General features: G+C 65.1%; 53 protein-coding genes and 2 tRNA genes (1 of these 55 cut by a window edge). 26 read left to right on the top strand and 29 right to left on the bottom strand.

From position 1 onward, the window contains the following. The 12 genes from L0C59_RS08710 to L0C59_RS08655 all read left to right on the top strand — a co-directional run. Positions 1-2,409, top strand: partial view of a nitrate reductase subunit alpha gene (locus L0C59_RS08710; RefSeq protein WP_243090967.1) — the 3' portion only. It extends 1,182 nt beyond the left edge of the window; only the last 2,409 of its 3,591 coding nucleotides appear in the window; its start codon lies off the left edge, out of view; its stop codon occupies positions 2,407-2,409. A 15-nt stretch (positions 2,410-2,424) separates the two neighbouring features. Continuing rightward, positions 2,425-3,960, top strand: coding sequence for a nitrate reductase subunit beta (gene narH, locus L0C59_RS08705; RefSeq protein WP_243090966.1), 1,536 nt, complete (start codon positions 2,425-2,427; stop codon positions 3,958-3,960). A 9-nt stretch (positions 3,961-3,969) separates the two neighbouring features. Then, entirely contained in the window at positions 3,970-4,482 is a 513-nt protein-coding gene (locus L0C59_RS08700; RefSeq protein ID WP_243090965.1) for a nitrate reductase molybdenum cofactor assembly chaperone, read from the top strand. Between the two features lie 3 nt (positions 4,483-4,485). Beyond that, positions 4,486-5,163: a respiratory nitrate reductase subunit gamma gene (gene narI / locus L0C59_RS08695; RefSeq protein WP_243090964.1), complete on the top strand. Its 678-nt coding sequence runs from the start codon at positions 4,486-4,488 to the stop codon at positions 5,161-5,163. A 3-nt stretch (positions 5,164-5,166) separates the two neighbouring features. Further along, complete coding sequence (locus tag L0C59_RS08690; protein ID WP_243090963.1) at positions 5,167-6,498, top strand: MFS transporter; 1,332 nt, start codon at positions 5,167-5,169, stop codon at positions 6,496-6,498. Then, entirely contained in the window at positions 6,492-7,823 is a 1,332-nt protein-coding gene (locus L0C59_RS08685) for an MFS transporter (protein WP_243090962.1), read from the top strand. The genes L0C59_RS08690 and L0C59_RS08685 overlap by 7 nt, the downstream gene beginning before the upstream one ends. 128 nt (positions 7,824-7,951) lie before the next feature. Further along, a complete protein-coding gene (locus tag L0C59_RS08680; protein WP_243090961.1) occupies positions 7,952-8,170 on the top strand; it encodes a DUF2249 domain-containing protein in 219 nt (72 codons plus the stop codon). Then, on the top strand, positions 8,143-8,967 hold the full coding sequence (locus tag L0C59_RS08675; RefSeq protein WP_243090960.1) for a DUF2249 domain-containing protein: 825 nt from the start codon (positions 8,143-8,145) through the stop codon (positions 8,965-8,967). Before L0C59_RS08680 ends, L0C59_RS08675 begins: the two co-directional genes overlap by 28 nt. Positions 8,968-8,980: 13 nt before the next feature. After that, a complete protein-coding gene (locus L0C59_RS08670; protein WP_243090959.1) occupies positions 8,981-9,418 on the top strand; it encodes a hypothetical protein in 438 nt (145 codons plus the stop codon). Then, positions 9,415-10,257 carry a protoglobin domain-containing protein gene (locus tag L0C59_RS08665; RefSeq protein WP_243090958.1) on the top strand — a complete coding sequence of 281 codons (843 nt, stop codon included), beginning with the start codon at positions 9,415-9,417 and terminating at the stop codon, positions 10,255-10,257. The genes L0C59_RS08670 and L0C59_RS08665 overlap by 4 nt, the downstream gene beginning before the upstream one ends. A 56-nt stretch (positions 10,258-10,313) precedes the next feature. After that, entirely contained in the window at positions 10,314-11,465 is a 1,152-nt protein-coding gene (locus L0C59_RS08660; RefSeq protein ID WP_243090957.1) for a hypothetical protein, read from the top strand. Further along, entirely contained in the window at positions 11,462-11,764 is a 303-nt protein-coding gene (locus L0C59_RS08655; protein ID WP_243090956.1) for a metal-sulfur cluster assembly factor, read from the top strand. Before L0C59_RS08660 ends, L0C59_RS08655 begins: the two co-directional genes overlap by 4 nt. A gap of 61 nt (positions 11,765-11,825) precedes the next feature. On the opposite strand, the gene L0C59_RS08650 is transcribed toward L0C59_RS08655, so the two are convergent. From L0C59_RS08650 to hemE, 5 genes are read right to left on the bottom strand one after another with little or no spacing between them, the layout of a single operon-like run. Further along, complete coding sequence (locus L0C59_RS08650) at positions 11,826-14,393, bottom strand: bifunctional diguanylate cyclase/phosphodiesterase (RefSeq protein ID WP_243090955.1); 2,568 nt, start codon at positions 14,391-14,393, stop codon at positions 11,826-11,828. 39 nt (positions 14,394-14,432) lie between these two features. Next, positions 14,433-16,673, bottom strand: a complete 2,241-nt coding sequence (locus L0C59_RS08645; RefSeq protein WP_243090954.1) for a sensor domain-containing diguanylate cyclase — start codon at positions 16,671-16,673, stop codon at positions 14,433-14,435. Positions 16,674-16,708: 35 nt separating this feature from the next. Continuing rightward, the gene (gene hemG / locus L0C59_RS08640) at positions 16,709-18,064 is read right to left on the bottom strand and encodes a protoporphyrinogen oxidase (RefSeq protein ID WP_243090953.1); all 1,356 of its coding nucleotides are present in this window, start codon (positions 18,062-18,064) and stop codon (positions 16,709-16,711) included. Beyond that, positions 18,052-19,005 carry a ferrochelatase gene (gene hemH, locus L0C59_RS08635; protein ID WP_243090952.1) on the bottom strand — a complete coding sequence of 318 codons (954 nt, stop codon included), beginning with the start codon at positions 19,003-19,005 and terminating at the stop codon, positions 18,052-18,054. Before hemH ends, hemG begins: the two co-directional genes overlap by 13 nt. Further along, complete coding sequence (gene hemE / locus L0C59_RS08630) at positions 19,002-20,033, bottom strand: uroporphyrinogen decarboxylase (RefSeq protein ID WP_243090976.1); 1,032 nt, start codon at positions 20,031-20,033, stop codon at positions 19,002-19,004. The genes hemH and hemE overlap by 4 nt, the downstream gene beginning before the upstream one ends. A gap of 13 nt (positions 20,034-20,046) precedes the next feature. On the opposite strand from hemE, the gene L0C59_RS08625 reads away from it, so the two are divergent. After that, entirely contained in the window at positions 20,047-20,973 is a 927-nt protein-coding gene (locus L0C59_RS08625; protein ID WP_243090951.1) for a peptidylprolyl isomerase, read from the top strand. Here L0C59_RS08625 and L0C59_RS08620 read toward each other — a convergent pair. From L0C59_RS08620 to L0C59_RS08605, 4 genes are read right to left on the bottom strand one after another with little or no spacing between them, the layout of a single operon-like run. After that, positions 20,968-21,816, bottom strand: coding sequence for a nitrilase-related carbon-nitrogen hydrolase (locus tag L0C59_RS08620; RefSeq protein ID WP_243090950.1), 849 nt, complete (start codon positions 21,814-21,816; stop codon positions 20,968-20,970). The genes L0C59_RS08625 and L0C59_RS08620 overlap by 6 nt on opposite strands. A 9-nt stretch (positions 21,817-21,825) precedes the next feature. Then, the gene (locus tag L0C59_RS08615; RefSeq protein ID WP_243090949.1) at positions 21,826-22,587 is read right to left on the bottom strand and encodes a sulfite exporter TauE/SafE family protein; all 762 of its coding nucleotides are present in this window, start codon (positions 22,585-22,587) and stop codon (positions 21,826-21,828) included. After that, entirely contained in the window at positions 22,584-23,243 is a 660-nt protein-coding gene (locus L0C59_RS08610; RefSeq protein WP_243090948.1) for a rhodanese-like domain-containing protein, read from the bottom strand. Before L0C59_RS08610 ends, L0C59_RS08615 begins: the two co-directional genes overlap by 4 nt. 59 nt (positions 23,244-23,302) lie before the next feature. Beyond that, positions 23,303-24,739, bottom strand: coding sequence for an MBL fold metallo-hydrolase (locus tag L0C59_RS08605; protein WP_243090947.1), 1,437 nt, complete (start codon positions 24,737-24,739; stop codon positions 23,303-23,305). Positions 24,740-24,904: 165 nt separating this feature from the next. Here L0C59_RS08605 and pdo point away from each other — a divergent pair, with 165 nt between their 5' ends. From pdo to L0C59_RS08590, 3 genes are read left to right on the top strand one after another with little or no spacing between them, the layout of a single operon-like run. After that, entirely contained in the window at positions 24,905-25,594 is a 690-nt protein-coding gene (gene pdo, locus L0C59_RS08600) for a protein disulfide oxidoreductase (protein ID WP_243090946.1), read from the top strand. A 1-nt stretch (position 25,595) separates the two neighbouring features. Next, entirely contained in the window at positions 25,596-25,970 is a 375-nt protein-coding gene (locus L0C59_RS08595) for a rhodanese-like domain-containing protein (RefSeq protein WP_243090945.1), read from the top strand. Further along, positions 25,970-26,761 (top strand): TlpA disulfide reductase family protein, encoded by a 792-nt coding sequence (locus L0C59_RS08590; RefSeq protein ID WP_243090944.1) that lies wholly within the window; start codon positions 25,970-25,972, stop codon positions 26,759-26,761. Before L0C59_RS08595 ends, L0C59_RS08590 begins: the two co-directional genes overlap by 1 nt. Here L0C59_RS08590 and L0C59_RS08585 read toward each other — a convergent pair. The 6 genes from L0C59_RS08585 to L0C59_RS08560 all read right to left on the bottom strand — a co-directional run bounded on the left by L0C59_RS08585 (position 26,758) and on the right by L0C59_RS08560 (position 34,030). Next, on the bottom strand, positions 26,758-28,134 hold the full coding sequence (locus L0C59_RS08585; protein ID WP_243090943.1) for a SpoVR family protein: 1,377 nt from the start codon (positions 28,132-28,134) through the stop codon (positions 26,758-26,760). The genes L0C59_RS08590 and L0C59_RS08585 overlap by 4 nt on opposite strands. A 3-nt stretch (positions 28,135-28,137) precedes the next feature. Next, a complete protein-coding gene (locus tag L0C59_RS08580; protein WP_243090942.1) occupies positions 28,138-29,181 on the bottom strand; it encodes a DUF444 family protein in 1,044 nt (347 codons plus the stop codon). Beyond that, positions 29,178-32,378, bottom strand: a complete 3,201-nt coding sequence (locus tag L0C59_RS08575) for a serine/threonine protein kinase (protein ID WP_243090941.1) — start codon at positions 32,376-32,378, stop codon at positions 29,178-29,180. Before L0C59_RS08575 ends, L0C59_RS08580 begins: the two co-directional genes overlap by 4 nt. Before the next feature lie 122 nt (positions 32,379-32,500). Continuing rightward, positions 32,501-33,049, bottom strand: coding sequence for a CPBP family intramembrane glutamic endopeptidase (locus L0C59_RS08570; RefSeq protein ID WP_243090940.1), 549 nt, complete (start codon positions 33,047-33,049; stop codon positions 32,501-32,503). Positions 33,050-33,060: 11 nt separating this feature from the next. Next, a complete protein-coding gene (locus tag L0C59_RS08565; RefSeq protein ID WP_243090939.1) occupies positions 33,061-33,339 on the bottom strand; it encodes an Lrp/AsnC family transcriptional regulator in 279 nt (92 codons plus the stop codon). Positions 33,340-33,343: 4 nt separating this feature from the next. Next, complete coding sequence (locus tag L0C59_RS08560) at positions 33,344-34,030, bottom strand: metallophosphoesterase (RefSeq protein ID WP_243090938.1); 687 nt, start codon at positions 34,028-34,030, stop codon at positions 33,344-33,346. 17 nt (positions 34,031-34,047) lie between these two features. Here L0C59_RS08560 and L0C59_RS08555 point away from each other — a divergent pair, with 17 nt between their 5' ends. The 6 genes from L0C59_RS08555 to L0C59_RS08530 all read left to right on the top strand — a co-directional run bounded on the left by L0C59_RS08555 (position 34,048) and on the right by L0C59_RS08530 (position 37,844). After that, positions 34,048-34,488: a regulatory protein RecX gene (locus L0C59_RS08555; protein WP_243090937.1), complete on the top strand. Its 441-nt coding sequence runs from the start codon at positions 34,048-34,050 to the stop codon at positions 34,486-34,488. Between the two features lie 9 nt (positions 34,489-34,497). After that, a complete protein-coding gene (locus tag L0C59_RS08550) occupies positions 34,498-34,935 on the top strand; it encodes a type II toxin-antitoxin system RatA family toxin (protein WP_243090936.1) in 438 nt (145 codons plus the stop codon). A 91-nt stretch (positions 34,936-35,026) separates the two neighbouring features. Then, positions 35,027-35,299: a stage V sporulation protein S gene (locus tag L0C59_RS08545; protein WP_014515944.1), complete on the top strand. Its 273-nt coding sequence runs from the start codon at positions 35,027-35,029 to the stop codon at positions 35,297-35,299. Beyond that, entirely contained in the window at positions 35,296-36,495 is a 1,200-nt protein-coding gene (locus L0C59_RS08540) for an RsmB/NOP family class I SAM-dependent RNA methyltransferase (protein WP_243090935.1), read from the top strand. The genes L0C59_RS08545 and L0C59_RS08540 overlap by 4 nt, the downstream gene beginning before the upstream one ends. After that, positions 36,492-37,277 carry a pyrroline-5-carboxylate reductase gene (gene proC / locus L0C59_RS08535; RefSeq protein WP_243090934.1) on the top strand — a complete coding sequence of 262 codons (786 nt, stop codon included), beginning with the start codon at positions 36,492-36,494 and terminating at the stop codon, positions 37,275-37,277. Before L0C59_RS08540 ends, proC begins: the two co-directional genes overlap by 4 nt. Before the next feature lie 12 nt (positions 37,278-37,289). Next, positions 37,290-37,844 (top strand): hypothetical protein, encoded by a 555-nt coding sequence (locus L0C59_RS08530; RefSeq protein WP_243090933.1) that lies wholly within the window; start codon positions 37,290-37,292, stop codon positions 37,842-37,844. Here the strand turns inward: L0C59_RS08530 and L0C59_RS08525 are convergent. From L0C59_RS08525 to rpsB, 8 genes are all read right to left on the bottom strand, one after another. Further along, positions 37,828-38,457 (bottom strand): glycosyltransferase family 2 protein, encoded by a 630-nt coding sequence (locus tag L0C59_RS08525; RefSeq protein WP_243090932.1) that lies wholly within the window; start codon positions 38,455-38,457, stop codon positions 37,828-37,830. The genes L0C59_RS08530 and L0C59_RS08525 overlap by 17 nt on opposite strands. Further along, positions 38,458-39,468, bottom strand: a complete 1,011-nt coding sequence (locus L0C59_RS08520; protein ID WP_243090931.1) for a M50 family metallopeptidase — start codon at positions 39,466-39,468, stop codon at positions 38,458-38,460. Then, complete coding sequence (gene dxr / locus L0C59_RS08515) at positions 39,465-40,568, bottom strand: 1-deoxy-D-xylulose-5-phosphate reductoisomerase (protein WP_243090930.1); 1,104 nt, start codon at positions 40,566-40,568, stop codon at positions 39,465-39,467. The genes L0C59_RS08520 and dxr overlap by 4 nt, the downstream gene beginning before the upstream one ends. After that, on the bottom strand, positions 40,565-41,395 hold the full coding sequence (locus L0C59_RS08510) for a phosphatidate cytidylyltransferase (RefSeq protein ID WP_243090929.1): 831 nt from the start codon (positions 41,393-41,395) through the stop codon (positions 40,565-40,567). The genes dxr and L0C59_RS08510 overlap by 4 nt, the downstream gene beginning before the upstream one ends. Positions 41,396-41,485: 90 nt before the next feature. Next, positions 41,486-42,043, bottom strand: a complete 558-nt coding sequence (gene frr / locus L0C59_RS08505; protein ID WP_243090928.1) for a ribosome recycling factor — start codon at positions 42,041-42,043, stop codon at positions 41,486-41,488. A 10-nt stretch (positions 42,044-42,053) separates the two neighbouring features. After that, a complete protein-coding gene (pyrH, locus tag L0C59_RS08500; RefSeq protein WP_243090927.1) occupies positions 42,054-42,758 on the bottom strand; it encodes a UMP kinase in 705 nt (234 codons plus the stop codon). Positions 42,759-42,832: 74 nt separating this feature from the next. Next, positions 42,833-43,423: a translation elongation factor Ts gene (gene tsf / locus L0C59_RS08495; RefSeq protein ID WP_243090926.1), complete on the bottom strand. Its 591-nt coding sequence runs from the start codon at positions 43,421-43,423 to the stop codon at positions 42,833-42,835. Further along, entirely contained in the window at positions 43,420-44,208 is a 789-nt protein-coding gene (rpsB, locus tag L0C59_RS08490; protein WP_243090925.1) for a 30S ribosomal protein S2, read from the bottom strand. The genes tsf and rpsB overlap by 4 nt, the downstream gene beginning before the upstream one ends. A gap of 164 nt (positions 44,209-44,372) precedes the next feature. On the opposite strand from rpsB, the gene L0C59_RS08485 reads away from it, so the two are divergent. Then, positions 44,373-44,447 (top strand) — tRNA-Ala (locus tag L0C59_RS08485). Between the two features lie 256 nt (positions 44,448-44,703). Here the strand turns inward: L0C59_RS08485 and L0C59_RS08480 are convergent. Then, a tRNA-Ser gene (locus L0C59_RS08480) sits at positions 44,704-44,797 on the bottom strand. Between the two features lie 56 nt (positions 44,798-44,853). Here L0C59_RS08480 and L0C59_RS08475 point away from each other — a divergent pair. Genes L0C59_RS08475 through L0C59_RS08465 form a run of 3 tightly spaced genes read left to right on the top strand, consistent with a single transcriptional unit; the run spans position 44,854 to position 48,567 of the window. Then, positions 44,854-47,331 (top strand): CBS domain-containing protein, encoded by a 2,478-nt coding sequence (locus tag L0C59_RS08475; protein WP_243090924.1) that lies wholly within the window; start codon positions 44,854-44,856, stop codon positions 47,329-47,331. Next, complete coding sequence (locus L0C59_RS08470; protein ID WP_243090923.1) at positions 47,306-47,911, top strand: zinc metalloprotease; 606 nt, start codon at positions 47,306-47,308, stop codon at positions 47,909-47,911. Before L0C59_RS08475 ends, L0C59_RS08470 begins: the two co-directional genes overlap by 26 nt. After that, positions 47,908-48,567, top strand: coding sequence for a site-2 protease family protein (locus tag L0C59_RS08465; RefSeq protein ID WP_243090922.1), 660 nt, complete (start codon positions 47,908-47,910; stop codon positions 48,565-48,567). Before L0C59_RS08470 ends, L0C59_RS08465 begins: the two co-directional genes overlap by 4 nt. A 159-nt stretch (positions 48,568-48,726) precedes the next feature. On the opposite strand, the gene nfo is transcribed toward L0C59_RS08465, so the two are convergent. The 5 genes from nfo to ileS form a co-directional block, all read right to left on the bottom strand. Further along, positions 48,727-49,545, bottom strand: coding sequence for an endonuclease IV (gene nfo / locus L0C59_RS08460; protein ID WP_243090975.1), 819 nt, complete (start codon positions 49,543-49,545; stop codon positions 48,727-48,729). Further along, positions 49,545-50,039: a septal ring lytic transglycosylase RlpA family protein gene (locus L0C59_RS08455; protein ID WP_243090921.1), complete on the bottom strand. Its 495-nt coding sequence runs from the start codon at positions 50,037-50,039 to the stop codon at positions 49,545-49,547. The genes nfo and L0C59_RS08455 overlap by 1 nt, the downstream gene beginning before the upstream one ends. Continuing rightward, positions 50,040-51,071, bottom strand: a complete 1,032-nt coding sequence (locus L0C59_RS08450; RefSeq protein WP_243090974.1) for a M24 family metallopeptidase — start codon at positions 51,069-51,071, stop codon at positions 50,040-50,042. An 11-nt stretch (positions 51,072-51,082) separates the two neighbouring features. Continuing rightward, entirely contained in the window at positions 51,083-51,388 is a 306-nt protein-coding gene (locus L0C59_RS08445; RefSeq protein WP_243090920.1) for a Uma2 family endonuclease, read from the bottom strand. A 232-nt stretch (positions 51,389-51,620) separates the two neighbouring features. After that, on the bottom strand, positions 51,621-54,752 hold the full coding sequence (gene ileS, locus L0C59_RS08440) for an isoleucine--tRNA ligase (RefSeq protein ID WP_243090919.1): 3,132 nt from the start codon (positions 54,750-54,752) through the stop codon (positions 51,621-51,623). Positions 54,753-55,150: the final 398 nt, after the last annotated feature.

Here is a 55,150-nt window from a genome sequence, read left to right as displayed (position 1 = left end):
AACCCCCGCCTAAGCCTCCTGGGGGTGGAGGACGAGGTCCTGCTTCTGGAGTTTGACGATTTCTCCTCCGACCAAAAGCGCAAGCGGGGCGTGCCCGTCAAGTACGTGGTGACGGGGGACGGGGAAAAGGTGGCGGTGGCCACAGTCTTTGACCTCCTCATGGCCCAGTTCGGGGTGGGGCGGGGCCTTCCGGGGGATTACCCCAGGGATTACGGGGATGACCTGCCCTACACCCCCGCCTGGCAGGAGAAGTGGACCGGGATCCACCGGGATACCCTTCTCAAGTACGCCCGCTCCTGGGCGGAAAACGGCCTCAAGACCAAGGGGAAGAACCTCATCATCATCGGGGCGGGCGTCAACCACTGGTACCACAACAACCTCATGTACCGGGCGGGGATTGTGGCCCTCATGCTCACGGGGAGCGTGGGGGTGAACGGCGGGGGCCTGGCCCACTATGTGGGGCAGGAGAAGCTGGCCAACCAGGCCTCCTGGGGCCCCATTGCCTTCGCCACCGACTGGGGCTACCCCCCCAGGCAGCAGAACACCCCCAGCTTCCACTACGTCCACTCAGACCAGTGGCGCTACGAGCGGGGTTTTTCCGCCTACGACAAGACGGCGGCAGGCCTAACGGACCACACCGTGGACCACCAGGTGCGGGCGGTGCGCAAAGGGTGGCTCCCCTTCTTCCCCCAGTTCAACAAGAGCCCCTTGGAGGTGGTCAAGGAGGCGGAGGCCCGGGGAGCCAAGACCGAGGCGGAGATCGTCCAGTACGTGGTTGAGGCCCTTAAGCGGGGAGAGCTGCGGTTCGCGGTGGAGGACCCCGATGCCCCCGAGAACTGGCCCAGGGTCTGGTTCATCTGGCGGGGGAACGCCATCGGCACCAGCGCCAAGGGGCACGAGTACTTCCTGAAGCACTACCTGGGCACCCACACCAACACCATCGCCGAGGAGAGGGCGGAGGGCCAGGTACAGGAGGTGGTCTACCGCAAGCCCGCCCCCGAGGGGAAGCTGGATCTGGTGGTGGACCTCAACTTCCGCATGGATACCAGCGCCCTCTACTCCGACATCGTCCTTCCCGCCGCCACCTGGTACGAGAAGGACGACATCAACACCACCGACATGCACACCTTCATCAACCCCTTGCAGGCGGCGGTGCCCCCCGCTTGGGAGTCCAAGCCGGACTGGGAGATCTTTAAGGCCATCGCCAAGAAGGTTTCCGAACTGGCCCGCCTCCACCTGCCCACCCCGGTGAAGGACCTGGTCATGATCCCCTTACAGCACGACACCCCGGACGAGCTGGCCCAGGCCGAGGACCGGGACTGGAAGAAAGGGGAAGTGGAGCCCATCCCCGGCAAGACCATGCCCAAGTTCCGGGTGGTGGAGCGGGACTACACCGCGCTCTACGAGAAGATGGTCACCCTGGGGCCGGTGGTGGAGAAGGTGGGGGTGGGGATGCACGGCCTTACCATCCCCGTGGAGGACTTCTACAAGGAGCTTGCCGAGCGCCAGCCCCGGTTCTTCCAGGGGGAGAAGCGGCCGAGCCTCGAGGAGGCCCGCCAGGTGGCCGAGGCCATCCTCTTCCTGGACCCGGTTTCCAACGGGGAGCTGGCCTACCGGGCCTTCCTGGACGAGGAGAAGAAGACCGGGGTCAGGCTGACCGATCTGGCCGAGGGCAACCGCCATGTGCGCATCTCCTTTAAGGACCTGGTGGCCCAGCCCCGCCGCCAGCTCACCACCCCCACCTGGAGCGCCATCATCAACCAGGGCCGGGCCTATAGCCCCTACACCTTAAACGTGGAGCGCCTCATCCCCTGGCGGACGCTTACGGGCAGGCAGCACTTCTACCTGGACCACCCCAACTACCTGGCCTTCGGCGAACACCTGCCCACCTACAAGCCCCGGCCGGATGTCCTCATGCTCCAGGAAACGGAGAAGAGCGCCAAGGAGGCCCAGGGCAAGCTCCTCAACTACATCACCCCTCACGGGAAGTGGTCCATCCACTCCACCTACTCGGAGAACCACCGCATGATGACCCTCTCCCGGGGAGGCTACCCGGTCTGGCTCAACGACAAGGATGCGGCGGAGCTGGGCATACGGGACAACGACTGGGTGGAGCTTTTCAACGACAACGGGGTCTTCGTGCAAAGGGCCATCGTCTCTGCCCGCATCCCCAGGGGAACCGTCTTCGTCTACCACGCCACCGAGCGCACGGTGAGCATCCCCAAAAGCCCCTTAAGGGGCAAGCGGGCCGGGATGAACAACTCCATCACCCGGGCCCGCCTCAAGCCCGTTTTGATGTCCGGCGGCTACGCCCAGTTCACCTACGCCTTCAACTACTGGGGGCCGGTGGGGGTGAACCGGGACACCTGGGTCTTCGTGCGCAAGCTGGAGCGGCCCCCGGAGTGGTGAGAAAGGAGGAAGGCCATGAAGGTTAGAGCCCACATGTCCATGCTCTTCCATCTGGACAAGTGCATCGGTTGCCACACCTGCTCCATCGCCTGCAAGAACCTCTGGACGGACCGCAAGGGTGCGGAGTACATGTGGTGGAACAACGTGGAGACCCGGCCCGGGGCCGGTTACCCCACGGGTTGGGAGGACCAGGAGCGCTTCCGGGGGGGCTGGGAGTACAAGGATGGCCACTTGGATCTCCGCCTGCACTCCCGCACCCAGGGGCTTTTACGCCTCTTCTTCAACCCCGCCTTGCCCTCCCTGGACGACTACTACGAGCCCTACACCTTCCGCTATAACGACCTCTTTACCAGCCCGGAAGGGGAGGACCAGCCCACGGCGGTGCCTGTCTCCATGATCACCGGGGAGGTGATGACCCCGGGGGCCGGTCCCAACTGGGACGACGACCTTGGGGGAAGCCCCCTCTATGCCGCCAATGACCCCAACCTAAAGGGCCTGGACCCCGAGGTTCGGGCCCAGCTCTCCGAGATCGAGGGGGTGGTCTTCCAGTACCTGCCCCGCATCTGCAACCACTGCCTGAACCCAGCTTGCGTGGCCGCCTGTCCCACCGGGGCCATCTACAAGCGGGCAGAGGACGGGGTGGTGTTGGTCAACGAGAACAAGTGCAAGGCTTGGCGGATGTGCGTGGCCGCCTGTCCCTACAAGAAGGTCTACTACAACTGGGCCACGGGGAAGAGCGAGAAGTGCATCCTCTGCTTCCCCCGGTTGGAAACCGGCCAGGCCCCGGCCTGCGCCCATTCCTGCGTGGGGCGGATCCGCTACATGGGGGTGCTCCTTTACGATGCCGACCGCATCCCTGAGGCGGCCATGGTGCCCGACGACCGGCTGGTGGAGTCCCAGCTTGGGATCATCCTGGATCCCTTTGACCCTGAGGTCATCGCCGCCGCCAAGGCCGAGGGGATTGATGACGGCTGGATCAAGGCGGCCCAGAACTCCCCCATCTACAAGTTCGTGAAGGTTTGGGGGCTGGCCTTCCCCCTGCACCCCGAGTACCGCACCCTGGCCATGATGTTCTACGTCCCGCCCCTTTCCCCGGTGGTGTCCACCCTGGAGAAGGCCTTAAGGGTTAGCCAGGGGAGGGAGGGCCTGGTGCGGTTGGACATTCCCGAAACCGACCTGGACTTTGAGGTCTACGAAAGCCTGGAAAAGGCAAGGATGCCGGTGAGGTACCTGGCCAACCTCTTCACTGCCGGCAACGAAAGCCTCATCGTGCCCGCCCTTAAGAAGATGCTGGCGGTGCGCATACTGAAAAGGCAGGAAAGCCTAGAAGGCGGCGTGACGGAGAAGGCCCAGAAGGTCTTGCGGGATGCGGGGCTCACCCTCGAGGAGGCCGAGGCCATCTACCGCCTCACCACCCTCCCCACCTTGGAGGAGCGCTTCGTGTTGCCCCCCTACCACCGGGAGATGGCGGCCGAGGTCTGGAAGGACCCCTTGGCCCACAAGGGGGAGACGGGCTTCGGCTACATCCAGCCGCCCTTGAGGGGGGAGTAGGAGGAAGCCATGGGCAACGGCACCCTTTTGGAAACCTTGGCCCTGGCCCTGGACTACCCCATGCCGGGGCGCCTGGAGGAGCTCTGGCGGCGCTGGATCGGCTGCCCCCGTGGGCCTGCCAAGCAGAAGCTGGAGCGCTTCCTGCGCCAGGTGGAGGAGCTTTCCCTGGGGGAGTGGGAGGAGCTCTACACCCGCACCCTGGACCTCACCCCCACCACCGCCCCCTATGTGGGCTTTGCCGTCTACGGGGAAAGCTACCAGCGGGGGGAGCTTTTGGCCGCCTTGGTGCGGGCCTTTCGGGAGATCAACCTGGACCCGGGGAGCGAGCTTCCCGACCACTTGGCCAACGTCCTCCGCTACCTGGCCCGCTCGGAAAACCCCCTTCCCGAGCTCGTGGAGATCCTGCCCAAGGCCCTCCAAGAGATGCACAAGACCCTCAAGACCCTGGACGCCAAGAATCCCTACCTCCTGGTCCTCGAGGGGGTCCAGGAGGCCTTGCAGGGAGTGTTGGCAGGGAGGTGAAGGATGAACTGGAACACCCTTCTCTTCGGCGTCTTCCCCTACATCGCCCTCACCTTGGCGGTGGCGGTCACCGCCTACCGCATGGTCTATAGGCCCTTTTCCGTCTCCGCCCAGTCCAGCCAGCTTCTGGAGCAAAAGCGCCTCTTTTTCGGCTCCGTGGCCATGCACTGGGGATTGGTCCTGGTCCTTTTGGGCCACCTTCTGGCCCTTTTGCTTCCCAAAGGGCTTCTCCTTTGGAACGCTGTGCCCCTGAGGCTTTACCTCTTGGAAATCACTGGCCTTGGCCTTGGTCTTTGGGCCTTGGTGGGAACCTGGGTGCTCCTCACCCGCAGGATCTCCGTGGCCCGGGTGCGGGCAGCATCCACCTCCATGGACTATGTGGTCCTGGTGGTGATCTTTGTGTCCGCTCTTTCCGGGGTCCTCACCGCCCTTTTCTACCGCTTTGGGAGCTACTGGTTCCCCGCGGTCATGACCCCTTACCTCTGGTCCATCCTAACCCTCCAGCCTAGGCCGGAACTCATCGCCGACCTGCCCTTTTGGACCCAGCTTCACGTCTTTAACTTCTGGGTCTTCCTGGCGGCCTTCCCCTTCTCCCGGCTGGTCCACATCATCACCGTGCCCTTGGGCTACGTCTTGAGGCCTTGGCAGATCGTCATCTGGGTGCGCAAGCTGGCGAGGTGAGCTATGGTCCAAGACCCCGTTCAGCTGGAGAAAGAGCGTCCCGAACGGCTTCGGGTCCTTTGGCTTTCCACCATCGGCTTCACGGTGATGTTTGCCGTGTGGCTGATGTTCGGGGTGCTGGGGGTGCCCATCCGCCAGGAGTTCGGCCTCACGGATGTCCAGCTTTCCTGGCTCTCGGCGGTGGCCATCCTGAATGGCTCCCTGTGGCGGCTATTGGCCGGCATCCTCACCGACCGGTACGGGGGGCGGTTGGTTTTCACCCTTATGCTCTTCTTCACCGCCATCCCCGCCTATCTGGTGTCCCGGGCGGGAAGCTACCAGGAGCTTCTCCTTTACGCCTTCCTGGTGGGCTTTGCCGGCAACTCCTTCAGCGTGGGCATCGCCTGGAACTCCGCCTGGTTCCCTAAGGAGCAGCAGGGCTTTGCCCTGGGGCTCTTTGGCGCAGGCAACGTGGGGGCCAGCGTCACCAAGTTCATCGGCCCCGCCCTCATCGCCAGCATCCCGCCAGCGGGCTACCTGGGGGGGCTGATCCCCGGGGGCTGGCGCTTCGTCCCCTTCCTCTATGCGGTGCTTCTGGTGCTCATGGGCTTTCTCATGTGGTTCGGCACCCCCAGACAGGATAAGCGCCCGGGCCAGGGAAGGCCCTTCCTGGAGATGTTAAGGCCGCTTAGGTACGTGAGGGTCTGGCGCTTCAGCCTTTACTACGTGGTGGTCTTCGGGGCATATGTGGCCCTAAGCGCCTGGCTCCCCAAGTACTACGTGGATGTCTTTGGCCTACCCCTGCACGAGGCGGCCCTCCTTACTGCCCTCTTCATCTTCCCCGCAAGCCTCTTAAGGCCCCTTGGCGGCTACTTTTCCGACCGCTTCGGGGCCCGGCGGGTCATGTACTGGACCTTCGGCATCATCCTCCTGGCCTCGGGGGTTCTCATGATGCCGGAGGGGCACATCGTCCTCTACACCAAGCAGGGGACTAAGGAGGTCATGCAGTTCACCATGAATGTTTGGCTCTTTACCGCTTTGGTCTTTCTGATCGGCGTGGGGATGGGCGTGGGTAAGGCCGCGGTCTACAAGCACATCCCCACCTACTTCCCCAAGGACGTGGGGGCGGTGGGAGGGTTGGTGGGCATGCTGGGGGCTTTGGGAGGGTTTTTCCTGCCTCCCCTTTTCGCCTATGCCCAGGCCTGGACCGGCCTACCCCAGATGACCTTCTTTGTCCTCTTCCTCCTCACGGCCATCAGCTTCCTTTGGATGCACATAACCGTGCTCCAACTCCTGCAGCAGGAGGCCAAGCACCTTAGGAACGAGTTTGAACTGAAAGGAGACCGTCCATGCTGAAGGTAGCTAAGGGTACCTGGATCCCCGAGTGGAACCCCGAGGATCCCAAGCGCTGGGATCCCGCCTTGGCCTGGCGCACCCTGTGGATCACCACCTTCAACCTCACCCTGGCCTTCATTACCTGGTTCGTGGTGAGCGCCTTGGTGGTGCGGCTTCCCAAGGTGGGGTTTGAGCTTTCCACCCTGCAGCTCTTCTGGCTGACCGCCATGCCGGGGTTGGCGGGGGGAACCTTGCGCATCGTCTGGACCTTCCTGCCCCCCATCCTGGGTACCCGCCACCTGGTGACCTTTTCCACCCTGCTTTTGCTCATCCCCTTACTGGGTTGGGGCTTTGCCGTACAGAACACGAATACCCCCTACTGGGTCCTCCTCCTTCTGGCCTTTTTGGCGGGGATCGGCGGGGGGAACTTCTCCGGTTTCATGCCCTCCACCAGCTACTTCTTCCCCAAGCGCCTTCAAGGGACGGCCCTGGGTTTGCAGGCGGGGATCGGCAACTTCGGGGTTTCCGTGGTCCAGTTCGTGACCCCCTGGGTCATCGGCTTCGCCCTCTTCGGCTCCCTCCTGGGGGGTCCTCAGACCTTCACCCCTAAGCCCGGGGTGTCCCAGCCCATCTGGCTGCAAAACGCCACCTTCATCTGGGTGCCTTTTGTAGTTTTGGGGACGATAATGGCCTGGGTTTACTTGCGAAGCGTGCCCGTTCGCGCTAACCTTCGCGAGCAGTTTGATATCTTCCGCGACAAGCACACCTGGATCATGACCAGCCTCTACATCATGACCTTCGGCTCCTTCTCCGGGTTTTCCGCCATCTTTCCCCTTCTGATCCGGGAGGTCTACGGGAAGTTTGACGGGGCCCCAGACCCCTTGAGGTATGCCTTTCTGGGCCCGTTGGTGGGTTCCTTGGCCCGCGTCATCGCCGGGCCCATATCCGATCGCTTTGGCGGGGCCATCGTCACCCATGTCTCTGCCATCGGCATCTTTCTTTCCGCCCTGCTGGTCACCCTCTTCACCCGGCCCACCTCCTTGGAACAGTTTCCCCTCTTTGTCCTTTCCATGCTCCTGGTTTTCTTCTTCAGCGGGGTGGGGAACGCCAGCACCTTCAAGCAGATGCCCATGATCTTCCCGCCCAGGCAGGCGGGAGGGGTCATCGGCTGGACCGCGGCTATTGCCGCCTATGGACCCTTCATCTTTTCCACCCTTGCCGGCTACACCCAGAAGGCCACGGGGGGTTTCACCGCTTTCTTCTATGGCCTCATGGTCTTCTACGCCTTGAATCTCTTCTTGAACTGGTACTACTACGCCCGCAAGGGGGCGGAGAAGCCCTGCTGAGTGCGGGGCCTAAGCAAGGTCCTTCCCCAGATGGGATAGGGATAGCGCCCGGGCAAGGGCACCCTTGCCCGGGCCTTTCCTTGACCCAGGTCATGGCGGATGGGGAAAAGGTGGGGGAGGCTTAAGCCATGGAGCTGGATGTGCGCACCCTACCCCCACGGGAACGGCACCCCAGGATTTTTGCCTTGTTTGACAGCCTAATGGCAGGGGAGAGCTTTGTCCTGGTCAACGACCACGATCCCAAGCCCCTTTACTATCAGCTCATGGCGGAAAGGCCTGGGCAGGTGGAGTGGGCTTACCTGGAGGAGGGGCCGGAGGTATGGCGGGTGAGGATTGGGAAGAGGTAGTTCGGCCCGAGATGAAGGTGGCCGAGGTCTTGAGGCGCTGGCCAGAGCTCCTCGAGGTCCTGGTGGAGGCGAGCCCCGCCTTCCAGAAGCTCAAAAACCCCCTCCTGCGCAGGACCATGCCCAATCTGGTCACCGTGGCCCAGGCGGCCAGGATCGGCGGGCTGGAGCCGGAGGAGCTGGTGGCCCGCCTCAACCGGGCCCTGGGGGTGGAGGCCAGGCCGGAGGCGCCGGCCGCCAGGGAAGGGGAAAGCCTCCTTGGTACCCCACCTCCTCCCTGGCTATCCGCTCCCGTGGGCTTTCACCTGGACGTGCGGCCCATTCTGGAGCAGGGAGGAGAGCCCTTCCAGGCCATCATGGCGGCGGCCCTGGAGGTGGGACCCGGGAAGAAGCTGGTTTTGGAGGTGCTCTTTGAGCCCATCCCCCTTTACAAGGTGTTGGGAAAGAAGGGCTTTTTGGCCTGGTGCGAGCAGCTTGGGGAAAAGCACTACCGGGTGCACTTTTACCGCCAGGAGGTTAGGGAAGAGGAGGGGGTGGTAGCTGGCCCCGCCCCCTTAGGTGAGGCGGACTGGGAAAGCTACCAGGCGGAGGTCTCCATTGAGGAGAACCTCGAGCCCCCCCTGCCCATGATGCGGGTCCTGGAGGCTTTGGGGAGGCTAAAGCCCGGGGAGAAGCTCCTGGTCCACCACGTGCGGAGGCCGGTGCACCTCCTGGCCCGCCTGGAGGAGGAGGGGCACGCCTACCTTCTCAAGGACCTGGGCCCGGGGCAGGTGAAGATCCTGATCCGAAAAGGAGGGTAGGCCTCTTAGGACCATGGGTTTCTGGCATTTCCTCTTCGTCCGGGCGGCCCTTTTGTACCTCATCTACAACGCCCTCCTAGGGACCCTCTTTTACCTTTTCCCCCACATGGTGGGGCCCTTCCGCTCCTCCCATGTGCACGCGGGGCTGGTGGGCTTTTTCCTGCAGATGGTGATGGGGGTGGCCTACTGGATGATGCCCAGGCCGGGGGGCCTGAGGCAGGATCGCCTTGAGGGGCTTACCTTCGTTCTTCTCAACGCCGGCCTGCTTCTTAGGCTCGTCCTCGAGCCCCTCCACTTCCTGGGCCAAGAGGGCCTACGCCCTTGGCTTGCGGTGTCCGGTGGGCTTCAGCTCCTGGCCATCTTGGTCTTTGCCTTCGCCATGCACAGGCGGGTGGTCACGGGGGATATGCTGAGGAAAATGCGGGAGGAAAGGGAAAGGAGGGGAGGGTGAAAAGGGTGGTGTTGCGCGAGGAAGCCCTTGTCCTGGACCTGCCGCCTTTGCCCGAGGAGGTCTTTGCCGACCTTCTTGCCTTTGGCGGCCTAGGGGAGGAGGAGAAACGGACCATGCGCCTGGACGCGGAGAGGCTTTTGGAGGGGGCCGCTTCCTTTGTGGCCGGGGTTTACGACCACTTGGGCCGCCACCCCGGCACCGCCCGGGCCCTGGGCTGGGAGGGTAGGGTGCCGGAGGAGGAGCTTTACCTTAGGCGGGCCTTTTTCTCCGCTTGGCTGGCCCGCGCCATCGGGGTGGACACCTCGGCGGAGTTTGCCCGGGAGGTGTACCGGGCAGGGCTCTGGCATGGGGGCTTGGGCCCCAAGGGAGCCATGATCCCCCCCGAGTACGTGGGCCTTTCCTTTGCCCAGGTGGGGCGGTATGTGGCGGAGAGGGTGCGGGATGTGCGCCCCTGGCTCGTCTACCTCTCTGCCCAGGAGGAGGTGATGCGGAAAGGGTTTGACGCCGCCCTTGCCCTTAGGGAGGGGAAGGCGGCGGTGCGCTTCCAGGCCTTGGGCCTGGCCCACCCCGCCTTGCCCAGGCCCCTTTCCTTGCGGGCGGGAAGCGTGGGGGAGGCTCTCCTTAAGGCCTTTGCCGTGAACCCCGCCCTAAGGGATCTCGCCCTCGAGGCCCTGGCTTCCGAGGAGGAGGTGGGGCTTTGGTTGGAGCCCAAGACCCTCTGGCGCCTCAGGCCCCGCTGGACGGTGCTTTTAAACGGCCGGGATGTGCGCTACCTGGAGGGCCTGGCTACCCCTTTAGGGGAGGGGAGCCTTCTCACCCTTCTGCCCCCGGGCCGCTGAGGGGGCTTTGACCTAGGTCATGGTCAATCCCGAGCGGCTAGGTCAGTATTAAGCCGATGTTGGTCACCGCCCATAACCGCGTGATCCCCCTCTCCATCCCCGGGGGTTTCGTCTTCCTGGGGGAGGCCTTTTTCCTAACGGCAAGCCTCCTATTTGCCCTTCACCCTGAGGCCCTGTTCATACCCCGCCACCCTTGGGGTTTGGCCATGGCCCACCTATTCCTTTTGGGCTTTGGGGTGGGGGTGCTCCTGGGGGCCCTGCACCAGCTCTTACCCGTGGTCCTCGAGGCGCCCCTGTACCGCCCGGAGTGGGGGTATCCGGTGATGGTCCTTTGGGGCTTAGGGGTGGGGCTACTGGCCTGGGGCTTTGTTCAGACTCCCTCCTTGGTCCCAGTAGGTGGAGGCTTGACGCTTTTGGCCCTCCTCTTTTTCGCCTACCATGCTTACCTCACCTTTCGCCAGGCTCCCCGCTGGAACCGGGTGGCCACCGCCTTGGCCTGGGTGGTCTTCTACCTGGTCCTCACCCCCTTTTTAGGGCTTTTCCAGGCACTTTCCCAGCGCTATGGCCTTTACGATCCGGAAAGGCTCGCCTGGCACCTCCTTGCGGGCCTAGGCGGGGTTTTCCTCCTTTCCATCCTGGGCGTGGGGTACAAGCTCCTTTCCATGTTCACCCTCACCCACGGGGTGGATGAGCGGGTCCTGGGGCTCCTTCTTTGGGCGGCCAACCTGGGGCTTCTGGGTCTGACCATGGGGGAGAGGCTGGGCTACCTCCTCCTCCTCCTTTCCTACGCCCTTGCCCTCTACGACACCTGGCGTATCCTCAAAAATCGCATGAAAAGGGCCTTGGATATCGGGGTGCGGCACTACCTGCTGGGGCTTTTCTTCCTGGGGATTTCCCTTCTGGTTCTGCCCTTTAACCCCATTTGGGCTGCTCTTTGGTTTGCCTTGGGCTTCGTGGGGCTGGTGGTGACGGGGATGCTCTACAAGATCCTGCCCTTCCTGGTCTGGACCCACCGGTATGCCCCAAGGGCCGGGAAGGAAAAGGTGCCCCTGCTTAAGGAGATGCTCCCGGAGAGGGCCGGGTATGGGGCGGGGGCCTTGCTGGCCCTAGGGGCGCTTCTTCTTCCCTTCCTTCCCTGGGCGGGGTGGATCTACCTCGCCGGGGTTTTTCCCCATGTTTATGCCCTTTGGGAGGTGATGCGGCGATGAACCCATTGGAGGAACAGGCGTGGAACCTTTTGCGGACGGTCTACGACCCGGAGCTGGGCCTGGATGTGGTCAACCTGGGGCTTATCTACGAGCTAAAGGTGGAACCCCCCAGGGCCTACGTGCGCATGACCCTCACCACCCCGGGCTGCCCCCTGCACGACAGCATGGGGGATGCCGTGCGCCAGGCCTTAAGCCGCATCCCGGGAATAGAGGAGGTGGAGGTGGAGCTCACCTTTGAACCCCCCTGGACCCCAGCCCGGCTTTCCGAGGAGGCCAAAAGGCTTCTGGGCTGGATCTAAGGAAGAGGGGGTTCTTCCCCGGCCACCTCCTTCAGGGTATAGGCGGTGGGGTTTCGCCCCACTATAGGGGCTTGGGCCTGCCCAAAAGGTACCCCTGTCCGAAGGGAAAGCCCAGGTGTTTAAGGTAGGCCAAGACCGCCTCATCTTCTATGCCCTCCGCGATGGCCCTAAGCCCCAGGGCTTGGGCCAGGGCCAGGACGGCGGCCACCATCCGGGCGGCGGGGCCTTGGGGGTCTGGGGGGTTGCCCAGGCGCTGGGTGAAGGCCTGACCCAGCTTGACCCCATCCACGGGAAGCTCAGCCAGACGTTCCAGGCTGGAGTACCCCGAGCCAAAGTCATCCAAGAAGATGCCTACCCCCAGCTCCCGCAGGGCCCAGAGGGCTTGGCTGGCGTCCCGCCCTCTTTCGTCGGGGATTAGGGTGCTTTCCGTGATCTCCAGGACCAGGTTGGCCGGTGGACACGAGGTAGCTTCCAGGGCCTCGGCCACCCGGAAAGCATAGGTGGGGTCCAGGAGCTCCTGGGGGCTTACGTTCACATGGACCTTGAGGCCGTGGAGGGCCTGGTCCTGGCAGGCTTGGCGAAGGACCCAGCGGCCTAACTCGGGCATGAGGCGGTGGCGTTCCGCCAGGGGGATGAACACGGAAGGCGGAGCCAGGCGCCAGCGCAGGAGGGCCTCGAGGGCCACCCTTTGCCCCGTGGAAAGGTCCACGATGGGCTGATAGGCCAGGTGAAGCCCCTTCCCCTGTTCCAGGTCCTCCCGCAGGGCCTCGAGGAGGCCGATTTCCCGCTTCAGCTCCTCCTGTAGCTGAGGTTCAAAGAAGGATAGGCGGTTCTTCCCCTCCCCCTTGGCTTGGTACAAGGCCAGGTCGGCCCGTTTAAGGAGCTCGCCAGGGGAAAGGCCAGGTTCCCCCATGGCGATGCCTATGGAGGTGGAAAGATGGTAGGTGCGCTCCCCCACCGGGCAGGGTAGGCGGGCCACCTCCAGGAGCCTTTCGGCCACCCGCATGGCCTCTATAGGCGACCTGAGATTGGTGAGAAGCACCAAAAACTCGTCCCCCCCTTGCCGGGCCACCAGGTCCCGGGGGCGAAGGGCGGCCCGGAAGCGGGCGGCCATGACCCTGAGCACCTCGTCCCCGGCGGCGTGGCCATCCAGGTCGTTCACCAGCTTCAGCCCATCCAGGTCTAGGCACATGACGGCCAGGTCCTCGGCCCCCTCCTTCAGGGCCTGGGCCAGTTTCTCCAGGAAGAACAGGCGGTTGGGAAGACCTGTTAACGGGTCGTGGTAGGCCAGGTGTTGGATCTGACTCTCCAGCTCCATCCTCCGGAGGAGGACGCCCAGCTGGCTGGCAAAAGCCTGGGCCAGCTCCAGGTCCAAAGGGGTGAAGGCATCCTCCTGTTCAAAGTTGTCCAGGTACAAGAAGGCCTTCCGCTCCCCCGCCAGGTACACGGGCACGGAGAGGATGGCCTTGATTTCCCGCACCCTGCCGGCTTCCTCCATCACCCTGCGCCGTGTTTCGTCCAGGCGGGCGTTGAAGCGCTCCAGGTCCTTCCAGGTGAAGACCTGGGCCTCCTTGTGGCCGGTGAGGGAAAGGGGTTCTTCAGGGCGCAGGCAGACCTGGCGGAGGGCCTCCAGGTCGTAACCCTGTGCCGCCAGGAAGTGGTAGCAGCCGTCCTCCATGAGCACGGTGACGCTTCCCGCCTGGGCCGTGGGGATGGTGTCCAAGGCCGCCTCGAGGATCAGCCCAAACAGGGAATCGGAGAGCCCCTCGGCCATCAGGGTCTCGTAAACCCTAAGGAGGTTCCGACGGAAGGTGTTCCAGCGGGTTTCCCGTGCCCGGGCCTGTTCCCGCTCCGTCACATCCACCCCTAGGGCGAGAACCTCCAGCACCTCTGCCCCGGGCCCCGGTACCGCCAGCAGGATCCATTCCACCGCTTGGCCTTCCTGGCTGAGGAAGGTTCGGGGCCTGCCCGGGACGCTGAGCGCCTCGGCCACGGGCAGGGAAACCCCCTGGGGAAAGGCCCGCTTCAGGCTGGGGTTGGCGTAGAGGAGCCGGCCTTCCTTGTCCAAGCGGGCCAGGTAGAGGGGTGCGGCCTCCAGGAGGTGCCCAAGTCCCTGGGTTCGCTCCCAGAGTTCCATGGCAAGGGCCAGGACCTCGGCCACGGCGCGTAGAAAGGCTTCTTCCTCGGCGGGGAACTCCCTTTCCCGCCGGCAGTCGTCCACCCCTAAAAACCCCCAGAGCCTTCCCTCCACCCAGATGGGCACCACCAGGAGGCTCTGGATGTTCTGGGCCTCCAGCAGGGGCCGCTCCTCCTCGGGGAAGGAACGCACTGGGCCTGCCACCGCCCGGTCTTGCAGGAAAAGGTTCAGCCAGCGCCCATAGCCTGCTTCCCGCATGGGGAGGTTTTGCAGGGCGGGGTTGTGCAGCTGGGGGGTGGTATCGGGCCCCGCCCACTCCGAAAGCTGGCTGGTGTACCAGATGCCCTGGCGCTCCTCGAGGCGGAAGAGGTAGGCCCGCTGGGCCAAAAGGGCCCGGCCCACCGCCTCCAAGGCCTGCGGGAGCCCGTTCAGCCCCTTTCGCAGGAGGGGAAGAAGGGCTTGGAAAAGACCGAGGCCCCAGTTACCGTCCATGGCTAAGCTAGGTCCAGTATACCGCTCCTTGGCGTAGGTTCAACCCACCATGACCTGGCCCCGGGCCTTGGCCTCGTACATGCGGGTATCGGCCGCAGAGAGGAGCTCGTCCTGGGTGGTCCCGTCCTCAGGGTAGCTGGCCACGCCGATATTCACCCCCAAGCAGAGCCCGTCAAAGCAGAGGCCCTGGATGGCCTTGGCGTAGCGAAGGGCTGCCGCCACGGCCCCCCTCTTTGGGGTATGGGGGAAGATGGCGGCAAACTCATCCCCGCCCCAGCGGAAGAGGCGGTCGCCGTTGCGCCTTTCCCTTTCCATAACCTCGGCCACCCTGATGAGGGCCAGGTCCCCCACGGCATGCCCAAGCCGGTCGTTCACCGCCTTGAAGCCCCTTAGGTCCAAGACCGCCAGGGAAAGGGGATGGCCGTAGCGCTCGGCCCGCTTGAGCTCTTCTTGGAGGAAGCGCTCAAAGGCCCGACGGTTTCCAAGCCCCGTGAGGGGATCGGTGAGGGCGGCCTCCTCCAAAAGCTTCCGGGCACGCACCTCGTGGAGGAGGGTGGCCAGGGGGGCAGCGAAGAAGCGGGCAACTTCCAGGGAGTCCTGGCCGAAGGCCTTAGGGTCGTGCAGGCTGTCCAGGTTTAGGTAGGCCAGGACCTCCCCCTTGTAGGGGATGGGCAGGCAAAGGTTGGCCTTAATCTCCAGAGCTTTGCCCGCGGTGTCGATCACCTCTGGGGGAGCCGTCTGGTGGCTGATCTCCGCGATGGGCTTTTCCTCTTGGCTTAGGATGCGGGGCTCGCCCTGGCGGGCCTTGTGGGGCCCTAGGCCGTACCAGAGGAGCTGGTCCTCCTGGAGGAAGGCTACCGCCCGTAGGCCTTCCAGGTCATAGCCCATGGCAGCCTTGTACCGGTAGGCCCCATCCTCCCACACCAGCAGGCTTCCCGTCTCCGAACCGGGTACCTGGCGAATGGCCTCTTCCAGCACGCGGGGGTACAACTCCTCTGGAGGTTTTTCCAAAAACTCCAGGAAAAGACGGTTGACCGCCTCGTGCCGGGCCTTTTCCTGTAAGCGCTCCAGGCCAAGGCCCAGGGTGCGGCAAGCCATGAGGAGAAGCTCTATCTCCGCCTTGCGCCAAAGGCGCTTTGCCCTCTCTCCCACCACCAACACCCACCGGCTCCTCGGGGCTCCGGGGGTGAGGATGGGGAGGGCGGCCAGGGTATCCCAACCCAGGGCCTTCAGGGGGGGTATGGCCCCGGGTTCCTCGGTGTAACGGGCGGTGAAGAGGGGGCTTGAAGTCTGGTACACCTTCCAGGCCAGGCCTTGGCCGTAGGGAAGGCCTTCCTCCAGCACCTGGAGGAGGCTGGGCTCGTTCACCCCGTGGTGCGCGAGGGCCTTCATGCGCCCCCCTTGGGCCTGCCAGAGGGTTCCCGCCTCTAACCCTAGGGTTTGCAAAAGGAGGTGCAGGGCCTTCTCCCCGGCTTCCTCCAAGGTGCGGGCGCTGTGCAGGCGCTCGGAAAGCCCTGCCAGGAGGCGGCGTTCCTCCAGGTCGGCCAGCCGGTCCAGCTCTAGGCTCACCGCTTGGGCAAAGCGCACGAGCCCCTCCACCTCCTCCGGGGCGAAGGGATGGGGGCGTTCCAGGTTGAGCACGGCCACCACCTCGCCTCGCTCCCAAAGGGGCAGGGCCAGCTCGGAGAGGACCTTTAGGTGGGGAGCGGCGATGTAGCCTGGCTCCTTCCGCACGTCGGGCACGTGGACGGGTTGCCCTTCCCGGAGGGCCCGGCCCAGCACCCCCGTGGCCGGGACTTCCTCCAGCTCCAAGGGAGGGACGCTGGCCAGGAGGCGGAAACCTTGGCCGGTGGGAACCCAGACCCCCACGTGCCCCCCGGTTCCCAGGGCGGCGAGGCGTTCTGGGAGGCTTTGTAAAAGGGCGTGGCGGTTTTCCGCTTGGGGCAGGGCCTCGAGGGCCTCGGCCAGGTAGCGCTGGCTTTTGGCCAAGGCCTTGGCCCGGCGGTGAGCCTTTCGCAGGCTTTCCCCGATAGCGTGGGCCAGCCAGGCGGAAAGGAGGAGGATGGCCAGGGCCATGGGGTGAAAGCCGGGAAAGAGGAGGAGAAGCCCGGTGGAGAGCAAAGCCGCCAGCAACCCCAAGGGAAGCCCGTACACGCTGGCGGTGCTGGCGGTGAGGATCATGAACCAGGGGAGGATGTAGGGGTCTGGATAGCCCAAAACCCCTGCCAGGAGCCCCAGGAGGAGGGAGCCCAAGGCGATCACGGGGTAGGGCAGAGGCATGTTTGCCCTAGTCTATCCGGCAACCCCTTTCCTGCCTAGGGGGTGGGGGCCAGGGCCAGGTAAGCCAGAGCCCTTTGGGCCGCCCTCTTTCCCGAGCGCACCACCTCGGGCAGGCCCACCCCCTCCAGGTAGTTCCCCGCCAGAAAGAGGCCCGGGGCCTTGACAAGGCTCATCTCCAGCCTTTCCATGCGCTCCAGGTGCCCCACCCGGTAGGCGGGCATGCCCTCGGGGAAGCGGAAGACCCAGGTGCGTGCCGGGCGCACTTCACGGCCCAGGAAAAGGCGGAGGTCCTCGAGGGCCACCTTGGCCAGCTCCCCTTCCGAAAGCCGCGCCACCTCCCCGGAGAAGTAGGCGCGCACCAGGCTGAACCCTTCCGGGGCCCTTCCTGGCCACTTCCGGTGCGTCCAGGTAAACCCCCTGGCCCGGTATCCCTCCCCTTTGGCTACCAGAAGCCCATGCCCTTCCACGGGCAACTCCTCCCCAAAGGCCAGGCTCACCGTGGCGGCCGGGGTGTGGGGAATGCCCTTGAGAAGGGCCGTGGCCTCGGGAAGGAAGGGCCTTAGGAGGTGGGCGGCCACCGGGGCGGGGGTGGCCAGGACCACCGCCTCCGCCTCCAGGGGTCCCCTGGGGGTGTGAAGGCGGTACCGGCCCCCCAGGGGCTCGAGGGCCAGGACCGGTGTGCCCAGGAGGGTTTTTTCCGCCACCTCCTCAGAAAGCCTCCGCGTTAAGAGGGAAAGCCCTTCCTGGAAGGAAAAGAAGAGGCTTCCCCCTTCCCGGCTACCCCGTGCCCTTCGGGCCCGCATGGCCCCCAGGATGAGGCTCCGGTGCTTCCTTTCCAGATCCAGAAGCTGGGGGAAGGCGGCCTTCATGGAAAGCTCCTCCGGTTCCCCCCCGTAGATGCCCCCCGCCAGGGGCGCCACCAGGGCGGCGAAGACCTCGGGGCCCAGCCTCCGTTCCACGAACTCCTTTAGGCTTTCGTCCTCCTTGCTTCCCCGGGGGAGGATGAGGTCGTACAGCGCCCTGAGCTTTCCGGATAAGGAGAGGAGGGAGGTGCGGTAGAGGCCCTTGAGATCCCCGGGGACGATTTGCAAAAGCCCCTCGGGGAGGGGATGGGCTTTCCCCTTGCGCAGGATCAGGGCTGCGGGCTTGGCGGGCAGGGTGCCGATGGGGGTGAGGCCGAAGCGCTCGGCAAGCTCCAGGACCTCCTTTTTGTAGCGCACGCTAGCGTCCGGGCCCCCTTCCACCAAAAACCCCTCCCCCTGGTGGGTGCGCACCTTCCCTCCCAGGCGCAGGCTGGCCTCCAGGAGGAGGAGGTCCACCCCAGAATCCTTTAGGGCCAAGGCGGCGGAAAGCCCCGCCCATCCTCCCCCCACCACGGCTACTTGAGCCACGCCGCCTCCACCAGCTCCTTAAGCACCTGGATGTAGTCCAGATCGGCGTTGAGGCTCCGGGCCCGGACAAGCCTCAAGCCCACCTCGCGGGCGGTGGCTTGGGCCTCGAGGTCCAGGTCGTAATAGACCTCCAGGTGGTCGGCGGGGAAGCCCACCGCCTGCACCACCGCCTCCTCAAAGCCCTCCTCCCTTAAGGCCCTGAGGTGCTCGTTGACGTCGGGGCCAAGCCAGGGCTCAGGGGTGCGGCCTGCGGACTGGTAGGCCACGCTAAAGCGGGGCAGGGCAAGCCTTTTGGCGATGAGTTCCGCCGTCCTCTCCACCTGGCGGGGATAGGGGTCGCCCCGTTCCACGGCGGCAAGGGGGATGGAGTGGGCGGTGAAGATGTACGCGGCCTTCCTGGGCTCCTTGAGCCGCCAGATGGCCTCCTCCAGCCTCCTGGCGTAGGCGGCGATCAGGCCAGGATGGGCCTCGTAGCTTTCCACCCAGAGCATCTCCATGGGCTCGGGGAGGGACTTTAGGGCGGCCTCCACCTTCTCCTGGTACTCCGCCACGCTCCTTAGGGAGTAGTGGGGGGCTGCCACGATGGCCACCGCCCGCCTCACCCCATCCTCGTGCATGGCGGCGATGGCCTCCCCGATGGAGGGGTGCCAGTGCTTGGTGCCCACGTAGACCCGGGCCGGGCCCTGGGGGGTGCGGGGGCCGAAGGGGCCCAGGAGGCGCTTGGGGTAGGAGGGGGCCTCGAGGTTCAGAAGCGCCTGGAGCCGGATGGCCTGGGCCAGGGTGATCTCGTTGAGGGGGCTTTTCCCGATGGCGTCGTAGCGCTCCTCCAGCTCCCGCAAAAGTTCCTCCGAAGGGCGCCTTCCCCGGCGGATGTCGGTGTAGTAGGGTTCGATCTCTTCCGGGGTGTAGGGGGTTCCGTAGGCCATGAGGAGTACGTTCATGCCTCTTCCTCCTTTTCCTTGAGGAGTTCTACCACATAGCGCACGTGTTCCACCGGGGTGCCGGGTAGGATCCCGTGGCCCAGGTTGAAGATGTGCCCGGGCCGGCGGGCGTTTTCCCCAAGGATCCTTTCCACCTCCCGCCGGATCACCTCCTTGGGGGCAAAGAGGACCACGGGGTCCAGGTTGCCCTGGACGGGGGTTTCCCCCAGCACCTCCCGGGCCCAGGGAAGAGGGGTGTGGTGGTCCAGGCCGATCACCTCCCCCCCGGCCTCCTGCATCTCCTTGAGAAGGCCCATGGTCCCCACCCCGAAGTGGATCACGGGCACCCCCAGGGGCCTCAGCTCCTGGAAGAGCCTGGCCATGTGGGGCTTCACATAGCGGCGGTAGTCGGCAGGGGAAAGGGCCCCCACCCAGGAGTCAAAGACCTGGAGGAGGTCGGCCCCTGCCTCGGCCTGGGCCTTCAGGTAGCGGGCCATGGCCTGGGTGAGCTTCTCCAGAAGTCGGTGCCAAAGGGCTTCCTCCCGGTACATGAAGGCCTTGACCTCCTTGAAATGGCGGCTTGGCCCGCCCTCAATGAGGTAGCTGGCCAGGGTGAAAGGAGCCCCGGCAAAGCCGATGAGGGGCACCTTAAGCTCCCTTTTCAGCAGGCGGATGGTCTCCAGGACGAAGGGCACCGCCGCTTCCGGCTCCAGGGGCCTTAGGGCCTCCACCCCCTTGGGATCCCGGATGGGCCGGTGGATGACGGGGCCTTTGCCTTCCACCAGGTCCAGCTCCACCCCCATCCCATAGAGGGGGGTGGTGATGTCCGCAAAGAGGATGGCGGCGTCCACCCCCAGTTGCCTCACCGGAAGGAGGGTAACCTGGGCGCAGACCTCGGGGTTTTGCACGATCTCCGGTAGGGTGTAGCGCCGCCTGATCTCCTGGTACTCCTTTTGGTAGCGCCCCGCCTGCCGCATGAACCAGACGGGGGGCCTCGAGGTGGGCCTGCCCCGGGCCGCCTGGAGGATGAGGTCGTTCACGCCCTTCATGCTAGCATGGGGCATGCGCTTCCCTTTTCCCCTCCTCCTATCCTTAGGCCTGAGCCTATCCCCTTGGGTCCAGGCCCAGGAAGACCCCGTGGTGGCCCAGGTGGGGCCAGAAAGCATCACCAAAGGCCAGTTTGAGCTCCGCTTTGGCCTCTTCGCCAAAAGCGCGCTGCGGCAGCTTGGCCTGCCCGACTCCGAGGAAACCCGGGCCCTCCTTGCCCAGTACCGGGCCCCTTACCTGGAGGCCCTGGCGGAGGAGCGGGCGCTACTTTTGCTGGCCAGGCGCCAGGGTTTCTGGCCCTTGCCCGATAGCGTGGAGGCCCGGGTGGCCCAGCTGGTGAGGGCCTTCCCCGAAGAGGAGGCCCTGCAGAGGGCCCTGGAGGGGGCAGGGGTGCCTGACCTGGCCACCTACCGCACCCTGCTTTCCGAGGCCATGGCCCTCGAGGCCCTGGAGGCCCATTACCGCGCGCAGCTTAAGGTTTCCCCGGCGGCCCTGAAGGCCCTTTGGCTCCTGTCCCCGGAGTACCGCCACCCCACCCTCTACTGCGCCCGGCACATCCTGGTGCCCACCCTCGAGGCGGCCAAGGAGGTCCTCGCCCGCCTGGCCAAGGGGGAGGCCTTTGCCCAGGTGGCCCAGGAGGTTTCCCAGGACCCTGGCTCCAAGGAGGCTGGGGGGGATCTGGGTTGCGAGCCAGAGGGCACCTACATCCCCACCTTTGAAAAGGCCCTGCTGGCCCTGAGGCCCGGGGAGGTTTCCCCTCCCGTGGGGACGGAGTTTGGCTTCCACGTGATCCTCTTGGAAAGGCGGGTACCCCCGGGCCGCTACCCCTTGGAGGAGGTGGCGGAGGAGCTGGCCCAAGGGGTGAAGGACAAGGCCTGGGAAAGGCTGGTCAGGTTCCTGATCCGCCCCTATCCCATAGCCCTTTTCCCCGAGCGCCTATAGCGTGAGGAGGAGGGCCGCATCCCCCCGGGGGGCAGGGGCCAAGGCCAGGGCCTCCCCAGGGGCGTAGACGCCGCTTTGCCCCTCAAAGCTTAGGCCCAGGATTGTTCCGTTCAGCATGGGGTTAAGGAGAAGCCTTAGGTTCTCCCGGTCCCTTAGCCGTTCCCTGGCGCAGGCCAGCCACACCTCGCCCTCTTTCCTGGACCTATCCCAGGGCCAAGGCCTTTCCCAGGGGGCGGGGTTGGCGGAGGGCTGCAGGAGGATTTCCGCCCCCTGGGCGTCCAGCCGGGACAGGTGCTTCTCAAAGAAGCCGTCCAAGCAGATTAGTATGCCAACCCTACCCGCCCGGGTTTCCACCAGGTGGGGGCCGAAGGTGCCCCGCCTGAGCCAACGCTCAGGGGGTGTGAGTTCCATCTTGGGCACCTGGGCCAGGAGGCGGCCCCTGGGGTTAAAGAAGAGGGCCAGGTTTTGAAAAAGGGGGGTGCGGGCGAACCGCCCCCGGGCTAGCTCCTCCTCATAGGGTGGGGAGAGCAGGGTGCCAGAGAGCAAGTAGGTGCCAAAGGCCCTGGCGGCCTCGGCCATCACCTCCCGGAAAATCCCGTAGGCCCGCCGGGCCCGCCTCCAGGGGAGAAGGGGGTTTTTCAAAAGGTCCCCGGCACGGAGATCCCCTTCCAGGTGCAGGAGGAGGGGAAGCCCGAAGAGCTCGGGGAAGGCGGCCAGGCGGGGGGAGGGGGTGCCCTCGAGGGGGCCTAGCAGGGAGAAGACCCGCTCCCGGAAGGCTTTTTCCGTGCGGTAATGCTCGGGCTTGGCCTCCGCTTGGATGGCCAAGAGGGTGCGGAAGGGCACCCCTTCAGTCTAATGCCCCTGGGCCAGGCTCTGGGCCACGATGAAGGCTCCCATGACCACCAGGAAAAGGGCAAAGCCCCGCCTCAGGCCTTCCTGGGGTAGCCGCACGGCAAGCCGGCCGCCCAGGAAGCTTCCCAGGGTCCCCACCCCCACGAAGAGGAGGGCCACCCCATAGTTCACGGCCAGGCCCAGCTCGGGCAAAAGGTGCAGGTACTTGTAGAAGCCGGCAAAGGACTTGAGGGCAATGATGAAGAGGCTGGTGCCGATGGCCAGGTGCATGGGAAGGCCCCCCAGGAGAACCAGGGCGGGCACGATGAGAAAGCCCCCACCCACCCCCACAAAGCCGGTGAGGGCCCCCACCGCCAGCCCGTCCAGGAGGATCTTCCAGGGCTTGCGGCTTCCTTGGGCCTTGGTCCTCAGGGGGCTCGGCCGGGCCATGAAGTAGGCGGCGAGAAGCATGACCAGGGCGAAGGTGAGAAGCTGCACCTCCCCGGAAACGAAGCGGGAGAGCCAAGCCCCCAGGTAGGTGCCCGCCATCCCTGGGAGGCCGAAGAGGAGCACGTTGCGCCAGTCCACCAGGCCCCTTAGGGCATAGGGCAAGGCTCCCAGGAGGGCGATCCCCCCCACGATGAGGAGGCTTTCGGCGATGGCTTGCTTGGGAGGCTCCCCCAGGAGGTAGACGAGAACGGGCACCGTGAGGATGGACCCTCCCGAGCCCAAGAGACCCAGGGAAAGCCCGATGAGGAGGGCGCCCAGAAGGGCCAGGCTCATCGCTCCACCGGAAGGCCCGCTCCCATCCAGGCGTAGGTGCCCCCCTCGAGGTTGTACACCCGTTCCCCAGGGAAGCCCTGGCCAACCAGGTAGTCCGCCGCTACCCCCGAGCGGTTGCCGGAGTTGCACACCAGGAGGATAGGCCGGTCCTTGGGCAGCTCGTTAAGCCGTTGGGGCAAGGAGGAAAGGGGGATATTCACCGCCCCGGGCACGTGCCCTTCCACGTACTCCCAGGGCTCCCGCACGTCCACCACCAAGGCTTCCCCTAGGAGCTTTTCCGCCTCGTGGGGGCCCACCTCCTGGTATGGGGTGGCGGTGTAGCCCACCTCCACCGGGCTGGTGTCCACGGGAAGCCCTGCCCGGTACCAGCGGACGATACCCCCCTCGAGGTTGTAGATGTTCCCGTAGCCCTGGGCGGTGAGCCAGGCGGCCGCTTGCCAGGAACGGTTTCCCGTGCGGCAGTAGAGGACCACGGGTTTGTCCTTGGGGATCTCCCCGTGGCGGGCCATGAACTCGGAGAGGGGAAGAAGGCCCGCCCCGGGAATGCGGGCCTGGGCGTACTCCTCCACCTCCCGCACGTCGAGGAAGGTGACGCCTTGGTCGTAAAGCTTCTTGGCCTCCTCAGGGCTAAGGTCTTTAACCTGGGCTTCGTACATGATGCCTCCTTTGGAGTAGGGGGAAACCGGGCTCATGCCCCGGCTTCCCCACTGGGCGCTTAGGCGCCCACCAGCTCTTCCCCTTTGGCCACCGGAAACCCTGCCTCCTGCCAGGCCTTGATTCCCCCGGTGAGGTTAAGGGCGTTCTTGAATCCGTGGGACAAGAGGGCGCTGATGGCGGTGCTGGAGCGATCCCCGCCCACGCAGTGGACCACGAGGGGCTTGTCCTTGGGGAGCTTGTCCAGATGGGCCAGAACCCGCCCCGCATGGATGTTCAAGGCCCCGGGGATGTGCCCGGCCAGGTACTCGTCCCGGCCCCGGACGTCCAGGATCACCGCCTCGCCCCGCTCCCACAGGGCCTTGGCCTCCCGGGCCGTGATCTGGGGCACGGTTTCCAGCTCCCCGTCCGCGTACCCCTGCAAGCCCGGGATGTACCCCACCACCTCGTCCAGGCCAATGCGGATCAGGGCCCGGGTCAGGGCCTCCACCTCGGAGGGGTGGGCCAGGAGGATCAGGGGCCGGTCGTAGGGGAGGAGCCACCCCGCCCAGGTGGAGAAGTTTTTCCCCGCAGGGATGTTGATGGAGCCCGGGATGTGTCCCCCGGCGAAGGCAAACTTGTCCCGGGTGTCCACCAGGATGGCGCCCTCCCGCAGGTAGCGGTCAAACTGGGCCTTGGTGAGCCGGCCCGGGTGGGGGATGCCTCCCAAGACGGGCATGCCATCCCGGTTCATCCGTTTCATCTCCTTGAAGTAGGTGGGGGCTTCGGGTTGGCCCGCAAGAAGCGCCTTTACAAAGCCCTCCTCGTCATCCCTTTCCAGGTACTCCGCCCACCAGGCGTAGCGCCTTTCGTAGCCCACGGTGGTGGCGGGAAGGGCCCCCAGGGCCTTGCCGCAGGCCGAGCCTGCCCCGTGGCCCGGCCAGACCTGGACGTGGTCGGGAAGGGTAAGGAACTTCTCCTTGAGGCTTCGGAACATGCGCCGGGCCCCGGGCAAGGCGGTGCCCTTGATGCCGGCGGCTTCCTCCAGAAGGTCCGGCCGGCCGATATCCCCCACGAAGACGAAGTCGCCTGTGAGGAAGAGAAGGGGTTCGTCCGTCACCGCCCCGTCCCCCACCAGGAGGGAAATGTGCTCCGGGGTGTGCCCGGGGGTGTGCACCGCCTTTACGCGGATGTTCCCCACCCGGAACTCATCCCCGTCCTTAAGGAGGACATAGGAGAAGCCTTCCAGGCCCTTGTACTTCCAGTTTTCATCCCCCTCGTCGGAAAGGTAGAGGGTGGCCCCGGTGGCCTTGGCCAGCTCCCGGGCCCCCGAGAGGTAGTCCGCGTGGATGTGGGTTTCGGCGATGGCGGTGATGCGTAAGCCCAGGCTTTCTGCCAGCTCCAGATAGGTGTCCACATCCCGCTTGGGGTCCACCACCAGGGCCTCCCCGGTGGCCGCGCACCCCAGGAGGTAGCTCATCTGGGCCAAACCCTCCTCGTAGATCTGCCTGAATACCATGGCTTCACCTCCTGAATGGGACTATTGTCCCCACGCCGCCTAAGATACCCCATGGGGGTACTAGGTGTCAATAGGAGCACGGTGGGTTCGGGTCTATTCTTTAGGGGAAACATCTGCTATATTTAGCAAAGGATGTACCCCTACGGGGGTATCCAGGAGGAGACGATGGCGCTATTGGGACCTAAGGAGCAGGAGATCGTGCGCGAGCGGCTTTCCAACCTGATGCGGGACGTGGAGCTGGTGCTTTTCACCGATACCTCCACCCTGATCGCCCCGGGGAAGGAGCCCTGCCTCTACTGCAAGGAAACCAAGCAGCTTTTGGAGGAGCTGGCGGCCCTTTCCGACAAGCTTTACCTGGTGGTCTACGACCTGGCTACCCCGGAGGGCAAGGAGAAGGCGAAGGAGTACAAGGTGGAGGCTCCCCCCACCCTGATCCTGCGGGAGAAGGGTTCAGAGGCCATCAACCTGCGCTACCGGGGGATTCCGGCAGGGTATGAGTTTGCCAGCCTCCTCGAGGACATCGAGATGCTGGGCCGCGACGGCCACGGCCTGCCGGAGAACGTGGTCCAGGAGCTCAACAACCTTCCCGAGGAGGTGGTCCTCCAGGTCTTCGTCACCCCCACCTGCCCCTACTGCCCCCAGGCGGTGCGCACCGCCCACCGCATGGCCTACGCTTCCCCCAAGGTGTGGGGCGAGATGATCGAGGCCAACGAGTTCCCCGAGCTCTCCAGCCGCTACCACATCCACGGGGTTCCTGACACCATCGTGAACCATGGCAAGGAAAGGGTTCTTGGGGCCCAGCCTCTTTCCCAGTTCCTCCAGGCCATCCGCAAGGCGGTGGGGGTGAGCGCCTAACATGACCCGGCGGGCGGTTATCGGGTTTTTTGCCTTCCTGGCCCTGGCGGCCTGCGGGCCCAAGGGGAGCTACCAGAACGTGGGGCCCCGGGAGCTCTACCAGGCGGTGGACCAGGGGGCGGTGGTGGTGGACGTGCGCACCCCCCAGGAGTTTGCCGAGGGGCACGTCCCCGGGGCCATCAACCTGCCGGTGGAAGCCGTTGCCCAGTGGGCGGATACCCTTCCCAAGGACAAGCCGGTCTACCTCTACTGCCGTAGCGGGAACCGTAGCCGCCAGGCGGCGGAGTACCTGAAGCGGAAGGGGTACACCAACCTCTATAACCTCGAGGGCGGGATCCTGGCCATCCAAAGGGAGGGCTTTCCCTTGGTCCGCTGATGGATGCGGTGCAGGTAGGGCCATTGGCCATCCCCTGGGCCAGGTTCCAGGTGTTCCTGGCCCTTTTGGCCATGGTGGCGGTGGCGGAGGTCCTGGCCCGAAGGGTGGGTAGGAGGCTCGCTTCCTGGACCTACAACGCCATCCTTGTGGGTTTTCTTGGGGCACGAATGGGCTTCGTTCTGGAGAACGCGTCCGTTTACGCCCGGGATCCCCTTTCCATCCTCTACGTGTGGCAAGGGGGGTTTGACCCCCTTTGGGGTATCCTGGCTGCGGGGGGGTACACGCTGATGGCATTACCCAAGAACCTTTGGCGGTATGCCCTGTTCGCCGCCTTGGCGGCGGGCTTGGTCTTTGGGGTCTTCCTGGTTCAGAGGCGGGGAGGGGAGGAGGTGGGCCTACCCTCCCTCACCCTCACCACCCTGGGGGGTACGCCGGTAAACCTCCAGGACTTCCGGGGGAAGCCTTTGGTCCTGAACCTCTGGGCCACCTGGTGTCCTCCTTGCCGGCGGGAGCTGCCCATGATGGTGCGCCTAAGCCAGGAGCACCCGGAGGTGCGCTTCGCCTTCGCCAGCCAAGGGGAGGGGCCGGTGGTGGTGCGGAACTTTCTGGAAGAACAGAGGCTTGCCCCCGAGTGGGTACTCCTGGATCCGGAAACCCAGCTTTCCCAGGCCCTGAAGACCCAGGGCCTCCCCACCACCTTCTTCTTTGACCGGGAAGGGCGCCTGGTGGCCCGCCACCTGGGGGAGCTTTCCGAGGCCCTTCTCCTTGGGTACCTGAGGGTTTTGCGCTAGCTCCCTGCGGAAAGAAGGGTTTCCTTCCCTCCCACCACCGTCTTCAGGTGCACGGGCCGGCCCCACAGGCGGTGGAGATTCTCCAGCACCGCCTGGGTCTTCTTCAGGTCCAGCTCCACGCCCTCATAGGCGTGTTCCAAAAGAAGCTCTCCGCGGTTCCCATGGTTGGCGTCCACCAGCTCCACGATGGGGTAGCCCCCGTTGGTGAGGCGGAAAAGGAGGGCTTTCTTGGCCTCGGCGAAGCGGGGAAGGTCCTCAGGGGAAAGAAGCCTTTGCCTGAGGGCGAACTCGGGGGTCAGGAAGGTATCCAGGAAGCTCAGGTCCGTGTGGACGGTGCGCACCTGGAAAAGTTGCTTTAGCCCCAGGCCGGTGGGCCTTTCGTAGGCGAGCCGCTCCCCTAGGGGCAGGGCCTCGTACTCCGGGCCAAACCGCCCCTTATCCCAGCGTTCCTCCACCTCCCTAAGGAGCAGGTAGCCCAGGCGGTAAGGGTTGAACCCATGGGGGGCGAGAAGCCCCGCCTGGAGCTCGGCGAACTCCAGGGCCTCCTCTGGGGAGAGGAGGGGGAGGAGGAGGCGGGTGTGCCAGAAGGTGGCCCAGCCCTCGTTGAGGATCTTGGTGGCGGCCTGGGGAACGTAGTACAGGCTTTCCTCCCGGATGATCTCCAGGATGCCCTTCTGCCAAGGGGCCAAGGGGGCGTGTCGGGCCAGGAAGCCCAGGATGTCCCGGGTGGGCCTGGGGGGAAGGGGGGTAGGGTTGGCCCCTTCCTCGGCCTCCCTTGGGGGCTCGGGTGGGGGGTTCACGTAGGGATCCAGGTAAGGGCGCACCCGGAGGCGGTCGGGTGGCCTTTCCTCCGTATTCTCTTCCGCCCGCCTTTGGATGTAGAGGGCGTGGGGATCGATGAGATTTTCCAGGGAAAGGGCCAGGTCCAGAAACTCCTCCACGCTTCTCGCCCCATACCGCTCCATGGCCCTTTCCACGAAGGCCGCATGGTGGGCCATCTCCGCTTCCATGTCCTTGGGGATGGGCTTGAAGGCCAGGTTGTTCTGAAAGAAGTCGGCATGGGCGTAGACGTGGGCCATGACCAGCTTCTGGGCGAGAAGGGTGTTGCCCTTGAGCAGGTAGGCGTGCACGGGGTGGGTGTTGGCTACCAGCTCGTAGACGCGCCCGAGGCCGTAGCGGTAGGTTTCCCGGTAGCGGAGGTACTCGCTGCCGAAGCGCCAGTGGGGATAACGCCGGGGAAAGCCCCCGTAGGCGGCCAACATGGCCATCTCCTCCGGGCCCACCTCCTCAAAGAGCACCGGGGGGAAGGAAAGCCCTTGGGCCAGGGCTCTTTCCCGCAGGATCTCAGCCCAGCGCCTTAGCTCCTTGCGCATCCTTTAGCCTCCCAAAAGCCGCCTCAGGGCCAAGGGCAGATCCTCCTTACCCTTCACCTCCGTGGCGGCCAGCCCTTCCTCCTTGCCCAAGGCTTCCCTCAGGTCCTCCAGGAACCGCCCCTGGCCGTAGGGCCCCTGCACCTGGGCGTACCCGTAGAGGGCCAGGGTGGGGAGGAGGCGCCTTAGGGCCTCGAGGGCCACGGGGGTATCCCCCTGCCAGTTCTCCCCGTCGGAAAAGTGGTAAAGGTAACGGTTGTAAAAGGACTCCGGGTAACGCTTCAGGATCTCCTCCGCCAGGAGGAGGGCGCTGGAAAGCCTCGTTCCCCCGCCTTCCCGGGCCCGGAAGAACTCCTCCTCCGTTACCTCCCAGGCCTCGGCGTCGTGGAGGAGATACCGCCTTTCCAGGCGGGGGAAGTGGCGCTTGATCCAGAGGGTGATCCAAAAGGAAAGGGTCTTCACCAGCCTAAGCTCCTCCTCCCGCATGCTGCCCGAGACGTCCAGGGCAAAGAGGACCACCGCCTGGGCGTGGGGACGGGGTTTGCTCCGCGGGGCCTTGTAGCGGAGGTCCTCCCGCTCGGGGACCAAAAGCGGCTCTTCCGAACGGTACTCCCCGGTAATGAGGGCCCGCTTGAGGCTCTCCTTTAGGGTACGGCGCACGTGGCGGAGGCCCCTTGGCCCCTTGCGGGCTATGGTGGTGTAGCGGAAGGCCTCCTCCGTAACCTCCCCCTCCCCCTTGGGCCTGAGCCGGGGAAGCCTTAGGGCCTCGCCCACTAGGTCCAAGAACTCCTCCAGCTCCAGCTCGGCCACGGGCACGTGGCCCGCGGGGCCCAGGCTGTCCGTCCCCGGGCCCCCAAGGCCCAGGTCTTCCCCCAGGGGCTCCCCATAGACGATCTTGGGAAGCTCCAGCTGGGGCAGGGGTATGGAGACCAGGCGGCCTTCCACCTGGCCGAAGAGCTCCTCCCGGGTTAGAAACTCCCGGGCCTTTTTCTTAACCTCCCCGCGAACGATCTCCTTAAAGCGCAGGAGGTCCCGCTCGATGGGTCTCATCGCTCACCCCGGGCGAAGATGGAGGCGGCGAACTCCAAAACCCCGCTGGCGCAGCGCTCGCAGTAGCCGTGGTCGCGGATCAGGCGGACCTTGACCACGTCGATCTTGGCCTGGGTTTCCGGGTCCACCACCCCCGAGACCAGGGCGGAAAGGCGGATGGTGTCCTTCTGGTCGTCAAAGAGCTTGAGTTCCAGAGCCCGGCGTAGCCTGTCGTTATCCTTGTAGGTGAACTGCCTCCCTTCCAGGGCTAGGGCGCCGATGTAGTTCATGATCTCCCGACGGAAGTCGTCCTTGCGGGACTCGGGGATTTCTATGCGTTCCTCTATGGAGCGCATGAGCCTTTCGTTGGGGGGCTCGGGGGCACCGGTGTAGGGGTTTTTCACCTTCTCCCCCAGCACGTAGGCCTTCACGTGGTCGATGTAGTTGTGGAAGAGACGGTTTAGGGCCTCCTCGTCGGCGGCGATGGCCCTTTGCACCTCGTTTTTCACGATCTCCGCGTACTCCGCCTTTACCTCCTGCAAGAGGGCCTTGTACCGCTCCTTGGTCTTCTCGTCGGAGATGAGGGAGTGGTGCTTGAGGCCCTCCTCCAGCTCATTCATCACCATGAAGGGGTTAATGCAGGGCTCCTCCGAGGTGACCAGGACGTTGGAGATCTTGTCCTGGATGTAGCGGGGGCTGATGCCCTCGAGGCCCTCCCGCTTGGCCTCGGCCATGAGCTCCCGCACCGCCTCCTCCGTCCAGCCGGGAAGGAGCTTGCCGTCGTAGAGCTTGAGCTTTTGCATGAGGGTAAGCCCGGCCCGCTTGGGAGGCTCCAGCCGGGTGAGGACCGCCCAGGTGGCGGCCATCTCCAGGGTGTGGGGGGCGATGTGCTTGGCCCTCACCTTGCTGAAGTCCCGCTGATAAATCTTCACCTCGTCGGAGACCCGCAGGATGTAGGGAACGTCGATCTTGATGGTGCGGTCCCTCAGGGCCTCCATGTACTCGTTGGCCTGGAGCTTTCGGTATTCCGGCTCGTTGGTATTGTGGCAGACAACGTTCCCCACGCCGCAGACGAAGTTATGGAGGCCTTCGCACTCAATGTCGTAAACCCACTCCGCGAACGCTTTCCGGGAGTGTACTCGAGCCTGGAAGCGGCGGTGGCGGCCGCCTCGCTTACCCTCTCCCGAAACAAACCGAATCCGGTAGGCCGGGGGCCGGCCAGGCCGCTCCTGCCGATAGACGCTATAGTCGTGGCCCAAAAGCGTCGCCAGGGTACCCACCTGAGCGGCCAGCATGGGTGAGATCGTCTTGAACTCAAAGAAGCGGGCACGGTAGTCGGCCGAGGCGGTCCGGTCAAGCTCTGCGGAGAGCTTACGGGAACCGTCGGTGCGCATCAGCTCGTTAAAGGCGTGCTCAAGGAATGGTCTTGGCAAGCGAAAGAGGAAGTCCGGAAGCCTCTTCGAGGCCGCGTGTTCGCCGCAGTGGTGCCGCGCGAGCACGGCGATGGCCTGCGAACCCAGGTAGAGTCGCCATGCCGAATCGTTCTTGGCGCCGGCGTCTATGTAACCGTGTGCGGTTGTAATGCGGGCGTAACTCCTACGAACCCGTTCCAAATCGTTCCGGTCCGCATGGCTAATCACGATGCCGCCGTTTTTGCCGTTTACGTGGCCCTCGGTGGCGTACCAGATGAGGACGGTGAGGAGGTCCTTGAGGGCAGTCTCGTCCCGAAGGGGATGGTAAACCGCTCGGACCTCCGTTGCGTGCCGTGGGAGGGCGAGCCTTGCCCACCCGGGACGGGCAGGGCGCGTCAGGGGCCCGCTGCCCACCACTGCGCGAACGTCTTCGCGGATGAAGCCGTCAACACCTTCCACAACGTCCACAAGCTCCTCTTCTGCCTTTAAGGCGAGATCCACATGGATCCGGCGCACGGCCGCGATCTCCCGGCGCTCCTCCGGGTAGAAGGTCTGCCCGTCGCGGTCATATAGGGAGTGGTTGGGAGTGGTCTCCACCGCACCCCACTTCTGGGAGGTGGTGAGCATCACGCCTGTAAAGCGGTGCCGGAAAATCGACCGGACCCGGGTCCAGCGCGTCTGACCCGACGAGAAGTCGTGTGCGAGCACCTCGAGCCCCGTGGGGTCGTGACCGAACCTTTCCCAAAGGCCCTGGACTGTTGTCCACCCCGGGATACCCCGGTAGCGGTACAGGATGGGCGTGTCCCCGGAGACGCTATGACCCAGGATGATCTCGTCAATGTCCGTCTGGGCGAACTTCTTGGACTTGATCTTGTGCTCCTGGCTGGCGGTGAGGAGGTCGTAGAGGAAGGCCACGTCCAGTTTGAGGATCTCTATGAACTCCACCAGGCCCCGGTTGGCGATGTTGAGCTCCCCGTCAAAGTTGAAGGCCCTGGGGTCGGAGTCGGAGCCATAGATGGCCACCTTGCGGTAGTTGATGTCCCCGGTGAGCTCGGTGGAGTCCTGGTTCTTCTCGTCCTTGGGCTGGAAGGTGCCGATGCCAACGCGGTCCTTCTCCGAAAGGACCAGTCGCTTCACCACGATCTCCTCCTCCAGCACCTTGGCCAGATCGCCCCCGTGGCGGGCCAAGGCCTCCCGCATCTGGAAGCGGCACACCGGGCAGAGGTCCCCTTCCACCTCGAGGGGGTAGGGGTAACTGGGGTGAAGCTGCCTAAGCTCCTCCAAAAACTCCTCTCGGATCTCCTTGGGCAGGAGGAGGAGGGGCTCCTCGTGCATGGGGCAGGGAAGGGGGCCTTCCTTGGTCTTCCAGTAGAAGGTGAAGAGCTTTCCCTCCTCCGTGCGGCTATAGGCCTCGAGGCCCTTCTTGAGAAGCCGGGCGATGGTGCTCTTGGCCGAGCCCACGGGCCCGTGGAGGAGGAGGATGCGGCGCTCTGGCCCCAGGCGGTGGGCGGCGGCCTTCAGGGTGGCCACCAAGCGCATGAGGGGCTTGTCCAGGCCGAAGATGGCATCCTTTCCCCCTTCAAAGGGGTCATCAAAGAAGCGGTAATGGAGGAGCTTCTCCTTGAAGAGGGTGTACTCCTCCACCCCGTGGGCGAGGATCATGTCGTGGACCCGCTGGAAGCTGGTCCTCAGGGGCCGGGGATCCCTCTTGAGAAGGCCTAGGTATTCGGCGAAGGAACCTTCCCAGCTCAGGGCCCGGTAGGCCTCGAGGTCTTGACGGCGGCGGATGCGCTCCAGTTCGTTCATGGACGCCCTCCTTCATACCGGCCAGGGACGTGTTTTGATAGCTCTGCCCTTATTGTAGCAGGTTCTGGGCGAAGAATGTGGCCCCGGTTCTAGCCGGGGAAGGGGACTTGCGCTAGGCTTTTCTAGGTTCTTGAGATCTCGTAAAACCCCCGGGCGTTGTGGAGGAAGTGGGCCAGGATGCCGGGAAGAAGGCTTCCCGTAAGAAGGTAGGTGAGCCCGAAAAGGAGCCCGGCAAGCCCGGTGTAGAGGGGATAGGCCAAGGCCCCCCTAGGGGCGGGGTGAAGCAGGGCGAAGGCCAGGGCTTGAAGGAAGAGCCCCACGGGCCCCAGCCAGGCCATGAGGAGGCTTTGCAGGAGGCCCCGGAAGAAGACCTCCTCCGCCACCCCCGAGAGGAGGGCGAGGAGAAGGAGGATGGTGGGTCCCACACCCGCCCGGCGCAGGGCCTCTCCCAGGGCCCGGTGGAGGCCTTCCGCCTCCCGGAAGGAGGAGGGGAAAAGGTGCCTGACGGTTTCCTCCAAGGCGGCCAAGGCTAGGAGGAGGCCCAGGGCATAGAGGAGTTCCCCGGGGCCTGCCTGGCCAAAGGGGAGGCCCAAGAGGAGCATGCCCAAGGCCCCAAGGAGGAGTAGCCCTCCTTGGAGGGCCAGGAGGAAGCCTAGGGGTGGGGGGACCAAGGCCCTAAGGCCTACTCCCCGCCCAGGGCGAAGCCCTGGTCCAGGAGCCTCCTGGGGTAGGCGCGGAAGGCCAGAAGGGTTTCCGTGCGCTCCACCCCTTCCAGGGACAGGATCCCCTGGGTGACGGCATCGTCCAGCTCCTCGAGGTCCTTAAGCCGCAAAAGGGCCACCAGGTCAAAGGGGCCCGTAACCGAGTAGACCTCGGCCACCTGGGGGAGTTCGGCGATGGCCTCCCCCAGGGCAGCGATCCGGTCCCCGCGGACGCGGATGAGTACGAAGGCGGTGATCACCCCTTTATCCTACCTCCAGGATCAGCTTGGGCCGGAAGCCCAAGGCGTCGGCGGCCACCAGGTGGAGGGGAATGCCCCGGTACTCCTGGGGAAGCTTTTCCGGGTCCGCCCCGTGCAGGTGGCCGTAGACGATGGCCTGGGGCCTGGCCTCCGCGGCCAGCTCCAAAAGGGGGGTGGCCTCCCCCTTGGGGCCGAAGGGGGGGAAGTGGAAGGCCACCACCAGGTGCCGGTAGGGTTTCTCCTTGAGGTCCTGTAGGGAAAGCTTGAGCCGCTCCACCTCCCGGGCGAAGATCCTTTCGTCCTCCGGGGTGGCGGGCGGGTACTGCCAGCCCCGGCTTCCCGCCACCCCTACCCCCTCCAGGACCAGGGCGTCGTTTTGCAGGGCGTACATCCCTGGGGGGAGCACGGCCCGCAGCCGGCTTATGGAGGGCCACCAGTAGTCGTGGTTGCCCTTTAGGAGCACCTTTTTGCCGGGCAAAGCGGCCAGGTCCAGGAGGTCCGGCAGGGCCTCCCCTAGGCGCATGGCCCAGGAGATGTCCCCAGGGACGATCACCAGGTCCCCTTCCGCCACCACCTCCCGCCAGCCCCGGAAGAACGCCTCCGGGTGGCCCTGCCAGTTGGGGCCAAAGATGGTCATGGGCTTGGGGTTGAGGCGGGAGAGGTGGGGGTCGGCGATGGCGAAGACCCGCATGGGCCTTAGCGTACCCTATGGGTATGGAAAAGGCCGAGGCCCTGGCCTATGCCTTGAGGCTCCTTGGCAGGCGGGCCATGACCCGGGCCCGCCTAAGGGAGAAGCTCCTTGGCCGCTTTTCCGAGGGAGAGGTGGAAGGAGCCCTGGCCCGCCTCGAGGATCTGGGCCTACTGGACGACCGGGCCTTCGCGGAGGCCTTCGTGGCCACCAGGCGGAAGTACGGTCCCCATAAGCTTCGCTTTCTCCTGAAAGCCCAGGGGGTGCCGCAGGAGGTGGTGGAGGAGGTCCTTGCCGCCTATGGGGAGGAGGAGAGCCTGGAGGCGGCCCTAAGGGTCCTCCGCCGCTACCCCCGCCGCCAGGACAAGGCCAAGGCGGTGCGCTTCCTTCAGGGCCGGGGTTTTCCCCTTCCCGTGGCCCTGGAGGCTTACCGGCTTGTCAAGGAGGAGGAAAGCGGGTAAAAAGAGCCCATGCCCGAGGTGCGCGCGGAACGCTTTATCCAGGCGCCGGCGGAAAAGGTGTATGCCCTGGCCAAGGACCTGGAGGGCTTAAAGCCCTACCTTAAGGAGGTGGAGAGCCTCAGGGTGCTCTCCCACGAGGGTAACCGCACCCGGAGCGAATGGGTGGCGGTGGCCATGGGCAAGAAGGTGCGCTGGCTGGAGGAGGAGGAGTGGGACGACCAGAACCTCAGGAACCGTTTCTACTCCCCGGAGGGGGATTTTGACCGGTACGAGGGCACCTGGGTCTTCCTGCCGGATGGGGAGGGGACCCGGGTGGTCCTGAGCCTCACCTATGAGCTCACCATCCCCATCTTTGGCGGGCTTTTGCAGAAGCTGGTGCAAAAGCTCATGCAGGAGAATATAGAAAGCCTTCTTAAGGGCCTGGAGGAACGGGTTCTGGCTTCCTAGTTGCACACGGGGCCCTTTTGCTCTACCATGGGCGTGAAGCCGCCCATGTCCTTCCAAAGCGGGGTGGCCCAAGAGCTTTCAGGAGGTCAAAGTGGAAACGTTGCGCGTGTCTTCCAAGTCCCGCCCCAACTCCGTGGCCGGCGCCATTGCGGCGCTGTTGCGCACCAAGGGGGAGGTGGAGGTGCAGGCCATCGGGCCCCAGGCGGTGAACCAGGCGGTGAAGGCCATCGCCATCGCCCGGGGGTACATCGCCCCCGATAACCTGGACCTGGTGGTCAAGCCGGCCTTCGTGAAGCTGGACCTGGAGAACGAGGAGCGGACCGCCCTTAAGTTCAGCATCAAGGCCCATCCCCTGGAGTCTTGAGGCCGGAAAGCCCCCGGGCCCTGGCCGTGGGCATCCTCCTCGAGGTGGAGCGGGGCGGCAGGGCCCAGCTGCTTCTGGACCGGGCTCTGGACCGACTGCCCTGGCCAGAGCGGGATAAGGCCTACGCCACCCACTTGGTGTACGGGGCCCTTCGCCGCCTTCGGTTTCTGGACTTTCTCCTGGAGCCCCACCTCAAGAGGCCCCATAGGCTTCCCCCCCGGGTGCGCTGGATCCTGCGCCTGGGGGCTTGGGAGTGGCTTTGGGGTAAGGCGGACCATGCCCGGGTGAGCCCCTGGGTGGAGGAGGCCAAGAGGGTTTCTCCCCGCCTGGCCGGCTTGGTCAACGCCGTGCTCCGCCGGCTGCACCTGCGGGAGGCCCCGGAGTGCGTGCGCTTAAGCCTTCCCGACTGGCTTTGCCTGGCCTGGCGGGATTTCTTTGGGCAGGTGGCCTTCGCCCAGGGTTTCAACGAACCCGCTCCCCTCTTCGTCACCGCCTACCGCCCCGTGGAGGGATTAAGGCCAGGCCCTATCCCGGACAGCTACCTCTGGGAGGGAGGAAAGACCGACTTTTCCGCCCTAGGCCTGCAGCCCCAAAACCCCGCCTCCCTCTTTGCCGCCCAGCTTCTAGACCCCGCCCCGGGAGAGAAGGTGCTGGACCTATGTGGGGGTGCGGGGCTTAAGGCCTTTTACCTGGCCGCCAAGGGGGCGGAGGTGGTGTCCTACGACCTGAATCCCAAGCGCCAGGAGGCGGGGGAGAGGACGGCGAGAAAGCTGGGGCTTAGGGTGGCCTACCGCACGCAGGACCTGACGGAGCCCCTTTCTGAGAAGGCGAAAAAGGTTCTTCTGGACGCTCCTTGCACCGGAACCGGTACTTTCCGTTCCCACCCCGAGCTGCGCTACCGCCTGGTTGCGGAGGACCCGAGGCGCATGGCAGAGTTGCAGCTTAGGCTCCTGGAGACTGCCGCCCGGGCCACGGAGGAAGGGGGGATGCTGATCTATAGCGTCTGCACCCTGACGGAGGAGGAAGGGGAGGGGGTGGCCCAGGCCTTTCTCGGCCGGCATCCGGAGTTTGTGCCCGAGCCCACTGCCTGCCCCTTTCCCGTGCTCCGATCGGGCCTGGGCGTCTACGTGGCCCCGGAGGGAGGCTTGGATGGGTTCTATTACCTGCGCCTGCGGAAGGTAAACTTTAAAACATGAAGCTGGCGTTTGTGGGCCTGGGCAAGATGGGGAAAAGCATCCTGAAGGGAGCCCTGGACCGGGGTTTCCTCAGGCCCGAGGAGGTGGGGGTGGTGGGCCGCACCCCGGAGCGCACCCGGGAGCTGGCCGAGGCCTTTGGCCTTCGCCCTTTAGCCCTCAAGGAACTCGCCCAGGCGGAGCGGGTGCTTCTGGCCGTCCAGCCTCGGGACTTCCCCCATCTGGCCCCGGAGATCGCCCACCCCGGGGTGGGGTACATCTCCATCATGGCCGGGGTGTCCACGGCGGTGCTTTCCCGCAGGCTGGACACCCGGCGAGTGGTGCGGGCCATGCCCAACCTGGCGGCCATCATCGGGGAGAGTTCCACCGCCCTTACCGCCTTAAAGGAGGCCCGGGAGGCGGGGGACCTGGACTTTGCCCGGTCCCTTTTCGCCACCGTGGGGGATGTGTACGAGATCCCCGAGCACCTTTTTGATCCTTTTACCGCCATGTCCGCCTCCGCCCCCGCCTATCTGGCGGTGGTGGCGGAGGCCTTGGCCGATGCGGGGGTGAAGATGGGTATGCCTCGGGCCCTGGCCCTGCGCCTGGCGGCGGAGGCCTTGGCGGCCACGGGGGAGCTCTTGAAGGGCCGCCATCCCGCCCAGCTCAAGGACGAGGTGGCCAGCCCTGGGGGAACCACCATCCACGGCCTCCACGCCCTCGAGGCCCGTGCCTTGCGCGCCGCCTTCTACGAGGCGGTGGAGGCGGCCACCCGGCGTGGGCACGAGCTGGGCGAGGCGGAGTAAGGGGATATGGGAATGGGGTTTTGGCGGTTCCTCTGGGCGGCGACAGCTTTCCTTTCCCTGGCCCTGGGCCAGGTCTTCCCTCGGGAAGGGGGGCGGTACCTGTACTCCGATGGCACCCAGCAGGAGCTCCTTTCCACCCCCGAGGGTTTCCGCCTCCGCTACTGGAAGGAGGGGCGGATGTTCCGGGAGGACCGGCTTAAGGGGGGAGCCGAGGGGTTTTTTCTCCTGGGGGTGGGCTTGCCCGAGGGGTACTTCCCCTTCACGCCCCCCCTTCTTCTCTACCCCTCGAGGCTGGAGGTGGGGCTTTCCTGGGGGGGAAGCGCCCAGTTTCGCGGGCAGCGGGTGGCCCTTTCCGCCCGGGTGGAGGGCATAGAAGGGGTAAGGGTAAAGGCCGGGGCCTTCAACGCCTACCGGGTGCGGGTGGCCTACACCACGGAGAAGGGGGGTACGGACCTCAAGGAGATCTTCCTGGTTCCGGGCCTGGGGGTGGTGGCCTACCGCACCGGGGAGGTCTGGGTGGAGCTTTTAAAGCTCCCAGAGGCCCCTGCCCCTAGGCCTTGGCCCTGAGGTAGTAGCGCAGGATTTCCCGGTACATGCGCAGGCGGTGGAGAAATCCCGGGAAAAGCCCCCGCTTTTCCTCCTTCATCACCTGGCTCACCCCGGGGAGGGGCAGGTAGAGGACCCGCCAGCCCGCCCTTTGGGCGTGGCGGGTTAGGAGGAGCTCCAGGTCGTAGCGGGCCTCCTCCAGGCCCCGCACCCTTCGCAGCTCCTCCGTCTTCAGGGCCCGCTGCCCCGAGAGGAAGGGGGTGAGGCGCATGGCCAGGTCCGTAGAAAGCCTCCCCCCCTGGAAGACACCCACCGTCATCTCCACCCTTCCCTCCGCCACGGGGGCTAGAAGGGACTCCAGATGGTGGGGGGCAAGGCCCAGAAGGTCCGCGTCCAGGAGGAGGACCAAGGGGGTGTTTACCCGTTTCAGCCCTTCGGCGATGGCCCCACCCTTGCCCCGGTTGTGGGGCAGGCGCACCACCTGGGCCCCGGCCTTGGCCGCCTCCTGGGCGGTCTGGTCCTCTGAGCCGTCGTCGGCCACCACCACGGGCAACCCCGCCTCCTTGGCTACCCGCACCACCCCTGCCACCGTGGCCTCCTCGTTGTAGGCGGGGATGAGGACCGTGGCCTCCATCTAGCCTCCGAGAAGCCTCCTCAGGTCCTGGAAGGTGACCAGGATGACCAGGAGGATGAGGAAGACGAAGCCCAGGTAGTGGACCATGGCCTCCTGCTCGGGGCGGATGCGGAGGAATCGGGAGAGGAAGAGGAGGAGGATGCGCCCGCCATCCAGGGCGGGGATGGGCAACAGGTTGAAAAGGGCCAGGGAGAGGTTGATGGCCACGGTGAGTTCCAGGAGGCGGAAGGGCCCTTCCTGGGCTGCCCGGCCCGTTTCCGCCACGATGCCCAAGGGCCCCACCACCCCGCTATCCGGGCTTCCCGCGAGGACCCCCAAAAGCCCCCCCACCAAAGCCTTAACCATCTGGGGTCCGAAGGCCAGGGAGCGGGTCACCGCCAGGCCGAGGCCCTCGAGGAAACCCACCTTGCGGAAGGCCACCTCGGGCTGGTACACCACCCCTAGCCGCTCCATGCCCTCCTTCCAGGTGAGGGAGAGGGTGAGTTCCCGCCCCTGGCGGCGCAGGGTGAGGGTGTGTTCCCCAGGGGTCTTCACCCGTTCAATCCCCTGCGCTTGGGCGAGGGGTGTCCCGTCCACGGCCACCAGGATGTCGCCGGCCTTTAGCCCCGCGCCCTCCGCCACGCTCCCCGGGAGGACTTCCAGGATCACCGCCCTTCCCGTGGGTTCCGGTACCCCTTGGGCGCTGAAGAGGTAGGCGAGAAGCATCCAGGCCAAGAGGACGTTCATGATGACCCCGGCCACCAGGACCAGGAGCTTTCCAGGGAAGGGAAGGGCGTCGTACCCACGCCCCCGCTCCTCGGGGAGGAGGCCTTCGATGTCCGCGTACCCACCCAGGGGGATGGCGGATAGCCGCCACTCGGTTCCCCAGGCTTGCCGCCTGAGGAGGACGGGGCCGAAGCCCAGGCTGAAGGCCTTGACCCGAACCCCTTGGGCCCGCGCCGCCAGGTAGTGCCCCAGTTCGTGCACGAAGATGCTTACGCCGATGATGATCAAAAACCAAAACAGGCTCATGCCCACCTCTTGGCCTCTTCCCGGGCCCAGGCATCCACGGCGAAGAGGTTCTCCCATGTTAGGGGAAGGGAAGGGGTGTTTTCCAGAACCTGGGCCAGGATCTTTGGAATCTCGGTGAAGGCGATCTTTCCCGAGAGGAAGGCCTCCACCGCCACCTCGTCGGCGGCGGAGACCGCCACCTGGGCCACCCCTCCCCGCCTTCCCGCCTCGTAGGCCACCTCCAGGGCGGGGAAGCGGTTGAGGTCGGGCTCCAAAAACTCCAGCACCCCGGGGAGGGGGAGGTCCCGCAAGGGGGTTTCCGCCCTTTCTGGGAAGGTGAGGGCGTACTGGATGGGAAGGCGCATGTCCGTGGGGCCCAGCTGGGCCTTGAGGCTGCCGTCCACCAGGCGAACCAGGCCGTGGACATAGGCCTGGGGGTGGACCAGGACCTTGATCCTCTCCAGGGGAAAGCGGAAAAGCTCCTTGGCCTCGAGGACCTCCAGACCCTTATTGAAGAGGGTGGCGGAGTCTATCGTCACCTTAGGGCCCATGCGCCAGCGGGGGTGGTTTAGGGCCATGGCCGGGGTGACCCGGGAGAGGTCTTGCGGCTCCTTTAAGAAAGGTCCGCCGCTGGCCGTCAGAATAAGCTCGGCCACGTCCTCCCGCCTCTCCCCCAGGAGGGCCTGGAAAAGGGCCGAGTGCTCGGAGTCCACGGGGAGGATCTCCGCCCCATGGGCCTCCACCTCCTGCCAAAGGAGGGGCCCCGCCGCCACCATGGCCTCCTTGTTGGCCAAGGCCAGGCGTTTGCCGGTGCGCGCCGCCACCCGGGTGGGGGAGAGGCCGGCAAGCCCGGGAATGGCGGCCACGGCCACCTCCGCTTCCAGGGAGGCCACCTCCTCGGGGGTGCCAAGCCTTAGCCCAGGAAAGTGGGCCTTTAAAGGCCCGTGAAGGCTTTCGTGGGCGGCCACCAGGAGGGGCCTCCACTCCTCTATCTGCCGGGAGAGCTCCTCCAGGTTTTGCCCGGCGGCTAGCCCCACCACCCGAAAGCCCCGCCAGCGGCACACCTCCAGGGCCTGCCGTCCTATGGAACCCGTGGAGCCCAGGATCACCACCCGTTTCATGTGAAGAGCACCACCAAAAAGTAGGTGAGGGGGAAGGTAAAGAGAAGGCTGTCGATCCGGTCCAAAAGGCCCCCATGCCCGGGAAGGAAGTGCCCCGAGTCTTTCACCCCACAGTACCGCTTCAGCATGGACTCCACCAGGTCCCCAAGCTGGGCGGCTAGGGAAAGGAGGAGGCTGAAAAGCCAAAGTTCCAGGAGGCCAAAGGGGAAGACCTCCCGTACCAGCCCGGTGTAGAGGGCTAGGGCCAGGAAGCTTACCGCAATCCCCCCCAAGGAGCCTTCCACCGTCTTGGCGGGGGAGATTTCCGGGGCCAGCTTTTGCCGGCCCAGGGTGCGGCCCACGAAGTAGGCGCCGATGTCGGTGGCGAAGCTGGCCACCAGGGGAAGGGAAAGGGTCCATAGGCCCAGGGTGCTGTCCGGGGTTTCCCGCAGGAGGAGCACGTACCCCAGGCTCCAGGGCAGGTACAAGAAAGCCATGAGGGTGAAGGCGAAGCGAGTGAGGTCGGCTCCCTTGAGAAGCTCGTAGCTGAAGCTCCCCAACAGGAAAAGCCCCAGGGCCACCTCCCGCCAGGGCACCTGGGGAAAGTGCCAGTAGAGCTGGGGCAAGGAGAACAGGAAGAGAACCAACCCTCCACCCAGGAGGAAGGGCAGGTTTAGCCCGATGCCCCTTTTGGCCAGCATGTCCCGTAACTCCAGGCTTCCCAACCCAAGGACGAGGACCAGGGCGGGCAGGATCAGGGGTAGGCCCGCCCACAGGACCACCAAGAGCACCAGGACCCCAACCAGGGCGGAAAGAACCCGGGTGGGGAGGTCCTCCTTACCCTCCATCCCCCCTCCTTCCAGGAAGCCCTGGGGGTGTAGGGTCAACCTTCGGCAAACCGGCCACAAGGAATCGGCGATGGGGCGATCCCGGAAGCCTTAGCCCAGGATCTCCTGCTCCTTCTTCTCCAAGAGCTCGTCGGCTTTGGCGATGAATTCGTCGGTAATCTTTTGGATCTCCGCCTCCGCCCGCTTGGTGTCGTCCTCGGAAAGGTGGAGGTCCTTGGAAAGCTTTTTCAGCTTCTCCAAGGACTCCCGCCGGATGTTGCGGATGGCGATCCGGCCCTCTTCGGCGTAGTGGCGGGCGGTCTTCACCAGCTCCTTGCGCCGTTCCTCGGTGAGGGGGGGGATGTTGATGTACAGGGCATCCCCCTTGTTGGCGGGGTTCAGTCCCAGGTCCGAGTCGCGGATGGCCTTCTCTATGGCCTTTAGGGCGTTTTGGTCCCAGGACTGCACCACCAAGGTCTTGGCGTCGGGAGCGGTGACGGTGGCGATCTGGTTCAGGGGCACATGGGTGCCGTAGTACTCCACCTTGAGGTGGAGGAGCAGGGCGGGGTTGGCCCGCCCGGTGCGAAGTCCCGCCAGGTTGTGCTCCAGGGCCTCGAGGCTCTTTTGCATGTGCGCCCTTGTTTCCGCGTAAAGCTCTTTCAGGCTCATGGCACCTCCTTCAGGCATGGATCAGGGTACCCACCTTTTCCCCCTGGATGATACCCACCAAGGCGCCCGGTTTAAAGATGTCAAAGACCACGATGGGAAGGCCAGCCTCCATGCACAGGGTGATGGCGGTGGTGTCCATGACCTGCAAACCCCGGTTTAAGACCTCCAGGTAGGTGAGCTCGTCGAAGCGTACGGCGTTAGGGTTCTTGCGGGGGTCATCGGAGTAGACCCCGTCCACCTTGTTCTTGGCCATGAGGACCACCTCGGCCCCCACCTCCAGGGCCCTGAGGGCGGCGGCGGTGTCCGTGGAGAAGAAGGGGTTGCCGGTGCCGCCCCCGAAGATCACGATCCGCTCCTTCTCCAGGTGGCGCAAGGCCCGCCTGCGGATGTAGGGCTCGGCCACCTGGGTGATGGTGAGGGCGGTCTGGACCCGGGTGGGGATGCCCAGGGACTCCAGGGCGTCTTGCAGGGCTAAGGCGTTCATGATGGTGGCCAGCATGCCGATGTAATCCGCGGTCGCCCGGTCCATACCCACCCCCTGCCTCGCCCCCCGCCAGAGGTTCCCCGCGCCGATCACGATGGCCATCTGGACCCCGGTGTCGTAGGCCGCCTTGATCTCCTGGGCCAGGGCCTTGGTGGCCTCGGGCTCGATGCCGAAGCCGTTTGCGGTCAGAAACTCGCCGGAAAGCTTAAGGAGCACCCTTTTGTACTTCATGGCTTCGCTGATCCCCTAACCGGATTTACAAAACCGGGGCCCCTTTGGGTAAGGGCCCCGGTTCCCAGCATGGCCTACGCCCCCAGCTCAAAGCGGCAGAACCGCCGCACCACGATGTTTTCCCCGGTTTTGGCGATGGCCTGCTGGAGAAGCTCCTTCACCTTCACCTTGTCGTCCTTAACGAAGGGCTGCTCCAGGAGGGCCACCTCTTCCAGGTACTTCTTCAGACGGCCCTCGGCGATCTTCTCCGCGATCTGGGCCGGCTTCCCTTCATTGAGGGCGGCCTGGATGTAGACCTGCCGCTCCTTTTCCAGCTCCTCCGCGGGGATCTCCTCGGCGGAAACATAACGGGGGTTCATCATGGCGATGTGCATGGCCAGATCCCGTGCCAGGTTCTGGAAGATCTCGTTCCGGGCCACGAAGTCGGTCTCGCAGTTGAGCTCCACCAGAACCCCCACCCGCTGGTTGTGGTGGATGTAGTGGCCGATGACCCCTTCCCTAGCCTCCCGCTCCGCCTTTTTAGCCGCCTTCATGGCCCCCCGCTCCCGGAGGAGCTGGACGGCTTTTTCCTCGTTCCAGCCGGCGTCCTCGAGGGCCTTCTTCACATCCATCATGCCGGCCCCTGTGGCCTCGCGCAGCTTTTTGATGAGTTCCATCTGGCTCATGCTTCCACCTCGTCCTCGCCGAAGTCGGATTCCCCCTGGACCTGGGCTTCCGCCCTCTCGGCCTCCTCCACCAGGGCGTAGGAGGGGGAAGGTTCCACCACCCCGCCCCGGGCCTGGATGATGAGGTCCACGGCCCGGGAGACGATGAGCTGAATGGAACGGATGGCGTCGTCGTTGCCGGGGATAATGTAGTCCACCAGCTCGGGGTCGGAATCGGTGTCCGCCAGGGCCACCACGGGGATGAAGAGCTTGCGGGCCTCCCGCACGGCGATGGCCTCCTTGGTGGGGTCCACCACGAAGACGGCATCGGGAAGGCGCTTCAGGCGGCGGAAGCCCGAAAGATACTTGTGGAGCCGGTCCAGCTCATGCTTTAGGCGCACCTGTTCCTTCTTGGGCCGATCCTGGATCTCCGGGGAGGCGAAGAGGTTCTCCAGCTCCTCCAGGCGGTTCACCCGCTGGGAAATGGTCTTGAAGTTGGTTAGCATCCCACCCAGCCAGCGCTGGTTCACGTAGGGCATCCCCGCCCGCTCCGCTTCCATGCGAATGATGTCCTGGGCCTGCTTTTTGGTGCCCACAAAGAGGATGGTGCCTCCCCGCATGGCCAGGTCCTCGAGGAAGCGGAAGGTGCGCTCCAGCTCCACCATGGTCTTCTGCAGGTCGATGATGTGGATGCCGTTGCGCTCCGCATAGATATAGCGGCCGAACTTGGGGTTCCAGCGCTTGCGCTCATGGCCAAAGTGGACTCCAGCCTCCAAAAGTTCCTTCACGCTGATGTTTACAGGCATATTCCTCCCATTCGGGGAAGGTTGGGCTTGGCGTTTCCTGTGCGCCGTCCTCTTTCCCGCAGGACCTTCCCCTGCCTGCGGGCTGGTCCGGCACACCTCTCCGATTATAGGGGGAAGACGGGCTTTGCGTAACCCCCCCTTTTGGGCTATACTCCCCTAGGCATGGGGCGGTAGCTCAGAGGGAGAGCACCCGCCTTGCAAGCGGGAGGTCAGGGGTTCAAATCCCCTCCGCTCCACCAAGTCCAGGACGCAAAGCTTTACCCCCCGGTAGCATGGCCGGGGGGTTTCATCTACATATGGGGTGGGCTGGTCTCGGGTCCGCGTCCGGGGTGCCCCAGGTCCCATCGGGTATGGGCCTTCGAGCGTGATACTTCTCCACGTGGGGTCTTTTCTGCTGATCCTGTCCCGGAGTGGTAACGGGGCATGCACATGGGGATAAGGGGAGAGAGGGGATTCAAAATGGATAATCCCCCGCCCTAAAGGCCGGGGGGTCCTTGGCGGAGAGGGCGGGATTCGAACCCGCGAGGCAGGTTTAAGCCCGCCTACACGATTTCCAGTCGTGTCCCTTCAGCCACTCGGGCACCTCTCCAAGTGCCAAGCCTGAGTTTAACAAGGCCGGTTTTTAACGTCAAGTAAGCTGGTGGTGTGCGGGTGGTGGTGGCCCACGAGAACTTGGACTTTGATGCCCTGGGCTCCATGGTTCTGGCAGGAAGGCTATTCCCGGGGAGCATTCTGGCCTTGATTGGGGGCCTCGAAGGGCCCCTAAAGGAGATCGCCCCCCTTCTAGAGGATCGTCTGGACCTGGTCCCGGCCGCGGACGTTCCCGTGGCCAAGGTGACCGAGGTGATCTTGGTGGACAATGCTCGGCCCGAGCGCATCGGTCCCTTTAAGGGCTTGGTGGGTCGGGTGCCCTTTTTGGTCTATGACCACCACCCCCGGGCACCGGGGGATGTGCCCGCGGTGGGGGGGAGGGTGGCCCCGGTGGGGGCCACGGTCAGCCTCCTGGTCCCCCTGATCCGGGAGCGGGGTTTGGTCCTCACGCCCCTGGAGGCCACCTTGGCCTATGCGGGGATCTGGGAGGACACCGGGGGGTTCAGCTTCCCCTCCACCACGCCCCAGGACCTCGAGGCCGCTCACTTTTTAGCCCAACAGGGGGCGGAGATCCCCCGGGTACGGGAGTGGGTGCGGCCCCAACTGGGAGAGGAGGCCCGGGAGGTCCTCAAAAGCCTGATCCGCACCGCCAAGGTGGTGGAGCGGCAGGGGTTCCGGCTCCTCCTCGCCCGGGCCCAGGAGGAGGGGTACGTGCCGGCCCTGGCCCCCCTGGCCCATACGCTACTGGACCTGCACGAAGCCCAGGGGGTGTTGCTGGTGCTTAGGCTTTCCCGCGAGGTCCTCCTCATTGCCCGGAGCCGGGAGCGGTTGGATGTGGGTCGCTGGCTTTCCCAGGTGGGGGGAGGGGGGCATCCGCGGGCGGCCTTCGCCCGGGTGCGGGGGGTGCGTAATGCGGTGAAGCGCCTTTTGGAGAGCCTTCCCCAGTACCTGGAGCCTGAGCCCACTTTGGGCGAGGTCATGACCTCGCCCGTGGAGACCCTGCGCCCCACCACGGTACGGGAGGCCCTCCGGGTTCTGGAGGACCGCGGGTACGGGGCCATGCCGGTGGTGGAGCCCCTGGAAAGAGGGGGGTTGCGGGTCTTGGGCCTAGCCCGCAGAAGGGATCTCAGGAAGGCAGAAAGGCTCGGCCTGGCTGAACACCCGGTGGAGGGCTTTTTGGCCCGGGCTTTGGTCCTTCCCCCAAAGACCCCCCTTTCCCAAGTGGAGCCCCACTTGAAGGCGGGTGGGGGGAGGGTCTTGGTGGGGGAGAGGCTGGGGGAGGGTATCCGGCTTCTTGGGATCTTTACCCGGACCGACCTCTACCGAAAGAGGCCTTCCCTGGAGAAGCCCTTGGGGGAGAGGATTCTCGAGGCCCTACCCGAGGGGGCGAGGCGGGTGGTTCTGGCCCTTAGGGAGGCCTTTCCCCAAGGCATCTACCTGGTGGGGGGAGCGGTGCGGGATGCCCTTTTGGACCGGTCTGGTCCCGATATTGACCTGGTTCTGGAGCCGGGGGTGAGGGTGGGGGAGGTGGCCCGTTTTCTGGTGGAGCGCTTCGGGGGAAGCTTTGGCCTCCACTACGCCTTCGGCACCGCCCGGGTGCACATAAGCTTCGGGCTTACCGTGGACCTGGCGGAAAGCCGGGAGGAGGTCTACCCCTATCCCGGCGCCTTGCCCCAGGTGCGCCCGGCCCCCATCGCCAAGGACCTGGAAAGGCGCGATTACGCGGTGAACGCCATGGCCCTTTCCCTGGCCACCCTGGAGCTTTTGGATCCCTACGGGGGCCTCGAGGACCTAAGGAACCGCCTCCTGCGTCCCCTTCACCCCCTTTCCTTCGTGGAAGACCCCAGCCGCATCGTACGGGGGGCGCGCCTGGCCGCCCGGTTGGCCTTCCGTTTCTCCGAGGAGGCCCTGAAGGCCCTACCCCCAGCCTTGCTTCCCGAGGTCCTCGAGGGCGCCAGCAGGAGCCGTTTAAGGGACGAACTCCTCCTTACCCTAGAGGAGGATGCCTTCCTCGAGGCCCTTTCCCTTTTGGAGGAGCTTGGGGCCTTCGGCCCCCTCTACGGGCTAAAGCTTCCCCCTAAGGAGCCCTTTTTACGGCTCAGGTGGGGGCCTCTGGAAGAGGTCTCTGGGCGGGTGAGGGTGGAAGCCCGCCTCCTCCTTCTCCTTTACTTCCAGGAAAACCCCTGGGAAAGGGCTTTGGCCCTGGGGCTTCCCAAGAGGTTACAGGAGGCTTTGGCCCTGCTTCTCAAAGGCTCCTGGGAAGAGGCGGATAAGGAGGCCTTGGGAAAAGAGCCCCTGCGCGGTGTTTTCCTGGCCCTATTTCCCGAAAAGGAGGGCTGGCTTACGGAAAAGAGGCGGGTGCTCATGGGGCGGGACCTCCTGCAGCTGGGCCTGAAGCCGGGTCCTAGGGTGGGGGAGATCCTGCGCCAGGTGGCCGAGGCCAGGGCCCGGGGAGAGGTGAGGACCTTTGAGGAGGAGCTGGCCTTAGCCCGTAGACTGATAGGCGATGGGTCTTTTCCCGTACCTCAATGACCCCCCGGTCTTCCTGGTGGCCTTTGCCTTTGCTGTTTTTGGCCTTATGGTCCACAACCTTTTCCAGGCCTACTTGGCGGACCGGTATGGGGAGACGGCCCCCCGGCGCTATGGCTTCCTCTCCCTGGACCTGCGAACCCACCTGGAGCCCTTGGGCCTGGTCCTGTTGGTCCTTCTGGGCTTCGGTTGGCCCCGGTTCGTGCCCACCAACCTTCCCGGGAGAAAGGGGGCCATGGTGGCCCTCATGGGGCCTTTAGGGTTCTTCGTGGCCGCCTTTTTCTACGGCCTTCTTGCCCGCTTTATGCCCTACCCTTTCGGAGAGGGGCTTATGCTGGCCCAGAGGCTCATGCTCCTTCACGCCGCCATCTACCTCTTCCCCGTGCCTCCTTTAGACGGGGCCAAGGCCCTGTACGCCGTGGGCGGGTATGAGGCGCGGCGTTTTCTGGAGCAGCTTTCGGCCTATGGACCCTTGGGTTTCATCCTGATCTTTCTGGTCCTCTCCTATACCGGGGTTACCGGGGCGGTAGTCCAAGGGCTTGCGGGCCTCTTGGCCACGTTATACCGGTTCATCGGGCTATGATCGGGCTTTTGCAACGGGATCCCCTGGCCTTTCTCCTAACCTTTGCCGCCTTGGTGTTCAGCCTGGTCCTTCACGAGCTGGGCCACGCCTACGCCGCTTACCTCTTCGGGGACGCCACCGCCAAGCGCCAGGGGCGGCTTACCTTTAACCCCTTAAGGCACCTGGATCCCTTGGGCACGGTGCTTCTTCTCCTGGCAGGCTTCGGCTGGGCTAAACCCGTGCCCATCTACCCCCCAGCCTTTCGCCATTACCGCTTGGGGCTTTTCGTGGTCTCCATTGCCGGGATCCTCATCAACCTGGTTTTGGCCGTGCTCTTTGCCCTCCTGGTTCGGGGGTTCTTTGCCCTGGATCCCGTGGGGGTGGTGATGACCCTGCGGGGGGAGGGGCAGACCGGGCTCGGCCTCCTGGCCCTGGCGGCCTTTTTCGCCAGCTCCATCAACCTGGTCCTGGCGGTCTTCAACCTCCTGCCCATCCCTCCCTTGGATGGTTCCAAGATCCTGCAAAGCCTTCTTCCCCTTTCCTGGCAACCCCTTTTGTGGCGGTTGGAGCAGTACGCCTGGCTTTCCTTTCTTCTGATCCTTACCGTGTTGCGGGGTCCCATCCAGGAGGTGTTGCGCTTGGCGCGGCGGGTGTTCTTTGGCTTTTTCTTCGGCTAGACCGGGGCCATGTGCACCCCGAGCCTAGGGCTGGCCGGGTGGCTTTCTTCTCCCTGCCCTCCTGTCCCTGGCCCTTTCGGCAGGGCTTAGCCCGCTTTCGGGAGGGGAAAGGGTCCTTGGGGCGGGGCTTATACCGATGGGGGTTTCCGCCTTGCACCCTTAGGGGGCGGCTTCCTCTAGCCAGGTGCGCAGGATCCTTAGGTTCCAGGCGTCCTCCTCCGGGCTCCTAGGCGTTTCCAAGATGAAGACCCGGCCCCTGAGCCGGGGGTCCAGGAGCACGCCCTTGAGCCCCTCCCCGATCTGGCCCTGGAGGAGGTGGGCGTGGTGGTCCACGCGGCCACCCAACCCCCCCACGGAATCGTTCAGGTGCACCACAGGCACCCGCTCAAGCCCCACGAGGCGGTCCAGCTCGCTTAAAACCCCCTTTGGATCCCCCTTCACGTCGTACCCGGCGGCGTAGGCGTGGCAGGTGTCCAGGCAGACCCCCAAGGGCGTATCCTCTATGAGCCAGGCCAGCTCCTCGAACCGGGCCCCCACCTTCTCCCCGCCCCCGGCGGTGTTTTCCACCAGGAGGGTGGGGCGCTCCCGGACGCCGGCCAGGTGCCGGGCCCTCAGGAGGCCTTCCTTAACCCGCTTGGGATCTCCCGAGCCCGGGTGGACCACCACGTACTCCAGGCCCAGCAGGCGGGCTTTTTCCAGATCGTCCGCCAGGCTCATCACGCTCTTTTCCCAAAGTTCCCCTTGGGCTCCCAGGTTCACCAGGTAGGAGGCGTGGATAACCCCGGGGAGCTCCCCGGCCAGCTCCCTAAGGGCCCGGAAGGTTTCCACCTCGCTGGGGGAGAGGGCTCGGGTTTTCCAGCTCCGTGGGCTTTTGGCGAAGATCTGGAAGGCGGAAAGACCCAGGGCCTGGGCTTCCTCCACGGCCCCGGCCACCCCCTTTTTCCCGGCGATGGAGAGGTGAAAGCCATAGCGAACCATCATTCCTCCACAACCTCCACCCGTACCCGGGTGGCGGAAAGGGCCCCAATGGCCTTGGCGGCGGCGTAGGAGAGGTCGATGATGTACCTGCCGCCAAAGGGCCCTCGGTCGTTGATGCGCACCACCACGCTTTTGCCGTTTTTCAGGTTGGTGACCCGTACCCGGGTGCCAAAGGGCAGGGAGGGGTGGGCGGCGGTGAGGGCGTGCATGTCGTAGCGCTCCCCGCTGGCCGTGCGCCTGCCGTGGAAGCCGGGGCCGTACCAGACGGCAAGCCCCTCCTGCAGGAATCGGGCCTTGCCCGGGGATTCCTTTCCCTCTAGCCTTAGGACCTGGCCGGGATGGATCAGGTCCGAGGTGAGGCCGTTAAGCTCCTTCAGCTCCCTCACGCTTATGCCGTGGGCTTGGGCGATGCGGAAGAGGGTGTCCCCCTTTTTTACCGTGTAGGTCTGGGCCAGGGCGCCGGAGAGGAAGAGGACCAGGACGAGGCCGCGCACCTAAACCTCCCTCCAGCCCCGGGGAAAGCGGGAGAGGAGCTCAATCCCTGTTTCCCGGATGAGGACGAGCTCCTCAATCCGTACCCCGCCTATGCCCGGCAGGTAGACCCCGGGTTCCACGGTGACCACCATGCCCGCCTCGAGGGTCTCCTCCGTGTAGGGGGAAAGCCCCGGCCCCTCGTGCACGGCCAGCCCCACCCCGTGCCCCAGGGAGTGGACGAAGTAGCGGTCCAGGTCAAAGCGCCTTAGCTCCTCCCGGGCCAGGGCATCCATCTCCTTGGTACTCTTGCCTGGGCCCAAATTCTCTAGAACCCTTTTCAGGGCAGCCAGGGTGGCTTCAAAGGCCCGCTTGAGCTCCCCGTCCACCCTTCCCAAGGCCACGGTGCGGGTCATGTCCGAGTGGTACCCCTCCACCCTGGCCCCTAGGTCCAGGGTGACGAGCTCCCCCGCCTCGAGGGCCTTGCCCGAGGCGCCCGCGTGGGGTAGGGCCCCCCGCATCCCCGAGGCCACGATGGGGGGGAAGGCCACCTCAGCCCCCCGCCGTTTCAGGAAGAACTCTATTTCCAAGGCCACGTCCCGTTCCAAAACCCCTGGTCTTAGAAGGCCCAGGGCGTGGGCTAGGGCCTCCTCCGCCAGGGCCTGGGCCTTGCGGATCCTTTCCACCTCCTCCGGGGTCTTCTTGAGCCGCAGCCGCTCCACCACCCCCCTGGTGGGCACCCACTCCGCGGGGGCAAGCTCCCGCAGGCGTTCCAGGGCGGCGTAGGGAAGGTGCTCCGCTTCAAAGCCCACCCGGCCTCTCAAGCCCTTGAGGACCTCCTCCTTTTCCTCCCGCTTCAGCACCTTGGCGGGGATGCGGCTTTCCCCTTCGGCCTCGGGGTAGCGGGGATCTGTGAGGAGTAAGGCTCCCTCTGGGGTCACGAGGACCTGGGCATCCTCGGGATGGGGAAAGCCCGATAGGTAGCGCACGTTCTCGGGACGGGTCACGTAGAGCGCGTCCAGCCCTAGGGGCTCGAGGAGGGTCTTCGGGTCCAGCACGGGCCCCACTATACCACCCGCCAGCCCTCTTCTAGGTTCACACCCCGGTAGGGATCCTCCACGGGCAGCTTCAGGCTGGAGAAGGGGAGGGGAAGGCTCTTCCCCGGCCCCAGGCGGAGGTAGGTCCACTTGCCCTCTTCCCCCAGGTGGGCCTCGAGGCTTGGACGGCGGCTATCCACCAGAAGGTACGCCCATGGCGAGGGTAGCCGGAGGTAGTGCCAAAGCTTCTTCCCCCGGTCCAGGTCCTCCGTGGTCCAAGAGGATTTCCACCAGAAGGCAGGGGGCTTCCCCATAGAGGGAAGGGGAAGGGGCACACACCCCCATGAGGTGGGGATAGAAGATGGTGTCCTCCGCAACCTTCAGCCTGCGGCCTACCGCATAGGCCTCACATCCTTCCTCCAAGGCCTTGGGGCCCACCTTCAGAAGAAGCCGGGTCAGTTGGCCCAAAGAGCCCCCTCCACCAGGTGATGGCGGATGGGGCTTTTCTCCTCCAGATGGAGGTAGGCCTCGAGGCTAAGGGCCTTTCGGGCAGGCTGGCCCTCGGTCCTATTCTAACCTTGCCAGGCTGAAGCGCGCCCGGCCCTCCTCGTCCTCCAAGAGGGTGGTGTGGCCGGGGAAGAGGCCCTCGGCGAACTCCAGGGCCAAGACCTCCTCGGCGATCCAGCTGCCATGCCGTTTCAGGGCCTCCTGGTACGGCCCCTCCGCCTCGTAGCCCACCCGGATGCGGTCGGAAACCCTTAGGCCCATCTCCTTACGGGTTTGCTGCAGGTGGCGGATCAGGTCCCGGGCCAGGCCTTCAAGCCTCAGCTCCTCCGTGACCCGCACCTCCAAGGCGGCCACGTACCCCTCCTTTTCCAGGGCCTGGTACCCCTCGGGGGCCTGGGCCTCTAGGAGCACCTCCTCGGGCTCCAGGACCACCTCTCGCTCCTCCAGACGCAGGGGCACCCTTTCCCCCTTCAGGACCAAGCCGACCACCCTCGAGGCCTCCTTTTCCAGGGCCTCGCGGATCTTGGGGAGGAGCTTGCCGTACTTCTTACCGAGGAGCTTCAGGTTGGGCAGGACCCGGTAGCGGAGCACCTCTTCCCCGGGCTGCAAAACCCGCACTTCCTTCACGTTCAACTCCTCGGCGATCTCGGGGGCGAAGTGCCTTAGGCCCTCCCGCTCTAAGGCGGTGGGGGCGGTGACGAGGAGGAGGGGAAGGGGGATGCGGGTCTTGATCCCGCTTCGCGCCCGGGCGGAGCGGGCCAGGTCCACCACCTGGAGCACCGCCCGCATCTTGGCCACCAAGTCCTCGTCCACCAGATGGGGGTCCACCTCGGGCCAGTCGGAAAGGTGCACGGAAAGGGGGGCCTCAGGGCTTACCGAGCGCACCAGGTTTTGCCACAACACCTCGGACAGGAAGGGGGTGAAGGGGGCGGAAAGCTGGCTTACCGTGACCAGGGCCTGGTACAAGGTGGCGTAGGCGGACTCCCGGTCTAAAGGGTCCTCATTCTTCCAGTAGCGCCTGCGGCCCCGGCGCACGTACCACTGGGAGAGGTCCTCCACCACGAAGTCCCGAAGGGCCCGGCTGCTTTGGGTGGGGTCGTAGGCCTCGAGGGCCTCCGTAACCCTTTGGATGAGGTCCTGAAGCCGGGCAAGAAGCCAGCGGTCCAGCTCGGGCCGCTTCTCCACGGGAGGAGGGTTCTTAAGGTCCGGCCGGTCCAGGTTGGCGTAGGTGACGAAGAAGCTGTACACGTTCCAGAGGGTGAGGAAGTAGTCCCGCACCGTCTCCCGCACCAGGTTGGGCCCAAAGCGGCGGTCCGCCTCCGGGGGAGCGGAGATGTAGATGTACCACCTTAGGGCATCCGCCCCGAACTCCCGGATGATGTCCCAGGGGTCCACCACGTTCCCCTTGGACTTGCTCATCTTCTGGCCCTTCTCGTCCAGGATGAGGCCGTGGCAGATGACGTTTTTGAAGGCGATGGAGCCGAAGAGCATCACCCCCAGTTGGTGCAGGGAGTTGAACCAGCCCCGGGTCTGGTCGATGCCCTCGGCGATGAAGTCCGCGGGGAAGGCCTCCTTAAACTCCTCCCCGTTCTCGAAGGGGTAGTGCAAGGAGGCAAAGGGCATGGCTCCGGAGTCGTACCAGACGTCGATCACATAGGGAACCCGGCGCATGGTGCCCCCGCAGGTGCACCGGAGTTCCACCTCATCCACATGGGGACGGTGGGGATCAAAGGGCTCGGGAAGGGGTTTGGTGGCCCTTTCCTTGAGCTCCTGGAAGCTTCCCACGGCCTCTTCCCTCCCGCAGGAGCCGCAGACCCAGATGGGAAGGGGCGTGCCCCAGTAGCGGTTGCGGCTTAGGGCCCAGTCCACCAGGTTCCTAAGCCACTCCCCGTAGCGACCCTCCTTGATGTGGGGCGGGACCCAGTTGATCTCCTGGTTTTTCCGGATGAGTTCCTCTTTGAAGAGGGTGTTTTTGATGAACCAGGTTTCCGTGGCGTAGTACATGAGGGGGGTGGAGCAACGCCAGCAGTGGGGGTAGCTGTGGAGGTGGGTTTCCTCCTTGAAAAGAAGCCCCCGGGAGCGGAGGTCTTTCAGGATGGCCCGGTTGGCCTCCCGGAAGAAGAGGCCCTTAAAAGGTTCCACCAGGAGCTTCCCTTCCTCGTCCACCGTCTTGAGGAGGGGAAGGCCGTAGGCCCTGGCCGTGTCCAGGTCCTCGGCCCCGAAGGCGGGGGCCTGGTGGACGATGCCGGTGCCATCTTCCCGGCTCACGTACTCGGCCAGGACCACGAAGTACCCCTTCTCCAGGGCCTGGGGATAAGGGGGATCGTAGGCCAGGCCCTCCAGTTCCTTCCCGACAAAGCTCTTGAGAATGGGGGTTTCCTCGCCCAGGAGCTTGCGCCCCAGGGTCTCCTCGAGGATCACCACCTCCTCCCCCGCGGCAAAGGCCCCATAGGTGTACTCGGGGTGCACCGCCGCGGCCACGTTCCCGGGCAGGGTCCAAGGGGTGGTGGTCCAGATGAGGAGGCTGGCCCTTTCCAGACCCACCCTCCCCGGCTCCCTAAGGGGAAGGCGCACGTAGACCGAGGGGTCGGTGATCTCCTTGTAACCCAGGGAAAGCTCGTGGGAGGAAAGGGGGGTGCCGCACCGGGGGCAGTAGGGCACCACCTTGTGGTCCCGGTAGAGAAGTCCCCGGTGGAAGAGGTTCTTCAGGCTCCACCAGATGCTTTCCACGTAGGTGGGGTGCAGGGTGGCGTAGGCGTTTTTGAGATCTACCCAGTAGGCGATGCGCTCAGTAAAGGCCTCCCACTCCTTCTCGTAGGTGAAGACGGATTCCCGGCAGGCCTGGTTGAAGCGCTCGATGCCGTAGGCCTCGATCTCCCGCTTGCTCTTTAGCCCCAGCTTCTTCTCCACCTCGAGTTCCACGGGCAGGCCGTGGGTGTCCCAGCCGGCCCGGCGGGGCACATAGTAGCCCCGCATGGTCTTGTAGCGGGGGAAAAGGTCTTTGTAGCTTCGGGCCTGGGCATGGCCCACATGGGGCATGCCGTTGGCGGTGGGAGGGCCTTCGTAAATGGTGTAGCGGGGCCCTCCTTTGCGGTTTTCTACGCTTTTCTCAAAGATCCTCTCCCGCTTCCAGAACTCCAGAACCTCCTCTTCCAGCCTAGGAAAGTTGGGTTCGCCGACCTCCTTGAACATACGCTCCTCCCTAAAGAAATGCCCGCGCCCTTTGGGCGCGGACGAAAGCGCATGGGCTTCCGCGGTACCACCGCGCTTCCTGGAGATGGCCTCCAGGCCCTCATTTCCGCGCGATCACGGGCGCACCCGGCGGGCATTACTCGAGGTCCTCAGCCCCTTTCCTCCCGCGGCTCCGGGGTGATCTTCCCGCCTTTCCTCACCGCCGGGCTTCCACCCTCCCCGGCTCGCTCTAGGCTATTGGAAAGGGGTACTCTCCCCATCCTCGCCTTTACAGCTCATGCCCCCTGGGGTAAAATCCCCCGTTGGCGGCTAAGCCCATGCTAGCAGCCCTTCCCCTTTCTGAACCCGGACAAACACATGTGAGACTCTGGGCTGGGATAAAAAGAGGGGGACCGACT

Origin of the sequence: Thermus neutrinimicus (assembly GCF_022760955.1) — a bacterium.
Taxonomy (GTDB): domain Bacteria; phylum Deinococcota; class Deinococci; order Deinococcales; family Thermaceae; genus Thermus; species Thermus neutrinimicus.
The sequence above is the reverse complement of the archived record's forward strand: the minus strand, read 5'-3'. Positions and strand labels throughout refer to the sequence as shown.

What these genes read in the sequence shown, in the direction of transcription:
- narH (WP_243090966.1), top strand. Translation starts at nt 2,425, where the DNA reads ATGAAGGTTAGAGCCCACATGTCCATGCTCTTCCATCTGGACAAGTGC.
- L0C59_RS08700 (WP_243090965.1), top strand. Translation starts at nt 3,970, where the DNA reads ATGGGCAACGGCACCCTTTTGGAAACCTTGGCCCTGGCCCTGGACTAC.
- narI (WP_243090964.1), top strand. Translation starts at nt 4,486, where the DNA reads ATGAACTGGAACACCCTTCTCTTCGGCGTCTTCCCCTACATCGCCCTC.
- L0C59_RS08690 (WP_243090963.1), top strand. Translation starts at nt 5,167, where the DNA reads ATGGTCCAAGACCCCGTTCAGCTGGAGAAAGAGCGTCCCGAACGGCTT.
- L0C59_RS08685 (WP_243090962.1), top strand. Translation starts at nt 6,492, where the DNA reads ATGCTGAAGGTAGCTAAGGGTACCTGGATCCCCGAGTGGAACCCCGAG.
- L0C59_RS08680 (WP_243090961.1), top strand. Translation starts at nt 7,952, where the DNA reads ATGGAGCTGGATGTGCGCACCCTACCCCCACGGGAACGGCACCCCAGG.
- L0C59_RS08675 (WP_243090960.1), top strand. Translation starts at nt 8,143, where the DNA reads ATGGCGGGTGAGGATTGGGAAGAGGTAGTTCGGCCCGAGATGAAGGTG.
- L0C59_RS08670 (WP_243090959.1), top strand. Translation starts at nt 8,981, where the DNA reads ATGGGTTTCTGGCATTTCCTCTTCGTCCGGGCGGCCCTTTTGTACCTC.
- L0C59_RS08660 (WP_243090957.1), top strand. Translation starts at nt 10,314, where the DNA reads ATGTTGGTCACCGCCCATAACCGCGTGATCCCCCTCTCCATCCCCGGG.
- L0C59_RS08655 (WP_243090956.1), top strand. Translation starts at nt 11,462, where the DNA reads ATGAACCCATTGGAGGAACAGGCGTGGAACCTTTTGCGGACGGTCTAC.
- L0C59_RS08650 (WP_243090955.1), bottom strand. Translation starts at nt 14,393, where the DNA reads ATGGACGGTAACTGGGGCCTCGGTCTTTTCCAAGCCCTTCTTCCCCTC.
- L0C59_RS08645 (WP_243090954.1), bottom strand. Translation starts at nt 16,673, where the DNA reads ATGCCTCTGCCCTACCCCGTGATCGCCTTGGGCTCCCTCCTCCTGGGG.
- hemH (WP_243090952.1), bottom strand. Translation starts at nt 19,005, where the DNA reads ATGAACGTACTCCTCATGGCCTACGGAACCCCCTACACCCCGGAAGAG.
- hemE (WP_243090976.1), bottom strand. Translation starts at nt 20,033, where the DNA reads ATGAAGGGCGTGAACGACCTCATCCTCCAGGCGGCCCGGGGCAGGCCC.
- L0C59_RS08625 (WP_243090951.1), top strand. Translation starts at nt 20,047, where the DNA reads ATGCGCTTCCCTTTTCCCCTCCTCCTATCCTTAGGCCTGAGCCTATCC.
- L0C59_RS08615 (WP_243090949.1), bottom strand. Translation starts at nt 22,587, where the DNA reads ATGAGCCTGGCCCTTCTGGGCGCCCTCCTCATCGGGCTTTCCCTGGGT.
- L0C59_RS08610 (WP_243090948.1), bottom strand. Translation starts at nt 23,243, where the DNA reads ATGTACGAAGCCCAGGTTAAAGACCTTAGCCCTGAGGAGGCCAAGAAG.
- L0C59_RS08605 (WP_243090947.1), bottom strand. Translation starts at nt 24,739, where the DNA reads ATGGTATTCAGGCAGATCTACGAGGAGGGTTTGGCCCAGATGAGCTAC.
- pdo (WP_243090946.1), top strand. Translation starts at nt 24,905, where the DNA reads ATGGCGCTATTGGGACCTAAGGAGCAGGAGATCGTGCGCGAGCGGCTT.
- L0C59_RS08595 (WP_243090945.1), top strand. Translation starts at nt 25,596, where the DNA reads ATGACCCGGCGGGCGGTTATCGGGTTTTTTGCCTTCCTGGCCCTGGCG.
- L0C59_RS08590 (WP_243090944.1), top strand. Translation starts at nt 25,970, where the DNA reads ATGGATGCGGTGCAGGTAGGGCCATTGGCCATCCCCTGGGCCAGGTTC.
- L0C59_RS08585 (WP_243090943.1), bottom strand. Translation starts at nt 28,134, where the DNA reads ATGCGCAAGGAGCTAAGGCGCTGGGCTGAGATCCTGCGGGAAAGAGCC.
- L0C59_RS08580 (WP_243090942.1), bottom strand. Translation starts at nt 29,181, where the DNA reads ATGAGACCCATCGAGCGGGACCTCCTGCGCTTTAAGGAGATCGTTCGC.
- L0C59_RS08575 (WP_243090941.1), bottom strand. Translation starts at nt 32,378, where the DNA reads ATGAACGAACTGGAGCGCATCCGCCGCCGTCAAGACCTCGAGGCCTAC.
- L0C59_RS08560 (WP_243090938.1), bottom strand. Translation starts at nt 34,030, where the DNA reads ATGCGGGTCTTCGCCATCGCCGACCCCCACCTCTCCCGCCTCAACCCC.
- L0C59_RS08555 (WP_243090937.1), top strand. Translation starts at nt 34,048, where the DNA reads ATGGGTATGGAAAAGGCCGAGGCCCTGGCCTATGCCTTGAGGCTCCTT.
- L0C59_RS08550 (WP_243090936.1), top strand. Translation starts at nt 34,498, where the DNA reads ATGCCCGAGGTGCGCGCGGAACGCTTTATCCAGGCGCCGGCGGAAAAG.
- proC (WP_243090934.1), top strand. Translation starts at nt 36,492, where the DNA reads ATGAAGCTGGCGTTTGTGGGCCTGGGCAAGATGGGGAAAAGCATCCTG.
- L0C59_RS08530 (WP_243090933.1), top strand. Translation starts at nt 37,290, where the DNA reads ATGGGGTTTTGGCGGTTCCTCTGGGCGGCGACAGCTTTCCTTTCCCTG.
- L0C59_RS08525 (WP_243090932.1), bottom strand. Translation starts at nt 38,457, where the DNA reads ATGGAGGCCACGGTCCTCATCCCCGCCTACAACGAGGAGGCCACGGTG.
- L0C59_RS08520 (WP_243090931.1), bottom strand. Translation starts at nt 39,468, where the DNA reads ATGAGCCTGTTTTGGTTTTTGATCATCATCGGCGTAAGCATCTTCGTG.
- dxr (WP_243090930.1), bottom strand. Translation starts at nt 40,568, where the DNA reads ATGAAACGGGTGGTGATCCTGGGCTCCACGGGTTCCATAGGACGGCAG.
- L0C59_RS08510 (WP_243090929.1), bottom strand. Translation starts at nt 41,395, where the DNA reads ATGGAGGGTAAGGAGGACCTCCCCACCCGGGTTCTTTCCGCCCTGGTT.
- frr (WP_243090928.1), bottom strand. Translation starts at nt 42,043, where the DNA reads ATGAGCCTGAAAGAGCTTTACGCGGAAACAAGGGCGCACATGCAAAAG.
- pyrH (WP_243090927.1), bottom strand. Translation starts at nt 42,758, where the DNA reads ATGAAGTACAAAAGGGTGCTCCTTAAGCTTTCCGGCGAGTTTCTGACC.
- tsf (WP_243090926.1), bottom strand. Translation starts at nt 43,423, where the DNA reads ATGAGCCAGATGGAACTCATCAAAAAGCTGCGCGAGGCCACAGGGGCC.
- rpsB (WP_243090925.1), bottom strand. Translation starts at nt 44,208, where the DNA reads ATGCCTGTAAACATCAGCGTGAAGGAACTTTTGGAGGCTGGAGTCCAC.
- L0C59_RS08470 (WP_243090923.1), top strand. Translation starts at nt 47,306, where the DNA reads ATGGGTCTTTTCCCGTACCTCAATGACCCCCCGGTCTTCCTGGTGGCC.
- L0C59_RS08465 (WP_243090922.1), top strand. Translation starts at nt 47,908, where the DNA reads ATGATCGGGCTTTTGCAACGGGATCCCCTGGCCTTTCTCCTAACCTTT.
- nfo (WP_243090975.1), bottom strand. Translation starts at nt 49,545, where the DNA reads ATGGTTCGCTATGGCTTTCACCTCTCCATCGCCGGGAAAAAGGGGGTG.
- ileS (WP_243090919.1), bottom strand. Translation starts at nt 54,752, where the DNA reads ATGTTCAAGGAGGTCGGCGAACCCAACTTTCCTAGGCTGGAAGAGGAG.